This window comes from Halobacterium sp. MBLA0001 (assembly GCF_049705385.1).
GTDB lineage: Archaea > Halobacteriota > Halobacteria > Halobacteriales > Halobacteriaceae > Halobacterium > Halobacterium salinarum.
In genome coordinates this window covers 1,439,524-1,494,749 of the sequence record NZ_JBNAMQ010000007.1, presented here as the reverse complement: position 1 = coordinate 1,494,749, position 55,226 = coordinate 1,439,524, and the positions used below count along the sequence as shown (strand labels likewise).

At 68.3% G+C, this 55,226-nt stretch carries 52 protein-coding genes (2 of these 52 only partly in view); 31 read left to right on the top strand and 21 right to left on the bottom strand.

Annotated elements, in window-relative coordinates:
* The 7 genes from ACOZ32_RS08955 to minD form a co-directional block, all read left to right on the top strand.
* Window positions 1-1,485, top strand: partial view of a FlaD/FlaE family flagellar protein gene (locus tag ACOZ32_RS08955; protein ID WP_424335151.1) — the 3' portion only. Its footprint begins 33 nt before the window's first position; only the last 1,485 of its 1,518 coding nucleotides appear in the window; its start codon lies off the left edge, out of view; the stop codon is at window positions 1,483-1,485.
* Entirely contained in the window at window positions 1,469-1,906 is a 438-nt protein-coding gene (locus tag ACOZ32_RS08950; protein ID WP_136361293.1) for a fla cluster protein FlaF, read from the top strand. The genes ACOZ32_RS08955 and ACOZ32_RS08950 overlap by 17 nt, the downstream gene beginning before the upstream one ends.
* Entirely contained in the window at window positions 1,907-2,362 is a 456-nt protein-coding gene (locus ACOZ32_RS08945) for a CARDB domain-containing protein (protein ID WP_010902674.1), read from the top strand. It abuts the gene before it with no gap.
* Entirely contained in the window at window positions 2,359-3,129 is a 771-nt protein-coding gene (locus tag ACOZ32_RS08940) for an ATPase domain-containing protein (RefSeq protein ID WP_010902673.1), read from the top strand. The genes ACOZ32_RS08945 and ACOZ32_RS08940 overlap by 4 nt, the downstream gene beginning before the upstream one ends.
* A gap of 128 nt (window positions 3,130-3,257) precedes the next feature.
* A complete protein-coding gene (locus tag ACOZ32_RS08935; RefSeq protein WP_375782367.1) occupies window positions 3,258-5,030 on the top strand; it encodes a type II/IV secretion system ATPase subunit in 1,773 nt (590 codons plus the stop codon).
* A 6-nt stretch (window positions 5,031-5,036) separates the two neighbouring features.
* Window positions 5,037-6,782, top strand: coding sequence for an archaellar assembly protein FlaJ (gene flaJ, locus ACOZ32_RS08930; RefSeq protein WP_285253471.1), 1,746 nt, complete (start codon window positions 5,037-5,039; stop codon window positions 6,780-6,782).
* A 44-nt stretch (window positions 6,783-6,826) separates the two neighbouring features.
* On the top strand, window positions 6,827-7,801 hold the full coding sequence (gene minD / locus ACOZ32_RS08925; RefSeq protein ID WP_424335150.1) for a cell division ATPase MinD: 975 nt from the start codon (window positions 6,827-6,829) through the stop codon (window positions 7,799-7,801).
* Between the two features lies 1 nt (window position 7,802).
* On the opposite strand, the gene ACOZ32_RS08920 is transcribed toward minD, so the two are convergent.
* Entirely contained in the window at window positions 7,803-8,084 is a 282-nt protein-coding gene (locus ACOZ32_RS08920) for a DUF7521 family protein (protein ID WP_010902669.1), read from the bottom strand.
* 68 nt (window positions 8,085-8,152) lie between these two features.
* The gene (locus ACOZ32_RS08915) at window positions 8,153-8,500 is read right to left on the bottom strand and encodes an ArsR/SmtB family transcription factor (protein WP_424335149.1); all 348 of its coding nucleotides are present in this window, start codon (window positions 8,498-8,500) and stop codon (window positions 8,153-8,155) included.
* A gap of 87 nt (window positions 8,501-8,587) precedes the next feature.
* Here ACOZ32_RS08915 and ACOZ32_RS08910 point away from each other — a divergent pair, with 87 nt between their 5' ends.
* Window positions 8,588-8,986, top strand: a complete 399-nt coding sequence (locus tag ACOZ32_RS08910) for a chemotaxis protein CheW (protein ID WP_010902667.1) — start codon at window positions 8,588-8,590, stop codon at window positions 8,984-8,986.
* A 12-nt stretch (window positions 8,987-8,998) separates the two neighbouring features.
* Here ACOZ32_RS08910 and ACOZ32_RS08905 read toward each other — a convergent pair whose 3' ends face one another.
* Both ACOZ32_RS08905 and ACOZ32_RS08900 read right to left on the bottom strand, forming a co-directional pair.
* Complete coding sequence (locus ACOZ32_RS08905; RefSeq protein ID WP_136361288.1) at window positions 8,999-10,063, bottom strand: phosphotransacetylase family protein; 1,065 nt, start codon at window positions 10,061-10,063, stop codon at window positions 8,999-9,001.
* The gene (locus ACOZ32_RS08900; RefSeq protein WP_010902665.1) at window positions 10,060-12,162 is read right to left on the bottom strand and encodes an acetate--CoA ligase family protein; all 2,103 of its coding nucleotides are present in this window, start codon (window positions 12,160-12,162) and stop codon (window positions 10,060-10,062) included. The genes ACOZ32_RS08905 and ACOZ32_RS08900 overlap by 4 nt, the downstream gene beginning before the upstream one ends.
* Window positions 12,163-12,411: 249 nt before the next feature.
* Here ACOZ32_RS08900 and ACOZ32_RS08895 point away from each other — a divergent pair, with 249 nt between their 5' ends.
* Window positions 12,412-13,212, top strand: coding sequence for a ZIP family metal transporter (locus ACOZ32_RS08895; protein ID WP_010902664.1), 801 nt, complete (start codon window positions 12,412-12,414; stop codon window positions 13,210-13,212).
* A gap of 12 nt (window positions 13,213-13,224) precedes the next feature.
* Here ACOZ32_RS08895 and ACOZ32_RS08890 read toward each other — a convergent pair whose 3' ends face one another.
* Window positions 13,225-14,667, bottom strand: coding sequence for an aldehyde dehydrogenase family protein (locus ACOZ32_RS08890; RefSeq protein ID WP_010902663.1), 1,443 nt, complete (start codon window positions 14,665-14,667; stop codon window positions 13,225-13,227).
* A 95-nt stretch (window positions 14,668-14,762) separates the two neighbouring features.
* Here ACOZ32_RS08890 and ACOZ32_RS08885 point away from each other — a divergent pair, with 95 nt between their 5' ends.
* The 4 genes from ACOZ32_RS08885 to ACOZ32_RS08870 all read left to right on the top strand — a co-directional run bounded on the left by ACOZ32_RS08885 (window position 14,763) and on the right by ACOZ32_RS08870 (window position 17,784).
* Complete coding sequence (locus tag ACOZ32_RS08885; RefSeq protein ID WP_424335148.1) at window positions 14,763-15,548, top strand: carbon-nitrogen hydrolase family protein; 786 nt, start codon at window positions 14,763-14,765, stop codon at window positions 15,546-15,548.
* A gap of 139 nt (window positions 15,549-15,687) precedes the next feature.
* Window positions 15,688-16,329: a nitroreductase family protein gene (locus ACOZ32_RS08880; RefSeq protein ID WP_136361284.1), complete on the top strand. Its 642-nt coding sequence runs from the start codon at window positions 15,688-15,690 to the stop codon at window positions 16,327-16,329.
* Between the two features lie 54 nt (window positions 16,330-16,383).
* On the top strand, window positions 16,384-16,557 hold the full coding sequence (locus tag ACOZ32_RS08875) for a hypothetical protein (RefSeq protein ID WP_285271351.1): 174 nt from the start codon (window positions 16,384-16,386) through the stop codon (window positions 16,555-16,557).
* A 126-nt stretch (window positions 16,558-16,683) separates the two neighbouring features.
* Complete coding sequence (locus tag ACOZ32_RS08870; RefSeq protein ID WP_010902659.1) at window positions 16,684-17,784, top strand: NADH:flavin oxidoreductase/NADH oxidase; 1,101 nt, start codon at window positions 16,684-16,686, stop codon at window positions 17,782-17,784.
* A 16-nt stretch (window positions 17,785-17,800) separates the two neighbouring features.
* Here ACOZ32_RS08870 and ACOZ32_RS08865 read toward each other — a convergent pair whose 3' ends face one another.
* The 3 genes from ACOZ32_RS08865 to ACOZ32_RS08855 form a co-directional block, all read right to left on the bottom strand.
* Window positions 17,801-18,193 (bottom strand): Zn-ribbon domain-containing OB-fold protein, encoded by a 393-nt coding sequence (locus tag ACOZ32_RS08865; protein ID WP_136361279.1) that lies wholly within the window; start codon window positions 18,191-18,193, stop codon window positions 17,801-17,803.
* Window positions 18,190-19,341 carry a thiolase C-terminal domain-containing protein gene (locus ACOZ32_RS08860; RefSeq protein WP_205251681.1) on the bottom strand — a complete coding sequence of 384 codons (1,152 nt, stop codon included), beginning with the start codon at window positions 19,339-19,341 and terminating at the stop codon, window positions 18,190-18,192. Before ACOZ32_RS08860 ends, ACOZ32_RS08865 begins: the two co-directional genes overlap by 4 nt.
* 77 nt (window positions 19,342-19,418) lie before the next feature.
* Entirely contained in the window at window positions 19,419-20,435 is a 1,017-nt protein-coding gene (locus ACOZ32_RS08855) for an LLM class flavin-dependent oxidoreductase (RefSeq protein ID WP_136361278.1), read from the bottom strand.
* 116 nt (window positions 20,436-20,551) lie between these two features.
* Between ACOZ32_RS08855 and ACOZ32_RS08850 the strand changes: the two genes are divergently transcribed.
* From ACOZ32_RS08850 to ACOZ32_RS08820, 7 genes are all read left to right on the top strand, one after another.
* Entirely contained in the window at window positions 20,552-22,087 is a 1,536-nt protein-coding gene (locus ACOZ32_RS08850; RefSeq protein WP_229373415.1) for a protein kinase, read from the top strand.
* On the top strand, window positions 22,084-22,803 hold the full coding sequence (locus ACOZ32_RS08845) for a hypothetical protein (protein WP_010902654.1): 720 nt from the start codon (window positions 22,084-22,086) through the stop codon (window positions 22,801-22,803). Before ACOZ32_RS08850 ends, ACOZ32_RS08845 begins: the two co-directional genes overlap by 4 nt.
* 67 nt (window positions 22,804-22,870) lie before the next feature.
* Window positions 22,871-24,019 carry a hypothetical protein gene (locus ACOZ32_RS08840; protein ID WP_012289248.1) on the top strand — a complete coding sequence of 383 codons (1,149 nt, stop codon included), beginning with the start codon at window positions 22,871-22,873 and terminating at the stop codon, window positions 24,017-24,019.
* Window positions 24,020-24,115: 96 nt separating this feature from the next.
* Window positions 24,116-25,267: an iron ABC transporter substrate-binding protein gene (locus ACOZ32_RS08835; RefSeq protein WP_205251680.1), complete on the top strand. Its 1,152-nt coding sequence runs from the start codon at window positions 24,116-24,118 to the stop codon at window positions 25,265-25,267.
* A 2-nt stretch (window positions 25,268-25,269) separates the two neighbouring features.
* On the top strand, window positions 25,270-26,883 hold the full coding sequence (locus ACOZ32_RS08830; protein WP_010902650.1) for an ABC transporter permease: 1,614 nt from the start codon (window positions 25,270-25,272) through the stop codon (window positions 26,881-26,883).
* A complete protein-coding gene (locus tag ACOZ32_RS08825; protein WP_424335147.1) occupies window positions 26,876-28,009 on the top strand; it encodes an ABC transporter ATP-binding protein in 1,134 nt (377 codons plus the stop codon). The genes ACOZ32_RS08830 and ACOZ32_RS08825 overlap by 8 nt, the downstream gene beginning before the upstream one ends.
* Window positions 28,009-30,087 (top strand): ArnT family glycosyltransferase, encoded by a 2,079-nt coding sequence (locus ACOZ32_RS08820; RefSeq protein WP_424335146.1) that lies wholly within the window; start codon window positions 28,009-28,011, stop codon window positions 30,085-30,087. The genes ACOZ32_RS08825 and ACOZ32_RS08820 overlap by 1 nt, the downstream gene beginning before the upstream one ends.
* Here ACOZ32_RS08820 and ACOZ32_RS08815 read toward each other — a convergent pair.
* Window positions 30,056-30,745, bottom strand: a complete 690-nt coding sequence (locus ACOZ32_RS08815; RefSeq protein ID WP_010902647.1) for a dolichyl-phosphate hexose transferase — start codon at window positions 30,743-30,745, stop codon at window positions 30,056-30,058. The two genes, ACOZ32_RS08820 and ACOZ32_RS08815, sit on opposite strands and share 32 nt — an antisense overlap.
* 115 nt (window positions 30,746-30,860) lie before the next feature.
* Between ACOZ32_RS08815 and ACOZ32_RS08810 the strand changes: the two genes are divergently transcribed.
* Window positions 30,861-31,475 carry a response regulator gene (locus ACOZ32_RS08810; protein ID WP_205251677.1) on the top strand — a complete coding sequence of 205 codons (615 nt, stop codon included), beginning with the start codon at window positions 30,861-30,863 and terminating at the stop codon, window positions 31,473-31,475.
* Window positions 31,465-33,762 (top strand): ATP-binding protein, encoded by a 2,298-nt coding sequence (locus tag ACOZ32_RS08805; protein WP_424335145.1) that lies wholly within the window; start codon window positions 31,465-31,467, stop codon window positions 33,760-33,762. The genes ACOZ32_RS08810 and ACOZ32_RS08805 overlap by 11 nt, the downstream gene beginning before the upstream one ends.
* A 5-nt stretch (window positions 33,763-33,767) precedes the next feature.
* Here the strand turns inward: ACOZ32_RS08805 and ACOZ32_RS08800 are convergent, their stop codons facing one another.
* On the bottom strand, window positions 33,768-35,003 hold the full coding sequence (locus ACOZ32_RS08800) for an aminotransferase class V-fold PLP-dependent enzyme (RefSeq protein ID WP_424335144.1): 1,236 nt from the start codon (window positions 35,001-35,003) through the stop codon (window positions 33,768-33,770).
* Between the two features lie 113 nt (window positions 35,004-35,116).
* Between ACOZ32_RS08800 and ACOZ32_RS08795 the strand changes: the two genes are divergently transcribed.
* The gene (locus ACOZ32_RS08795; RefSeq protein WP_205251675.1) at window positions 35,117-36,217 is read left to right on the top strand and encodes an iron transporter; all 1,101 of its coding nucleotides are present in this window, start codon (window positions 35,117-35,119) and stop codon (window positions 36,215-36,217) included.
* On the opposite strand, the gene ACOZ32_RS08790 is transcribed toward ACOZ32_RS08795, so the two are convergent.
* From ACOZ32_RS08790 to ACOZ32_RS08770, 5 genes are all read right to left on the bottom strand, one after another.
* Window positions 36,187-37,638, bottom strand: a complete 1,452-nt coding sequence (locus ACOZ32_RS08790) for a hypothetical protein (protein WP_205251674.1) — start codon at window positions 37,636-37,638, stop codon at window positions 36,187-36,189. The two genes, ACOZ32_RS08795 and ACOZ32_RS08790, sit on opposite strands and share 31 nt — an antisense overlap.
* A complete protein-coding gene (locus tag ACOZ32_RS08785) occupies window positions 37,622-37,894 on the bottom strand; it encodes a hypothetical protein (RefSeq protein ID WP_010902641.1) in 273 nt (90 codons plus the stop codon). The genes ACOZ32_RS08790 and ACOZ32_RS08785 overlap by 17 nt, the downstream gene beginning before the upstream one ends.
* Before the next feature lie 69 nt (window positions 37,895-37,963).
* On the bottom strand, window positions 37,964-38,485 hold the full coding sequence (locus ACOZ32_RS08780; protein WP_424335143.1) for a hypothetical protein: 522 nt from the start codon (window positions 38,483-38,485) through the stop codon (window positions 37,964-37,966).
* Window positions 38,475-40,154, bottom strand: a complete 1,680-nt coding sequence (locus ACOZ32_RS08775) for a sodium/proline symporter (protein WP_424335142.1) — start codon at window positions 40,152-40,154, stop codon at window positions 38,475-38,477. The genes ACOZ32_RS08780 and ACOZ32_RS08775 overlap by 11 nt, the downstream gene beginning before the upstream one ends.
* Window positions 40,138-40,284: a hypothetical protein gene (locus ACOZ32_RS08770; RefSeq protein WP_010902638.1), complete on the bottom strand. Its 147-nt coding sequence runs from the start codon at window positions 40,282-40,284 to the stop codon at window positions 40,138-40,140. The genes ACOZ32_RS08775 and ACOZ32_RS08770 overlap by 17 nt, the downstream gene beginning before the upstream one ends.
* Window positions 40,285-40,457: 173 nt before the next feature.
* Between ACOZ32_RS08770 and ACOZ32_RS08765 the strand changes: the two genes are divergently transcribed.
* The 8 genes from ACOZ32_RS08765 (at window position 40,458) to ACOZ32_RS08730 (ending at window position 48,690) form a co-directional block, all read left to right on the top strand.
* Window positions 40,458-40,937 carry a DUF5793 family protein gene (locus ACOZ32_RS08765; protein ID WP_010902637.1) on the top strand — a complete coding sequence of 160 codons (480 nt, stop codon included), beginning with the start codon at window positions 40,458-40,460 and terminating at the stop codon, window positions 40,935-40,937.
* A 45-nt stretch (window positions 40,938-40,982) separates the two neighbouring features.
* Window positions 40,983-42,365, top strand: coding sequence for a phosphopentomutase/phosphoglucosamine mutase (locus tag ACOZ32_RS08760; protein ID WP_424335141.1), 1,383 nt, complete (start codon window positions 40,983-40,985; stop codon window positions 42,363-42,365).
* A 102-nt stretch (window positions 42,366-42,467) separates the two neighbouring features.
* Window positions 42,468-43,517 (top strand): BMP family lipoprotein, encoded by a 1,050-nt coding sequence (locus tag ACOZ32_RS08755; RefSeq protein ID WP_424335140.1) that lies wholly within the window; start codon window positions 42,468-42,470, stop codon window positions 43,515-43,517.
* 24 nt (window positions 43,518-43,541) lie between these two features.
* The gene (locus ACOZ32_RS08750) at window positions 43,542-45,062 is read left to right on the top strand and encodes an ABC transporter ATP-binding protein (RefSeq protein WP_010902634.1); all 1,521 of its coding nucleotides are present in this window, start codon (window positions 43,542-43,544) and stop codon (window positions 45,060-45,062) included.
* Window positions 45,059-46,282 carry an ABC transporter permease gene (locus ACOZ32_RS08745; protein WP_010902633.1) on the top strand — a complete coding sequence of 408 codons (1,224 nt, stop codon included), beginning with the start codon at window positions 45,059-45,061 and terminating at the stop codon, window positions 46,280-46,282. The genes ACOZ32_RS08750 and ACOZ32_RS08745 overlap by 4 nt, the downstream gene beginning before the upstream one ends.
* Window positions 46,275-47,360: an ABC transporter permease gene (locus ACOZ32_RS08740; RefSeq protein WP_136361262.1), complete on the top strand. Its 1,086-nt coding sequence runs from the start codon at window positions 46,275-46,277 to the stop codon at window positions 47,358-47,360. The genes ACOZ32_RS08745 and ACOZ32_RS08740 overlap by 8 nt, the downstream gene beginning before the upstream one ends.
* Window positions 47,361-47,410: 50 nt before the next feature.
* Complete coding sequence (gene cdd / locus ACOZ32_RS08735) at window positions 47,411-47,815, top strand: cytidine deaminase (RefSeq protein ID WP_010902631.1); 405 nt, start codon at window positions 47,411-47,413, stop codon at window positions 47,813-47,815.
* A gap of 53 nt (window positions 47,816-47,868) precedes the next feature.
* Window positions 47,869-48,690, top strand: a complete 822-nt coding sequence (locus ACOZ32_RS08730; RefSeq protein ID WP_010902630.1) for a nucleoside phosphorylase — start codon at window positions 47,869-47,871, stop codon at window positions 48,688-48,690.
* On the opposite strand, the gene ACOZ32_RS08725 is transcribed toward ACOZ32_RS08730, so the two are convergent.
* The 6 genes from ACOZ32_RS08725 to gyrB all read right to left on the bottom strand — a co-directional run.
* Window positions 48,687-49,208, bottom strand: coding sequence for a GrpB family protein (locus ACOZ32_RS08725; RefSeq protein ID WP_205251669.1), 522 nt, complete (start codon window positions 49,206-49,208; stop codon window positions 48,687-48,689). The two genes, ACOZ32_RS08730 and ACOZ32_RS08725, sit on opposite strands and share 4 nt — an antisense overlap.
* The gene (locus tag ACOZ32_RS08720; RefSeq protein ID WP_205251668.1) at window positions 49,208-49,363 is read right to left on the bottom strand and encodes a hypothetical protein; all 156 of its coding nucleotides are present in this window, start codon (window positions 49,361-49,363) and stop codon (window positions 49,208-49,210) included. Before ACOZ32_RS08720 ends, ACOZ32_RS08725 begins: the two co-directional genes overlap by 1 nt.
* 42 nt (window positions 49,364-49,405) lie before the next feature.
* A complete protein-coding gene (locus ACOZ32_RS08715) occupies window positions 49,406-50,575 on the bottom strand; it encodes an NAD(P)/FAD-dependent oxidoreductase (RefSeq protein ID WP_205251667.1) in 1,170 nt (389 codons plus the stop codon).
* 45 nt (window positions 50,576-50,620) lie between these two features.
* Complete coding sequence (locus ACOZ32_RS08710; RefSeq protein WP_010902626.1) at window positions 50,621-51,154, bottom strand: Rrf2 family transcriptional regulator; 534 nt, start codon at window positions 51,152-51,154, stop codon at window positions 50,621-50,623.
* A 133-nt stretch (window positions 51,155-51,287) separates the two neighbouring features.
* Window positions 51,288-53,762, bottom strand: a complete 2,475-nt coding sequence (gyrA, locus tag ACOZ32_RS08705) for a DNA gyrase subunit A (protein ID WP_205251666.1) — start codon at window positions 53,760-53,762, stop codon at window positions 51,288-51,290.
* A gap of 1 nt (window position 53,763) precedes the next feature.
* Window positions 53,764-55,226: the 3' portion of a DNA topoisomerase (ATP-hydrolyzing) subunit B gene (gene gyrB / locus ACOZ32_RS08700; protein WP_205251665.1), read on the bottom strand. Its footprint extends 451 nt past the window's final position; only the last 1,463 of its 1,914 coding nucleotides appear in the window; the start codon falls outside the window, past its right edge; the stop codon is at window positions 53,764-53,766.

The window sequence follows — 55,226 nt, the reverse complement described above, 5'->3', positions numbered from 1 at the left end:
GTCTTCGTGCAGTTCGGGGCACTGGTCGTCGGAATGGCCAGTTGGCTCGACGACGAGGGGTCAGAGGACTCCGGCGGCGGTGGTGGCGGTGGTGGCGGCGACGACTCAGATCTGGACATGGACGAGGACTTCGATGACGACTTCGACGACGAGTTCGGGTCCTTCGATGACATGGACGGCGGCGGCGGCGACGGTGCGGGTGGCGCCGATTCGTCCGTCAACGAGCTCGAAAACCGCATCGAAGATCTGGAAACCGAGGTCTCAAACGTCGCGTCGAAAGCCAATACCGTCCGGAGCGAGAACGAACAAATAAGCGAGAGTGTCGAGGACGTCGAGGAGAACGTTCGAAAGCTCCTCGAGATCTACGAGATGGTGACACGCGGTGTGAACCCGTTCGTCGACGACGTGGATCCGAACGCCGCTGGTGGGCCTGGGGGCGGCGGCGACAGCTTCGGATTGTTCGACGAGGACGAAGAGGACAGCGACGAAACCGGCGATCTCGATACGGATGTCGCCGAGGCGGAAGCCGACGAGTTCTTCGAGGACGACGCGTTCGACGACGACTTCGAGGACGACGACGGCGAGATGGATGACGAGTTCGGTGACTTCGAGGACGACGACGAGGAGATGGACGATGAGTTCGGTGACTTCGAGGACGACGACGAGGAGGTGGATGACGAGTTCGGCGACTTCGAGGACGATGACGAGGAGATGGACGACGAGTTCGGCGACTTCGAAGACGACGACGACAGCGAGGATGCCGATGACGGCGAAGGTGGTGGGGGAACGTCCTTCGAGGAGCTCAAAGAGGAGTACGAATCCGGCGACGCGGACTGGGCGGAAGGCGAGGAGATCGAGGGCGAGGCGGGAATCGAAGCCGAGGACAAGCCCGACATCGGTTTCGACGACTCGGACCTCGAAGAAGACGACGCCGACGACGCGTTCGAGGACGATCTCGATGATGCCGGTGACGACTTCGAGGCCGAGGCGGACGCCACAGCGGACGACGACGAGGAGATGGCTGCGGACAGCGGCGACGACGGATTGGTGTCCGAGCCGGACGCGGACCCGGGCGGACGGATGAGCGCACCGACGGGACCGGGAGCAGCCCCCGGGCTGGCAGTCGGGGGCGAGGACGGCCCGCATCTCGCCGAGCCGCCGACCGGGTACCTCGCCGATGTCGTGTGCTTGGAGTGGTTGGAGTTCCTCCTGACCGAGTTCGGCCCGAAGAACACGGTTCGGACGATCAACTACTACGAGCGCATCGGATGGATCGGAGAGCCGGTGCGCGACCAGCTGTTCGACTTCCTTGAAGGGCTGACCGACTCGGATTATCTCTACCGCGAGGAGTTCGGAAGCACTGAATTGACAATGGACGACCACCTAGAGAGTCTCGAATATATCGAAGAGCTAGCAAGCGAAGACATCGAGCGCGTCATCGTTGACCGCTGCGAGGACCTCCATAGGAATGGGATTCAGCGTTAGCGGGTCCGCGGCGATCCTGTTCATCGCCGCGTTCGTGAGCGTTGGAATCCTCTATTCGGCGGCGTTCAACGGGTTCGAGCGTGTCCAAGACGCGAACAACGCGCGCAACGACCGCGTGCTGACTGCGAAGAACACGGTGGTGGAAGTGGCGAACACAACGTACGACTCAGTGAACGACACCGTGACGGTGAACGCAACCAACAACGGCTCGACGACGCTGTCCGTTTCGCAGACCGACGTCCTCGTAGACGGTGAGTACGTCACCGACAGCGCGTACGTGTCGTCGTCGGTCGCTGGGAACTCGCAGACGGACCTCTGGCTGCCCGGCGAGACGTATTCAGTGACAGTGCCGACCGGGTCGGCCCCAACACGAGTGAAGGTGGTGACGGGAACGGGCGTCACAGCCACGGAGGTGGTCTGAGTGGCGAGCGTGTCGTCGTCGACGCTGATCATCTTCATCGCGTCGATCCTCGTCGCGGCGTCGGTCGCAGGCACGATGACGAACGGCGTACAACGCTTGAGCGGGGCGTTGAGCGATCGGAGCGTCGACGTGAGCCACCAGATCGAGACCGACGTGTCGATCATCAGTGATCCGGGGAGCCCGAGCGCGGTGTACGACGGCGCGAACACGACCCTGACGCTGCTGGTGAAAAACACCGGCTCCGAATCGTTGCCCGCGGACGCGAGCACGATCAACGTTATCGTGGACGGAGAGTACAAGACTGCAGTGAGCGTGTCGGTGGTTGACGGAAGCGGGTGGCAGCCGGGAAACGTGTTGAAAGTGGACGCGACGAACGTCGATCTCAGTGCCGGTGACCACCGCGTCGTCGTGCTAGCCAACGGGGATCGAGAAGTCCTGGAGTTGAGAGTCTCATGAGCACGCGCACACTGTATTCGCTTGGACTGGACGAGCACGACCGACTGAACAACGAGCTCGGTGGCGGCATCCCGGGCGGCAGCATCGTCCTCGTCGAGGGCGATTACGGTGCGGGGAAGTCAGCCATGAGCCAGCGGTTCTCGTACGGGCTCTGCGAGGAGGAAAACGCCGTCACGCTGGTGTCCACGGAGCTGACCGTCCGTGGGTTCATCGACCAGATGCATTCGTTGAGTTATGACGTCGAGGAGCATCTGCTCAACGAGAACCTCCTGTTCTTGGAGGCCGACGTCGACACCGGGAAGAGCGCGCTGCGGGGTGGGGCGTCCAGCAACGACGACGACGGGAGCCGCAGACAGCTGTTGAAGCGGCTGATGGAGGCCGACCGGATGTGGGACGCCGACGTTGTGGTCGTGGACACCTTCGACGCCATCCTGCGCAACGACCCGAACTTCGAGGCGCTAGTGCGGGAGAACGAGGAGCGCCAGGCGGCCCTCGAAATCATATCCTTTTTTAGGGATCTGGTGTCGCAAGGAAAGGTCATTGTTTTGACCGTGGACCCCAGTACTGTTGACGAGGAGGCGATCGGTCCGTTCCGATCGATCGCCGACGTCTACCTCGAACTCGAGATGGTCGAGGTGGGCAACGACGTTCGGCGGTCGATCGCCGTTCGACGGTTCGCGGGGATGGGCGAACAGGTCGGCGACTCCATCGGATACTCGGTGCGGTCCGGCACTGGAATCGTCATCGAAAGCCGCAGTGTGGCATAACAGGAATACACATGGCAGACCATGGGAGTCGACAGATCGGTCACGAACTCCGGGAGACGGCGACCCGCTACACGCACCTCCAGGAGTATCTCCAGCGGTTCAAACAGTTCACCGGCGAGTTCCCGGAGCTGATCGACGAACCGACCGACGACTGGGAGGCCGACAAGCCGAACGTCGTCTACCCTGTGGGCGGCCCCATCTTCTGTCACGTGTACGGTGACCTGGGAAAAGACACGAAATACTACACCATCGAGCCGGAGCTGTCGGGGCCCGAAGCGGCGGTGTTCAAGAACGTCCAGGAGCGCATCCTCGAGAAGTCGGTCAACAAACCCGCACCGGAGGCCGAGGCCGAGTACGACGACCGCATCGAAGAGCTGCTAGAGGAGACCGTTCGCATCTCCGACGACAAGTCCGACGACGTGTTCCACAGGGTGCGCCAGCTCCCGAACAACCTGGGATCGCTGGTGAAGAACTTCGACGCGTCGACGGTGGCGGATCGGATGGTCGGCGACGATCGTGGCCAGATGTCCCTGGACTCCGGTGACTTGTCCGCCCAGCAGATGCGTGCGGGAGCGCGCCGGGTCGCGTCGTCGCCTCGGAACGCGATCAACCGCGTTCAGCGCGCGGTCCCGATGGTCCGGGAGGCGCTTGAGGAAGCGTTCGGGTTCGGTCGCATTCCCGTCTCGGAGACGACCTACGAGAACATCCGGTACCAGTTGAACCGCGACATCGTCGGGTTCGGACCGCTGGAGCCGGTGATGCGTGACCCCTACAACGAGGACATTCACGTCATCGGCCCGACCGGCTGTTACGTCGACCACGGCACCTACGGGATGCTGGAGACGACCGTTGACTTCGGGACGCCCGACGAGTTCGACGGCTGGCTGCGGAACATGGGCGAGCGGATGGGCGACCCGGTCTCCGACAGCGACCCCATCGTGGACTCGACGCTGCCCGACGGCTCCCGCATCAACATCATTTACAGCGACGACGTCTCCCTGAAGGGGCCGTCGCTCACCATCCGACAGGGCGACGACGTGCCGCTGTCGGTCGGGCAGATCACCAAGTGGGGGACGCTGTCGCCGGAGCTCGCGGCGTACCTCTGGCTGTGCCTGGAGAACGAACAGACGGTGTTCGTCGTCGGGGAGACGGCGTCGGGGAAAACCACGACGCTGAACTCCATCATGTCGTTCATTCCCCGGGATTCGAAGATCTACACCGCGGAGGACACCGCCGAGGTCATTCCGCCACACGACACCTGGCAGCAGCTGCTCACCCGTGAGGGGCAGGGCGAGAACTCCGCGGACGTGGACATGTTCGATCTGGTCGCGGCGGCGCTGCGGTCGCGCCCGGACTACATCATCGTCGGCGAGGTGCGTGGGGAGGAGGGACGGATGGCGTTCCAGGCGGCCCAGACCGGCCACCCGGTCATGCTGACGTTCCACGCAAGCGACATCGTCTCGATGATTCAGCGGTTCACCGGGGAGCCGATCAACGTCCCGGAGACGTTCATGGACAACGCCGACGTGGCGCTGTTCCAGAACCGCGTGAAGCAGGGCGACGACGTGTTGCGACGCGTCACCTCGGTCCAGGAGATCGAGGGGTATTCCAAGGAGATGGGCGGGGTTGTCACCCGGCAGGCGTTCTACTGGGATCCGGTCGAGGACGAGATCGTCTTCCAGGGCCGGAACAACTCCTTCGTGCTCGAAGAACAGATCGCGACGCTGCTGGGGTACGCCGACACGCGGGAGATCTACGACGAGATGGATTTCCGCGCTGAGATCCTCGAGCGCATCATCCAGGAGGACCTCATCGGCTACCACGATTTCAACGACACGATTGCGGCTTTCCAGCGTGACGGCGTCGAGGGACTGCCGTTCACGATCTCACGCGGGTTCTGAGTCAGCATGGCAACCGAAGCCGAGGGCGAACACGTCGAGAGCGAGGGGTCGCTGAGCGACGTCGACTTCGGGGAGTTCGTGGAGTCGGTCGTGGAGTCGTATCGGACGATGCCGATGCCGGCGTTCCGGTACGTGGCGTTCGCGCTCGTGCCTGCGGTGGTGTTCTTCTTCGTGACGATCGTCGCGATCGTCGCGCTCTCCTTGCCGACGTATCTGTTGATCCCGACGCCGATGTTGGGGCTGCTTGCGTTGATCGCGGCCGTGATGTACCCGAAGATTCGGATGGATCAGCGCCGCACGCGGATGGAAAACCGGTTCCACCTGTTCATCACGCATATGACGGTGTTGTCAACCACCAACATCGACCGCGTGGAGGTGTTTCGTCGGATCGGTGCCGAAGAGGAGTACGGGCCGCTGTCCGAGGAGGCGCGGCGGATCGTCCAGCTCATCGACGCCTGGAACCAGAGCCTCGACGACGCGTGCCGGATGCGCGCCAACAAGGTGCCAAGCGACCTCATTGCCGACTTTCTCGATCGGCTGGCGTACACGATCAACTCCGGGGAGAGCCTGGAGTCGTACCTGATGAGCGAGCAGGAGGCGATCATCCGGAACTACGCGACCACCTACGAGGGCCAACTGGAGAACATCGAGGTGATGAAAGACCTCTACCTGTCGATGGTGTTGTCCGTGACGTTCGCGCTCGTGTTCGCGACTGTGTTGCCGATCCTCTCGGGCACGGACCCGACGATGACCGTGTCGGCGGTCGTCGTGTTGTACACGTTCATCCAGATCGGGTTCCTGTACACGATGTACACGCTCGCGCCGAGCGATCCGCTGTGGTACTTCCCGGAGGACCGGACCACGAGCGTGGAGTGGCGGATGCGGGTCGCGACCGCCGCCGGGAGCGTTGCTGCGGTGGTGCTCGTGGTGGTGGTGATCGCCGTCCAGTTGTCGTGGACGCCACTGGCACCCGACGTGTTGCCGCTGCCGATGTACGCGGCGGTCCCGACGACACCCCTGCTCATCCCGGGGCTGGTGGCGCGCGCCGAAGAGGGCCGTGTCAAGGACCGCGACGACGCGTTCACGAGTTTCATCCGCGCGCTGGGGTCCAGTGAAACGGCCCGCCAGACGACCACGACGCGGGTGCTTGAGACGCTTCGTGACAAGAACTTCGGGGCGCTCACGGAGCTCATCGACGACCTCTACAAGCGGCTCAACCTGCGGTTGGACGCGTCCCAGGCGTGGCGGCATTTCACCGCGGATTCGCACTCGTATCTCATTCAGAAGTTCTCGGAGATGTATCTGATCGGGCGCCAGATGGGGGGCGCGCCGAAACACCTCGGGGAGCTCATCTCCGAGAACATGAGCGAGGTCTTGCAGTTGCGCCAGCAGCGCAGCCAGTCCGCGTCGACGCTCGTTGGCGTGTTGTACGGGATCTCGGCGGCGGCGACGTTCGCGTTTTTCATCGGGCTGGGGATCGTCGACGTGATCTCCGGGCTGGGCCTTGATTTCTCCAATCCGGCGTTCGACGTGGGGTCGATCATCAACACCGAGGTGTACGACATCGAGACGATCAAGTACCTGCTGGTGTTGACGCTGCTGATCAACGCGTCGCTGTCGTCGCTGATGACGCGGGTTGTCGACGGCGGTCACAAGGTCAACGCGTACATTCATTTCGTGGCGCTGACCTGGATTTCCTGCGTCATCGGGTCGGTGACGCTGGAACTCGTGAAGTCGCTGCTGGCGGTCTGACGGGGAGCCACACTTATGTGCGGGCCTCCGCAAGAACGCATACGATGAGCGAGGCCGGTCGGGAGGGGTATGTGTTCGCTGTCGCCAGCGGGAAAGGCGGCGTCGGGAAGTCGACGACAACGGCGAACCTCGGAGTCGCGCTCGCCGATGACGGCTTCGAGGTGGCGCTGGTCGACGTTGATCTCGGGATGGCGAACCTCGCCGGGTTGTTCGGCCTCACTGGGGACGTGACGCTGCACGACGTGCTCTCCGGCGACGCGTCCCCGGCGGATGCGGCCTACGACGCTCACGGCGTGACCGTCGTTCCGGGATCGACCGATTTGGAGCAGTTCGCCGAGGCCGACGCGAAGTCCCTGCATCGGGTCGTGACGCGGCTGCGCGCCGACCACGACGTGGTTTTGTTGGACGCGGGGGCTGGGCTGAGCTACGACATCGCGATGGCGATGAGCGTCGCTGACGGGGTATTGTTGGTCACGACCGCGGAGTTGAACTCGTTGACCGACGCCACGAAGACCGGACAGCTCGTGTCGAAACTCGACAAGCCGGTGGTCGGCGCGGTGTTCACGCGGACCGGCGACGGCGGGTTCGATGACGTCGAGGGGATCGCCGCGGCGCTGGGCACGACCGACGCGGTCACGGTCAGCGTCCCACACGATGACGCAGTCAAGCTCGCGGTGCGAAAGGGCCATCCGGTTGTCGATCTCACCCCTGAAAGCCCGGCCGCCCGCGCCTACGACCGCCTTGCAGCGAGTCTCGCGGACAGTATTGGGATGACACCACCACAACCACCAGCCGACAGCGAGGACACCAGCACAGACGACGGCGACGCCTTCGAGTGGGTCGACCCGGACACGGGAGAAAGCCAGCCCGACAACGACGACGACGAGGCGGATGCTGAGGGGCCGGTCTACGAGATCTCCATCGAGGAGATGTTGGCCGAGGCCGGCGTCGACGCCGACGAAGAAACCGCCGAACGCCGCGTGAAGCTGTTCGACCGCGTGAAGTCACGCCTCTCGTAGATCACTCCGAGCGGATGATGCTGTACATCACGAACAGGTAGCCGGCCGTCGTGATGAAGTAGTTAGCCGTCAACAGCGTGCGCGTGTGTTCGAACCCAGTCAGAAACGCCAGGACAGTCGTGCTGACAGCGGCGGCTACGACGAGGCCGAAACCGGCCGAGAGGTGCATCATGGACGGGCGGCCCGTGTCCTTGTACGCGCGCACCGCGAACACGACCATGCTGAGGCCGGCGACCGCGAGAGTTCCGCTGAACAACACGTAGAGTGCTTCGATGAGACGCATTCCGTTCCTACCGAATACCACCCCGAGATCCCGTAAAAATGTAGGGGCGCGATTATTAGCCGCGAGAATCACTCACTACTATCCGCCCCGAGATCACTCCACACGTCGACCAGTGCGTTCTTGGCTTCGGTGCGCTCTTTGGTCTCGACGGTCGTCTCGTTGACGCCGAACTGGACGCTGATCTCGTCGACTTGGCGCCGGTACACTTTCGTGCGCCGCCCCTCATCGGCGAGTTCCTTGCCTTCGAGTTTGAGGAGGTCGTGCTCGCTGAGTTCCTCGATGCGCCGATAACTGGTCGCGATCGGGATGTCGAGTTCGTCGCTGAGCTCCTGGGCGGACTTCGGCGCGTGCGTCGCTTCGAGTATCTCGGCGTTGTACTTGTTACCGAGTACCCGTAACACGTCCACCGGGTCCATCGAGATGGAAAACGGCCCCGCCAGAAAAAAGAGTGTCGGGGCTGACTGAACCAAACGCTTAATCCGACCGGCCGCTGATGCAGACCTATGTCCGATGACGAGACGGACGTGCTTGAGTTCTCCCTGGGAGCAGGTCGGTACTGCATCGACATCGCACACGTCGATGAGATCGTCGACGCCGGCGAGGACGTGACCCCGATTCCGAACTCCGAGCAGCACGTGATCGGCGTAGTCGACTTGCGTGGTGAAACAACAACGGTGGTCGATCCGCGCGTGAAACTCGGCGAAGACGGCGCAGCCGACGGAACCCGCATCGTCGTGCTGTCGGATCACGACGCCACCGGGCTGCTGGTTGACGACGTCCACGAAGTGGAGGCGGTCGGTGAGGCGGCCCTGGATGAGTCGGCGGCGTCGGAGACGACGCGGGGAATCATCCGCCGCGACGACCGGTTCGTCGTCTGGGTCGAACCCGACGCCCTCGTGTAGTCGGAGCGGTGGTTAGTCGAGTAGCCGATCGGTGTCGGCGTGGTCGTGGAGGAGTCGCTGCATCACGTCGACAGTGTGTTCGTCGCGGACGCGTCCGTCTCTGACCAGCTCCTCGGCGCGTTCGAGCGTCGTCAGCGTGTCCGCGTCCACTGAGAGCACGGGCACGCCTGCGTCCGTTGCCTTACCGAGTACCGCACCCGAGGGGCGGTGGCCGCCGGTGAGCACGAGACACTGCACGCCCGGCGCGTCCAGGGCCGCCGTTTGGATGTCCGCGCGGTCGCCGCCCGTGATGACGGCTGCGTCCTTCGTTCTGCGGAAGTGACTGAGCGCGGATTCGCTGCTCATCGCGCCCACGAGGAAGCGCTCGACGATGGCGTCGGTGGTGGCGGTGTCCTCGGTGAGCACCGTCGCGCCCAGCTCCGACGCGAGGTCGTCGACGGTGACCCCCGCGAGGTCGCGCTCGACGGGCAACACGCCGAGCACGGGGATCCCCTGGCTTTCGAGGAACGGCGTGACTTCGCTTTCGACGTCGTCGTAGACGGCGTCCGCGACGGCGTTGAACACGACGCCCGCACAGCGGTCGCCGAGCGCGTCCGCGGCGGCGAGTACGTCGTCGACGTCGCTGGGGCCGGTGTAGTCCGCGACCACGATCGCGCGGGCATCGAGCAGTGCCGCGATGTCGCCGTCGGTGAGGTCCACGATGCCGCCGGTCGTCGGTGTGCCAGCGCCCTCGACGAGCATCACGTCGCGGTCCGTGGCGAGTTCGTCGTAGGCGTCCTGAACGCGGTCCGCGAGGTTCGCGCTGTCTTCGCGGCCGCGGACGGCCCCCTGGATGAACGTCGGCGAGTACACGACCGGTTCGAGGTCGTGGATCTCCGCGTCGAGGTCCAAGAGGTCGCGCGCCAACAGCGGGTCGGCGTCGAGGGTTTTCCCGACGTTGCTCTGGAGGCGGGTGCCCTTCGGTTTCATGTATCCGACGGTCCGGTCGCGGTCGCCGGCGAGCCGTGCGAGCGCGAGCGAAACCGCCGTTTTGCCGGTGCCTGCGTTCGTCGATGTTACGAGTAGGGTGTCTGTCATAGTTCGTCAGGGTCGATGGTGAGTTGCACGTCGAGCGCCGTTGCGCTGTCACCGGTTGCCAGCAGCGGGTTGACGTCCAGTTCGAGGATCGCGGGGAAGTCGGTGACGAGCTGGCTGAGCCGCTGGATGGCCTCCGTGATGGCGGCCTCGTCGGCGGGGTCGCGGCCGCGGGCACCGCGCAGCAGCGGCGCGGAATCGAGGTCGTCGATCATGTCACCGGCTTCGCGCTCGGAGACGGGGGCGACGCGGACGCTGGTGTCTTCGAGGATCTCCACGAAGATCCCGCCCAGCCCGAACAACAGCAGCGGCCCGAACTGTGGGTCGCGATTCATCCCGAGGATGGTTTCGGTGCCGGCGTCGACGTCGACCATCTCCTGGACTTGGATGCCGAGGATGGTTGCGTCGGGCTGGTAGTTGGTGGCTCGCGTGATGAGGTCCTCGTAGGCGTCCGCGACGGCGTCGGTTTCGACGCCGACTTTCACGCCGCCGATGTCGGATTTGTGGAGGATGTCCGGGCTGACGATCTTCATCACGACGTCCCCCTCGATGTCGCGGGCGACGCGGCGCGCGGCGTCCGGGCTGTCGACGACGTCGCCGGTCGGTGTCGGGATGCCGTAGGCGTCGAGCAGGTCCATGGCTTCGACGCCGAGCCGGGTTGCGCCGCGGTCGGCGGCGTCTTCGAGGATGTCGCGGGCGGCGTCGCGGTCCACGTCGAAGGCCGTGGGGGCCTGGTAGTCCCGGGATTCGACCTCGCGTTGGACCGCGAGCGCGTCCAGGCTGCCGATCGCCCGGGCGGGGTCGAAGTAGTTGGGGATGCCGGCGTCCCCGAGTACGTCGGTCGCTTGCTCGGTGCGTTCACCACCCATCAGACACGTGACCACTGGCTTGTTATGTTTTTCCTGCAGCGCGGTGATGACGCCGCTCAGTTCGGTGTAGTCGATGACCGCGGTCGGTGCCGAGAGGACGAGCGCACAGCCGACGTGCTCGTCGGCGAGCACGGTGTCGATGGCCGTGCGGAAGCGGTCGATTTCGGCGTCCCCGATGACGTCGACGGGGTTGTAGACGTTCGCTTCGTCGGGCATCGACCCCTGGAGGGCGTCGATGGTGTCGTCCTCGAAGGACGCCATCGACAGCCGGGAGTCACCGACCGCGTCGGTCGCCATGACGCCGGGACCGCCGGCGTTCGTGATGACGGCGACGTCCTCGGAGTCGGGCATCGGGAGGCCGTCGAGTGCGCGCGCGAAGTCGAACAGCTCCTGGACGTTTTCCGCGCGGACGACGCCGGCCTGCTTGAACCCGGCTTCGTAGGCGGCCTCGCTGCCGGCGATGGTGCCGGTGTGCGAGGACGCGGCCTGTGCGCCGGCTTCCGTGCGGCCGGATTTGACGACGACCGCTGGCGTGTCCTGCGTGACTTCACGCGCGTCGTCGATGAACTCGCGGCCGTCGTCGACGCCTTCGAGGTAGCCCAGGATGACGTTCGTGTCGGGGTCGTCGGCCCACGCCTGCATGAAGTCCGTCTCGCTGAGCACGGCTTTGTTGCCGAGGCTGGCGATGTCTTTGAAGCCGATGCCCTGGTCGTTGGCCCAGTCGAGGACGGCGGTGATGAACGCGCCGGATTGGCTCATGAACGAGAGGTTCCCGGGGAGGGCGTTCGACGGGCCGAACGTGGCGTTGAGCCCGGTCGGCGTCGACAGCAGCCCGAGGCTGTTGGGGCCGACGAGGTTGATGTCGTAGTCGTCGGCGACGGCCACGAGGTCGCGCTCGCGGTCCGCGCCGTCGCCGCCGGTTTCGCTGAACCCGGCGGTGATCACGACGACGTTCTCGACGCCCGCCTGGCCGGCGTCGCGGACGGCGTCGACGACGATCTGTGGCGGCACGACGACGACAGCGAGGTCGACCGGCGGTGCGTCGCCGAGGTCGGGGTAGCATGGGTACCCGAGCACGTCGTCGCGGCCGGGGTTGACTGCGATGACGTCGTTGTCGAAATCACTGAGGTTGTCGATGATGGCGCGACCGATCGCCCCGTCGCGGTCAGTCGCACCGACGACGGCGACTCGATCCGGGGTGAACAGTCCACCTGCGTCTTCTTGGGTCGTCACGTGTGGACCGATGGCTGGGGACGGCTTAAACTTGCAGACCCGGTGTCCCCGGGAGAACGCCTCTCACACACGAAGATTCGTGAGGGATCCTGGCGCGCCATACGGGTGAGGCGGTGGGGTCCCGGACGGCGGCGACGTGCAATCGGCGGTGCAGCCGGATCGTTACATCATCACCACAGATAGTTTAGGCATCCCAAAAATTGTTTTCGCTTCGAAAAAGACTTCACACTACGAACGTATGGCTGAGACATGAGCCCGTCAGGGGAGCTGTTGTTCGTGGTCTTTGCCGGCCTCCTCACGGACCTGGCTACCGGATTGGGCGCGCTGCCGTTCTTCTTCGTCGACGACATCGACGACCGGTGGCGGGTCGGATTGTGGGGGCTGGCCTCCGGAATCATGGTCTCGGCGTCGGGGTTCGGGCTGTTCCGCGAAGCGCTCAACTACGGCGGCCCCACTGAGATCGCGGCCGGCGCGCTCGCGGGCGTCGCGCTGGTGGTGGTCGCCGAACACGTCATCGACGACCACGAGTTCGAGCCACGGGACATCGCCGCCGCGGACGTGAAGAAACTCGCGCTCATCGCGGGCGTGCTCACCGTCCACTCGTTCCCCGAGGGCGTCGCTGTCGGCGTCTCGTTCGCGGACATGGGGATCGACGGCGGGCTGTCGGTGCTCGGGTTCTCGATCCCGATCCTCGCGGTGTTCATGACCATCGCCATCTCGATCCACAACGTGCCGGAGGGGCTTGCGGTGTCGATCCCGCTGCACGAGCACGGCGCGCGCCGCTGGACGCTGGTCGGGGTCGCCGTGTTCACCAGCATCCCCCAACCGATCGGTGCCGGGATCGCGTACGTCTTCGTGCAGATCGCGCGCGCCGCGCTCCCGTTCGGCTACGGGTTCGCGGGCGGCGCGATGGTGTTTCTGGTGCTCAGTGAGTTCATCCCGGAGGCACGCGAGGTCGGGGGTGCACTCCCACACAACGGACGCCGAGAACTCGCCACCGGGATTGCCGTCGGCGTGGCCGGCATGGTGCCGATGTTGTTCGTCACCTGAGCGGGCGGCGGCTCAGAGGATGATGGACTTCTCGCGCACGAACTCGTGGATGGTGGAGTCCAGCCCCTCGCGGCCGATGCCGGAGGCGTCGTTCCCGCCGAAGGGCACGTCGCCGAGGCCGTGGCTCGGCGCGCCGTTGATGCGGACCGCACCCGCGTTCACGCGCTCGGCGACGCGCATCGCGCGGTCGTGGTCGGCCGTGAACACGGCGGCGTCGAGCGCCAACTCCGACCCGTTGGCGGTCCGAACGGCGTCGTCCTCGTCGGTGACCGTGGTGACCGCGCACACCGGTCCGAACTGCTCCTCGTCGACGATGCGCGCGTCACGGGGAACGTCGGCCAGCAGCGTCGGCTCGTAGTAGTGGACGCCGTCCTCGACGTGCCGTTCGCCGCCACGGACGACTGTCGCGCCGCGGTCGACGGCGTCGTCGACGAGTTCGGCCACCCAGTCGGCCTGGTCGGCGCTGACGAGCGGCCCGAGGGTGGTGTCCGTATCGAAGAGGTCGCCGATCGACCACTCGGCCATCGCGTCGTCGATGCGCGACACCAGCTCGTCGTGGACGGATTCGTGGGCGAGCACCCGGGAGACAGCCGAGCACCGCTGGCCGGCGTATTTGAGCGACCCGGCGGTGGCGGCGTCGGCGGCCGCATCGAGGTCAGCGTCCTCGAAGACGATTGCGGGCGCGTTCCCGCCCAGTTCCATGTGAAGGCGGGTGATCCCGGATTGGCGCGCGACGTGTTCGCCGGCCCCCGAGGAGCCGGTCATCGCGATGGCGTCGACGCGGGCGTCCGAGGCCAGCGGGTCACCGATGACACTCGACTCGCCGGGGACGAAGTTGTACGCGCCGTCGGGGAGGCCGGCGTCGGCCGCGATGTCCGCGAGGATCGCGCCGCTGATCGGAGTTTTGCTGGCTGGCTTCACGATGACGGCGTTGCCGGCGGCGATCGCCGGGGCGACCTGCAGCGCCATCGTGGAGAGGGGGTAGTTGTACGGTGTGATGCACAGCACGGTCCCCATTGGTTCGTGTTTCACGATGGCCTGCCAGTCCTCGTGGCCGGCGGTCGTGCCGGTGCGGTACTCCCCGGTGAGGTGGCGGAGCTCGCCCACAGCGCGGTCGAAGCGCTCGGCGGCGCTCTGGACCTCGCCGCGCGCGCTGGAGATCGGCTTCCCGGCTTCCCGGACGATGACCTCCGCGAGCTCGTCTTCGCGGCGCCGGATGCCGTCGGCGATCGACTCCAACCACTCGACGCGCTCGGGAACGGTGGTCTCCCGCAGGTCCGCGTGCACGCCAGTGGCCGCGCTGAGGGCGCGCTCCGCGTCGCTGGTGTCCGCGGCGGCGACCGACGCGAACGTGCCGCCGTCCGCGAGGTCCGAGACGGGCAGTGGCTCACCGTCGGAGACCCACTCGCCGGCGACGAACGGGCGTTCGCGCCGCTGAATCGCGTTTTGTTCCATACCACACCCTTGTCCGCCGACGGGTAAAGAGTTTACTCAATACCGAAGAAAGATTCTCCACAGCGTTGATGTGGCGGGCGGCCGTCGCTCCGGGGATGTCAGCCCCCACAGTCGCCGCCTGCCAGATCGCCGTCGCGGACCTCGATCCGGCCGCGAACCTCGCAACCATCGGCGAGCGACTCGCCGCGCTCGACTCCGGCGGCGTCGACGTGGCAGTGTTCCCCGAGTACGCGCTCACCGGCTTCGTCGCCGACGACCGCGTCTACGCCGCCGCCCTCGACCGAGAGGGGGCCATCCTCGACCGGCTTGCGGCCGCCGCCGCCGAGCACGACGTGGCGGTCCTCGCGGGATACATCGAGGACGCACCCGACAGCGACACCTACCACAACACGGTCGTCTACGTCACCCCCAGTGGGGAGCGCACGCACTACCGCAAGCGCCACCTCTGGGCGGGCGAGCAGGACGCCCTCACGCCGGGCACCGAGCCCGTGATCGTTGACACGCCCGTCGGCCGCACGGGCCTGGTCACGTGTTACGACCTGAACTTCGTGGCCGTCAGCGCGGCGTTCACCCGGGAGCGCGTCGACGCGCTGTTCGTCGTGGGGGCGTGGCCGGGCACCTACAGCGAGAACTGGCGGCTGCTGCTTCGCGCCCGCGCCCTCGACGGCGTCCGGTGGGTCGTCGGCTGCGGGCGCACCGGCCGGCGCACGATCCCCGACGCGCCCGTCGTCGAGTACGCCGGCCGGTCGGCGGTGGTCCGGCCCGACGGCGTGGTCTGTCAGGCGCTGAACCGCGGCCAGCGGACGCTCACCGCCACTCTCGACCCCGACGTGCTCGCCGAACAGCGCGCGTTCATTCCCGTTCTCCCGGGTGAGGCCTGACCCGCTCGCCGGGTGAGACACGCGTCACCTGCCGACGGCCCACCCACCAGGTATCCGCCGTTTCACGACGACACACGCCAACCGGCGGGACTCTCCGTCGCCGCCACGTAACTAAGTGCTGGCCCCGTACCGGGTGGTAATGGCTGACGCCGACCGCACAACCGACGCTGACGCGCTCATCGATGGCCTCCGAACGCGGCGCTCCGGACACAACTTCGACCCGGACGCCGACATCGACGACGACACGCTCACCGAGCTCATCCGGGACGCGACGCTCGCGCCGTCGTCGTACAACCTCCAGCCCTGGGAGTTCGTCGCCGTTCAGGACGACGACCGCCTCGCCGAGCTCGCCGAGATCGCCTACGACCAACAGCACATCGTGGACGCCGGCACGGCGATCCTGGTCGCCGGCCACACCGATCCGAAGACCGCCGACCGCGTCTTCGAGGAGTGGGTCGACGCCGGGCGCTTCGACGCCGACACCGGCGCCGAGCTCAAGTCCCAGACGGTCGCCAGCTACGAGAGCGACCAGGCCGGCCGCGACTACGCCGTCCGGAACGCCAGCCTCGCCGCCCAGAACCTCCTGCTGTCGGCGCACGCCCGCGGACTCACCGCCACGCCGATGTCCGGGTTCGACTTCGAGGCCGCCGCCGAGTTCGCCGGGCTGCCCGCCGACACGGTGCCCGTGGTGCTGATCGCGGTGGGTCCCAGCGGCGGCGAGGAACCCGACCGCCTCCCGCGGCGCAGCGTCGACGAAGTCCTGCACCGCGAGTCGATGTAACGTGTCGGCGCAGTAACCACGCCGCTTACAGTTGCTGGGTCCGTTCCCGTGTGTATGCCAGACACGTACGTGGATGCGGAGGTCGAAGTCGACGTTGACTCCGCCGAACTGGAGGTCGAAGCCGGCGACGAGGAGACCTTCGAGGCGGCGCTGACCGCGCCGGGACTCGACATCGAGGTCGAGGCCGAGGTACAGGTCGCCGACGAAGACCACGAGTCGGACGCCTAACAGCCGGCCGCGTCGCGGTGTGTGACCGCCACACCGCAACCAGCAATTTCCGCCGCGAACCGGCGGAAGGCGGCAAGCACCGAGTGCTTCACCACCGCTAAACGCCACGGGCGGGTACCGTGGTGTATGGCAGACAGCTTTTCGCCACTGGAGCTCCGAGACACGACGATCCGCAACCGGTTCGCCATGTCGCCGATGTGCCAGTACTCCTGTGAGGACCGCGACGGCCTCGCGACCGACTGGCACCGCGTCCACCTGGGGTCGCGGGCGGTCGGCGGCGCCGGCGTCGTGATGACCGAAGCCACCGCCGTCGAGGAGCGCGGCCGCATCTCCCCCGAGGACCTCGGCATCTGGAGCGACGAGCACGGCGAGGCGCTGGCACCCGTCGCCGAGTTCATCAGCGACCAGGGCGCGACGCCCGCCATCCAGCTCGCCCACGCCGGCCGAAAGGCCGGTACCGCGCGCATCTGGGGCGACGACAGCGGCCCCGTCCCGCTCGACGAGGGTGGCTGGGACCCGGTCGCACCGAGCGCCGATCCCTACCCCTACGAGGACGACGAGCGCGACACCCGGAAGCTCTCCACGGCGGACATAGAAGACGTCGTGGAGGCGTTCCGCGACGCCGCGCGGCGCGCCAACGAGGCCGGCTTCGAGGTCGCGGAGATCCACGCCGCCCACGGCTACCTCATCCACCAGTTCCTGTCGCCGGTGTCGAACCACCGCGACGACGAGTACGGCGGCAGCTTCGAGAACCGCACGCGGCTGGCCCGCGAAGTCACGTCGGCGGTCCGCGAGGAGTGGCCCGACGACAAGCCCGTGTTCGTGCGCATCTCCGCGACCGACTGGATCGACGACCGCGACTCCTGGACCGTCGAGGAGTCCGTCCAGCTCGCTGACGACCTGCACGCGCTGGGCGCGGACCTGATCGACGTCTCCACCGCCGGCATCCACCCCGACCAGGACATCCAGTCCGGCGGGCCCAACTACCAGCTGCAGTTCGCCGAGCGCATCAACGCCGACACCGAGCGCGACGTCGCCGTCGGCACCGTGGGCGGCATCCAGAGCGCCGAGCAGGCCGACGCCATCGTGCGCAACGACCGCGCCGACCTCGCGATCGTGGGTCGGGAGTTCCTCCGCGATCCGTACTTCCCCCTGCACGCCGCCCGCGAACTCGGCCGCGAGGACGCCGCCGACGTGCCCCCGCAGTACCGCCGCGGGTTCCAGTGATACGCGCCCGGGGACGTCACGCCGGCTCGAAGCGGTAGCCGTCCCAGCGCTGGCTCTCGGGCTCGCGGATGCCCGCGCCGGGCGCCCGGAGTTCAGCGCAGTAGACGGGGTCGACCGCGGCCCCGATTTCGATGCCGTCGGCCGTCGTGAGCTGGCCGAGCGCGCGCACCGCCTCGCCGTCCACCTCGAACTCGACGATGGCGAGGTGGTTCGGCTCGCGCACGCCCGGCGGCGTCGCCGTCGACGTGGTCCACGTCACGACCTCGCCGGTGCGCTCGGCGAGATCGACGGTCTCGGTCTGTGGGGCACCACAGTCCGGACACCGCGCGTGTCCGGGGTAGCTCAGGTGGCCGTTCTCGCAGCGGTGCGCGTCGAGGCCTGGCTCGGTGCTGTCGTGGTCGTCGCTCATGGCTGTTCGAGGATGGTGGTGGTCACGCAGTTGCCGAACCCGCCGACGTTGCACGCCAGGCCGACCTCGGCGTCGACCTGCCGGTCGCCCGCGGTTCCGAGCAACTGCTGGTAGAGTTCGTACGCCTGTGCGACGCCGCTGGCGCCCAGCGGGTGGCCCTTCGACTTGAGGCCGCCCGAGGTGTTGATCGGGAGGTCGCCGTCGCGGTCGGTGACGCCGTCCCGGACGGCTTTCCAGCCCGCGCCCTTCTCGAAGAACCCGAGATCCTCGCTCTGCAGGAACTCCAGGATGGTGAACATGTCGTGGAGTTCGGCCACGTCGATGTCGGCGGGGCCACGACCCGCTATCTCGTAGGCCTGCTCCGCGGACTCGACGACCCCGCGCATCGTCGTGGGGTCGTCGCGCTCGTGGACGACGTGGGTGTCGGTCGCACCCGCAACCCCCGAGATCACGACGTAGTCGTCGGTGTACTCCGCGGCGACGGATTCCGGGCACAGCACCAGCGCGGCGCTGCCGTCCGTGATGGGGCAGAAGTCGTACAGCCGCAGCGGGTCCGCGACCATGGGGGAGTCCAGGACCGTCTCTAAGTCGACTTCCTTGCGGAACTGCGCGTGGGGGTTGTCGAGGCCGTTGCGGTGGTTCTTGACCGCGACTTTGCCGAGGCTCTCGCGTGGCGCGTCGTACTGGGCGAGGTATTTCCGGGCGGTCAGCCCCGCGAAGCTCGGGAGCGTGACGCCGTGCTTGTACTCCACGGGGTGGGTAAGACTCGCGATGACGTCCGTGGCCTCGCCGGTCGTTCGGTGGGTCATCTTCTCGCCGCCGACCAGCAGCGTCAGGTCGCTCGCGCCCGACGCCACGGACTGCCAGGCGGCGTAGATGCCGGCACCGCCGGAGGAACTGGTCTGGTCGATGCGAGCCGTGTACGCCGGCATCGCGGCGAGATCGTGGGCCAGCGCGTTCGGCACACCGGTCTGTCCCTCGAACTCGCCGCTCGCCATGTTCGAGACGTAGAGGTGGTCGACGTCGTCGCCGTCCACGCCGGCGTCGGTGAGCGCGGCGTCGCCGGCCTCCGCGAGGAGCGCCAGCAGCCACGCGTCCCGGTCGCCGAACGCGGTCATCGACGCGCCGATGATTGCTACGCGGTCCATGGGTTGACTGTCGGCCACCCCGACTATTTACTTTTGCACCGACGCCCGCGGTCGTCGGTCCGCCCGAACCCGGGTGGTCAGAGTCCGACGGCGTCGGCAAGCAGCTCGTGGGAGCGCAGCGCCGCGTCGTGGTCCGGGACGATCTGCTGGACCATGACCTCCTCGACGCCGACGCGGTCCGCCAGCTGTTCGAACAGCCCAGCCAGCGTCTCCGGGCTGCCCGAAATCGCGCGCGGCCAGTCCCCTTCGGGAAGCGTCTCGGGGGTGGGATCGGGCACGCCCCCGAGTTCGTCGATGGCTTCCTCGACGCCCGGGGTGGTGCCGACCGTGCCGCGTTTCATGCGCTGGTAGGACGCCTCGGCGGACGCCCGCCGTCGCGCCGCGGCCGCATCGGTGTCCGCACAGACGGCGTTCACCGCGACCATGCCGGTTGGTTCGTCGACGCCACCGGGCAGCGTGGACGCGGTGAACGACTCCCGGTAGACGTCGAACGCGCGGGTCGCGAACTGTGGGCGGATGAACGCCGCGAAACAGTACCGCAGCCCGAGTTCGCCGGCGATGGCAGCACTGGACGGACTGGATCCCAGGAGCCACGGCTGTGGCGGCTCGTCGTCGCCACCGGGGACCGCGATCCCGCTGTACGCGTGGTCCTCGGGGAAGTCGTCGTGGAGGTGGCCGAGGACCGCTTTGACTGCGTCCGTGTGGTCGCCGTCCGGATCCGAGGAGTGGCGGTCGGTTTCGAGCGCGCGGTCGACCGCGGGCGAGCCGTTGGCCCGTCCCAGGCCGGCGTCGACGCGGCCGGGTGCGAGCCCGTCGAGCGCGCCGAACTGTTCGGCCACCTTCAGCGGGCTGTAGTGGTTCACCAGCACCGCCCCCGATCCCAGGCGGATTCGGTCGGTTTCGGCGGCTAGGTGCCCCAGCAGGACTTCCGGGGTGGTGCCGGCAAGCGTCTCCATGCCGTGGTGTTCGGCGACCCAGAAGCGTTTGTAGCCGAGATCGTCGGCCTGTTGGGCCGCCGCGACGGTGTTGGCGTAGGCGTCGGCGGCAGTGCCGCCGTCCGGGACCGGAGACAAGTCGACAACGGAGAGGTCCATGCCAGTGCTCGGGCGCTCCGCGAGAAAACAATTCGCCTACCAGCAGGGATCGGCGACACCGGCTGAAAGCCAAACGTTGACGTGCAATGCACACGAGGGTACGGTCGACAGAGCCGATGTCGCCACAGCGCCACGACGTCGATCCGGGTGCGGTCGCACACCACCGGGGGGCAGTCGACACCGACGACGTTGCCGAGCTCGCCGAGCGATTGCACAGCGCGGACGCCGACGAGCGCTCGGGGGCCGCCTGGCGGCTGGTTGAGGCGGCCGGAACGGAGCCGACGGCGGTTCGCGCCCATCTCGAAGCGATCGTGGCGCGCGCCGACGACGAGGACGTGTGGGTTCGACGCGGGGTGACCTGGGTGATCGCGGAGCTCGCCGAGCGCCAGCCCGACGCCCTCTCGATGAAGTTCTCGGAGCTCGTGGCGCTCACGGACGCCGACGACGAGCTGGTGCGCCAGAACGGCGCGGTGGCGGTCGCCGGCGTGACCAAGCGCTACCCCGAGCGCGCGACCGCGGGGTTGTCGACGCTCGCGTCGCTGACCCACGATGCCGACCCGTTGTTGGCGCGGTACGCCGAGGACGCCGTCGCGGAGGTGGCGGCGGAGATCGCGGCGCGCGCCGAGGACGCCGGCTATCCGATGCTCGTTCGCACCACCGCCGAGTACGCGGCGTTGCTGCCCGACGACCTCACGGTGGTGACCACCGACGACAGCGAGGACGGGCCGCCGGATCCGGTATCGGTGTCGTTCGGGGCGGATGCTCCGGTGGCCGTTGATGCCGCCGACCGCGGTGACGAGAGTGCGGCCCCCGGTCACCCGCCTGCAGAGGTCCCGGATGCCCCTTCGGTGGGGGTCTCACAGGCGGATCTCACGCCCGGCCTGGAGCTGCGGGAGACCGTGTTGACGACCGACTTCCGGGCGACCATCACCGACGACACCCTGGAGCACGGGCTGGTGACGCTGCGCCGGCTCAACGCAGCCACGGCGAACGGGACCGACAGCCGGGTGGTGGAGGCGTTCCAGCGCGCGCTCAAGCGGTGGGCCGCCGTCGACGAATACCCCCACATCGAGCGCGTGCTGGGGACCGGGGACACGTGGATCGCCACGCGATACGACGGCGCGGAGACGCTGGCCCGCCGGGGGCCGCCGGCGACGCTGAGCGAGGCACAGTGGGTGGTCGACCGGGTGACGCGGGCGGTGAGCTACGCGCACGCTCGGGGCGTCGTTCACGGCGGCCTGCATCCGGGTGCGGTGCGGTTCGTGGAGACGTCGGTCGGCGCGTGGGACGCCCCCGTGGTGGCCGACTGGGGGTTCGCGCACGCAGCGAGCGGCCACCACAGCCCCCCGATCCCTGCGGGGTTCGCGGCCCCCGAACACCACGACCCGGCGTCGTACGGGCGCTTCGATCAGTCCACGGACGTCTTCGGACTGGGGGCGCTGGCGTACTTCCTGGTGACCGGTGTCTCGCCGCGCGGCGGCGACGGGGTGGTGCCGGCCGCCCAGCAGAACCCGGCGCTGCCCGAGCGCGTCGACAGCCTCTTCGAGCGGTCGCTGGCGACCAGCAAGCAGGCGCGCTTCGAGACGGTGCTCGATTTCCAGGCGGCCTTCGACGAGTGCGTGGCCGACCTCCCCGGGGCGTGGCCGGCATGACGGCCGCCGCGCCCGGTCGCGTCCTGGACGCGGTGGCGTTCACGGGGAACGGGTTGGTTGTGGTCGCGGGCGTGGCGTTCACCTACTACGCGGCCCGGAACTACGCCCTTGATCGCCTCGAAGCGCACCGCGATTTCTGGGGGTATCTGACCTACGTCGGGATCGCACTGGCCCTGTTCGGCGGCTGCGGGGTGGCCGAGGTGGTCGGGGTCGGCGGCCGGATCGTGGTGGCGTGCCGCGATCTGGCGTTGCTGTTCGGGATCGTGTTCGTGTCGTTTTCGCTGCGGGAGGTGTATTACGCGAGCGCGCTGGCTCCGGGACCCGGGGAGCGGGCGGTGTCGCTGCCGACGCTGCGGGCCATCGAGTTCGGGTTCGTGGTTGTGATCGCGGTGGAGTGGGTGGCCGTGGTGTTCGTCGGCGGTGGCGCGACAACGGGCATCCTGCGTGGGTGCGTGGCCATCGCGTTCGCCGCCTACGGGGTGGTGTTCAGCGAGCGACTGGAGGGGCTGGCACACGGCACGGCGGTGGACACGCTGCGCCGGCATCTGGTGTTCGTGTTGGTGGCGGCAACGGGGGTTGCGGTGGTCGACGTGTTGGCGTTGGGGCTGCCGGGAGTGGCCGCCGACAGCGCCCGGTACGTCTTCGTGGTGTTGCTCGCCGGGTTCGTGGTGCCGCCGACGATCCGCCTCCAGCAGTCTGTCGCCGGTGTGACGTAATCCCCCGGGAGGGGCGCCGAGACACCGACACACACTTTAGGCCAGCCTAAATAGTGGCTGCCAATAGATGACCCAGGACATCTGTGTGATCGTGCCAACGATCCGGGAGTACGAGTGCATGCGGTCGTACTTCGAGAACGCCCGCCAGCACGGCTTCGACCTCGATCGGCTGTTCGTCGTGCTCGTCACCGAGGATTTCTGTGACACCGACAGCATGCGCGACCTACTCGCCGCGGAGGATGTCGCGGGTGCCGTCTTCGATGGGGCCGCGCGCGAGCAGTGGTACGACGACCACGACATCGGCGAGTACGACCACCTCGTGCCCGCCGCCAGCCACGCACAAACGTCGTTCGGACTGCTGTACATGTGGGCCCACGACTTCGAGTACGGCGTGTTCATCGACGACGACACGCTGCCACACGACGAGTGGGACTTCTTCGGCCGCCACCTGGAGAACCTCCACCACGAGGGGCCCGTCGAGTCGGTGTCCTCGGACGAGCGCTGGGTGAACGTCCTCTACCAGTCCGACTCGGCGCTCTACCCACGGGGGTATCCGTACGCCGCGATGGACGAAACGACGACCACCGGACAGGCCGAGACCGACCACGTCGTCGCCTCACAGGGGCTGTGGACGAACGTGCCCGACCTCGACGCCGTGCGGATCCTGATGGACGGCGATCTCCGCGGGCAGGCACAGACCCGTACCGAAACGGCGGATTTCGACCGCGACTTCGTCGCCGCCGAGGGCGACTACCTCACGGTGTGTTCGATGAACCTGGCGTTCCGCCGGGAGGTCATTCCGGCGTTCTACCAGTTCCCGATGGACGACAACGCCTGGGACGTCGGGCGCTTCGACGACATCTGGAGCGGGGTGGTGTTGAAACGCGCCGCCGACGTCGTCGGGGGTGACATCTACAACGGTGCGCCGCTGTGCGAGCACAACAAGGCACCGCGCTCGACGTTCGACGACCTCGCCAACGAGGTCGCGGGGCTCGAACTGAACGAGCACTTCTGGGAGGAGGTCGCGGCCGCTGATCCGGCCACGGAGACGTACGCCGGCGTGGCCGAGGCGGTGGGCCGCCGCCTCGCCGACGGGGAGTACGACAGCTACAACAACGGGGCGTTCCTCAACGAGTGTGGGGAGTATCTGCTGGACTGGGTGGCCTGCCTGGACGCGCTGGCGGACCGCGAGATCGCGGCGGCCGCCGGCGACTGACAGCCCACCACGTCGGGTCGTGTGGATGGCCCACAATCACAGCCTCCGGGACTGAATCGGTAGGTATAAGCGGTTTAGGCGAGCCTAATTTTGAGTATGTCCGAGGAATCCGGATTCCGCCGTCGAACGTTCCTTGCAGCAACTGGTGCGGCGACGCTCAGCGGTCTTGCAGGCTGCAGCGGCATGCTCGGCTCCAACAGCAGCACCGACGACCGACCGGGGATCGGTGACTTCCGGGGCTCGGGCGCGATCGTCCAGGACCGCCCCGCTCCCGGGGGCGAATCCATCGCTGACCTCCCGGATCTCGAAGGCGAACTCTCGATCTATCTGGGCGGCGGCGAGGGCGGGCGCTACGTCGCGCTTATCGACCTCATCAACCAGTACTACGACGACTTCAGCGCCACCCAGCAGACCCAGCGCTCCTCACAGCTCGCAAACAACATCGTCACCGAGTACGAGAACGACACCATGCAGGCCGACGTCTTCTGGTCCATTGACGCCGGCTCGCTGGCGTACGTCGCGTCGAACGGCGCGACACGAACGCTCTCCAGCGGAACCCGGGACCCCGTCCTCTCAGAGCAGTTCACCACCGAACACTGGGTTGGTCTCGCGGGGCGCTCCCGGGCGGTCCCGTACAACACCAACCAGTTCAGCGAATCTGACATCCCCAACAGCGTCGACGCCTTCACGACCGCCGACCGGTTCCAGGGCACGCTCGGCTGGGCACCCACCTACGGCGCGTTCCAAGGGTTCGTCACCGCCATGCGGCAGCTCCGCGGCGACGAAGCAACCCGCGAGTGGCTCACCAGCATGCGCGGCCAGACCCCAACCCGGTACAGAAACGAGTACCAGGCCGTCTCGGAAGGCATCACCAACGGTGAAGTGGGTGCCGGGCTTACGAACCACTACTACCCGATGCTCGTGTTCGCCGACCGCCCGGACGCCCCGCTGGACCTCGCGTTCACGCAAAACGACGCCAGCTCGCTGGTCAACACGGCCGGCGCGAGCGTGCTCAAGGGCGCCGACGACCCCGAGCTCGCGGAGTTGTACATCCGCCACCTGCTGTCCGCCGAAGCCCAGGAGTTCCTGGCGACCCGCGGGTTCGCGTTCCCCATGATCGACGGCGTCGACCCGGTCGGCCCGCTGCCGTCCATCGCGGAGCTCTCGCCGCCGGAGATCGACCTGCAGTCGCTGTCGGACGTCCAGCCCACGGTCAAACTGCTCAAAGACGTCGGCATCCTCTCGTAACGATGGCTGCACGCGAGCGACTCGCCCGCATCCGGAGCGCTGTCGTCAGCGGCGACGACGACGAACCGGGGCTGTCGCTCGCAGTGCTTGCGGGAGCCGTCGCAGCGTTCGTGTCCCTGCCCCTGGCTGGCCTGCTCGTGCGCGCGTCGAACTACGGGCTGGGACACTTCCTCGACGTCTTCGCCGACACCAGCAGCCTTGACGTGCTGGTGAACAGCCTCTCGCTGGTTGGCCTGGTGACGGTGGGCTGTGTGCTCGTGGGCGTTCCGCTTGCCGTGTTGACCGTGCAGACCGATCTGCCCGGCCGCCGCGCGTGGACGATCATCGCCGCGCTCCCGCTGGTCGTGCCCAGCTACATCGGCGCGTTCACGTTCGTCTCGGCGTTCGGCCCCCGGGGCGATCTCGCGGGCGCGCTCGGCGTGATCGGCATCGAGCGCATCCCCTCGATCTACGGGCTCCACGGCGCCGCACTCGTGCTCATCCTGTTCACGTATCCCTACGTGTTCCTCACAACGCGGGCGGCGCTGCTGTCCTTCGACGGCACACTGGTCGAGGCCGCGCGCACGTTGAACCACTCGCGGTGGCAGGCGTTCCGCCGCATCACGGTGCCACAGATACTGCCCGGTGTGGCGGCCGGTGGGCTGCTGGCGGCGCTGTACGCGCTCTCGGATTTCGGCACGCCGTCGATCATGCGCTACGAGGTGTACACCCAGCAGATCTTCGTCGCCCAGGGCAGCCTGGGGGTGCCCGAGGGGTATCCGGCGCTGCTGTCGATCCAGTTGCTGGCCGTGGTGGCGGTCGTGCTCGCGCTCGAATCCCGCATCGGCGACGGCGACACCGCCTACGTCTCTCGGGGTGCCAGCCAGCCCGGCCGGGTGTCCCTCGGCGTGTGGAAGTGGCCGGCGTTGGCGTTCTGCACCGCCATCGCGGTGCTGTCGCTGGGCGTCCCGCTGGGGGTGCTTGCGTGGTGGTTCCAGCGGGCCGGGGACGCCATCTTCGAGTTCGATCCGATGATCGCGTGGAACTCGCTGAAGGTGGCGGTGGCTGCGGCGGGGGTGGCGACGGTGCTCGCGTTGCCCGTCGCCGGATACGCCGCACGGTCGTCCTCGCGGCTGTCGATGGTCTCCGACCGGCTCACGTACGTTGGGTACGCCATCCCCGGGGTCGTGATCGCGCTGTCGCTGGTGTTCCTGTCCACGGAGTTCGTGCAGTCGCTGGTCAAGACGGTGCCGCTGCTCGTGTTCGCGTACGTGGTGCGGTTCCTCCCACAGGCCGTCGGATCCGTTCGGTCCTCGGTCCTCCAGGTGGACCCGAAGCTCACCGAGGCCGCGCGCACGCTGGGCCGGTCGTCGACGGACGCGTTCCGGTCGGTGACGCTGCCGCTGATCGCGCCCGGCGTTGCGGCGGGCGCGGCGCTCGTGTTCCTCACCACGATGAAGGAGCTGCCGGCGACACTGATGCTCCGTCCGATAGGTTTTGAAACCCTGGTGTCGTACATCTGGCTGGTTCGGGGAGCCGGGTCGTACGGCGCTGCTGCGGTGCCCGCGCTGGTGCTCGTGGGCGTCTCAGCGCTGTCGATGGTTGTGATCCTCGCACAGGAACGATACAATGGCTGAATCAGCTTCCAGACGCCACGCCGACGATACGTCCAGATCGACCGCCGAGTTCTCGGACGCCGACACGGTCCTCGAACTCGACGGTGTGACAAAGGAGTACGGCGCCGAAACCGCTGTGCGTGATCTCTCGCTGTCCGTTCGGGAGGGGGAGCTCCTCACGCTGCTGGGGCCGTCGGGCTGCGGGAAGACCACGACGCTGCGGATGCTCGCGGGCCTGGAGCGGCCCACCGGCGGCACCATCGAACTCGACGCCCAGCGGGTCGCCGGGCCGGACACGTTCGTCGCCGCCGAGGACCGCGAGATCGGCATCGTGTTCCAGGATTTCGCGCTGTTCCCGCATCTCTCCGTGGCGGAGAACGTGGCGTTCGGGCTGACCGACCGCGACGAGGACGCGACCGCTGCCCGCGTCGATGAGATGCTCGCGCTCGTGGACATGCCCGAGATGGGGGATCGCTCCGTCGACCAGCTCTCGGGCGGCCAACAGCAACGCGTGGCCGTCGCGCGCAGCCTCGCGCCCGAGCCGGACATCCTCCTGCTCGACGAGCCGTTCTCGAACCTCGACGTTCGGCTGCGCGTGGAGATGCGCGAGGAGGTGCGGCGCATCCTCAAGGAGGCCGGCGTCACCGCCGTGTCGGTCACCCACGACCAGGAGGAGGCGCTGTCGATCTCCGACCGCGTCGCCGTCCTCAACGGCGGCTGCATCGAGCAAGTCGGTGATCCCGAGGCCGTGTTCGAGCACCCCGAGTCCCGGTTCGTCGCGTCCTTCCTGGGGCAGGCGGCGTTCCTCTCGGCGCGCGTCGGCAGCGACACCGTCGACACCGCCGTGGGGTCGTACGACCGCGCGCTCCTGGCGGGGCTGACCGACGGCTACCAGGGCGCGATGGTTGACGTGCTCGTGCGCCCCGACGACCTGCGCGCCGCGCCCGTGGCCGACGCCACCGGTGCCGGCAACGGCACGATCGTGAAACGGCAGTACACCGGGCCGTCGTTCATCTACCACGTGGAACTGGACAACGGCGACGTGGTGCGGTGTCTGCACAACCACGCGGACAACATGGCGATCGGCGAGCCGGTGGCCGTCTCCCTGGTCAGCGACCACGCCCTGGCCTGGTACCCCACGGAGTGATGGTGCGGCTCCGTCGCGCGGTGTGGTCGCGCCCGCTCGTGGTGGCCGCGCTCGCGGCGGCCGCGGCGGTGGTGGCGTTCGCCACCGCCACGCTCGTGTTTCCGTACCGGTCGTTGAACCACGACGAAGCCGTCTACCTCCAGCAGGCCGCACTGTTGCTTGACGGACGACTGTTCCTGCAGCCGCCGGTCGCCGACGCGTTCCGGCCGTGGTTTTTCGTCTCCTCGCCGCGGGGGCTGTATTCGAAGTACGCGCCCGTGACCGCGGCGATCTACGCCGCCGGCCGGCTGGCCGGTGACTACCAGTACGCGCTGTCGGCGGTGGCGGCGGGCAACGTCGCGCTCCTCTACGGGGTGGTGCGAGACGCCTGGGACCACCGCACGGCGGCCGTCGCCGCGGTGTCGCTGCTGGCGTCACCGCTGTTCGTCGTGCAGTCGGGGGTGTTCCTTCCGTACGCGCCGACGACGCTGTTGAACCTCGCGTTCGCGTTCGCGTACTTCCGCGCCGAACGCACCGACAGCACCGTGTGGGCGGGCGTCGCCGGCGTCGCTGTCGGGCTGGCGTTCTTCGCGCGGCCGTACACGGCGGTGCTGTTCGCAGCGCCGTTCATCGCACACGCGGGCTGGACGCTGTGGGCGGCCGCGCCGGCGTGGCCCGACTGCCTGGCGCGCCGCGCCGCCACCGCAGGGTTGGGGGCGGCCGGCGTCGCCGTGGCGCTGGGCTACAACGCCGTCGTGACCGGTGATCCGCTGGTGTTCCCCTACGAGGCGTTCGCCCCCCTGGACGGGCTGGGGTTCGGCCACCGTGAGATCCTCGGCTACGACCAGTTGTACACGCTCTCGCTTGCGCTGCGGTCGAACGCCGAGGTGGTCGGGTCGTTCCTCCGCAACTGGGCGCCGTTCGGCGCGCTCGGCAGCGTGCTCGCGGTGGTCGGCGGTGCCGTCGTGGCGCGCCGCGAGGCGTGGACGTGGCGGCGCGCCGTGCTCGGCGGCGTCGCGGTGAGCGTGTGTGGCGGCAACCTCGCGTTCTGGGGGAACCGCAACATCCTCGGCAGCCTCCCCGATCACACGGACGGGCTGATCCACGCCCTGGGGCCGTACTACCATTTCGACGCGCTGGTGCCGGTGAGCGCGTTCGCCGCCGTGGGCGTGCTGGCGGTCGTGGATCGCGCGCGCCATGCCGCGGTGGCCCGCGTCGATGCGGAGGCGGCCGCTGCTGTGGCGGGCGCGGTCGTGCTCGTTGCCGCCGCGGTGCTCGGCGCAAGCGCCGTGGCTGCGACGGCCCCACCGGTCGCGGAGAACACCGACGTGACCGCCAACTACGCGGCCGCCTACCAGCCCTTCGAGCCGTCGCCGCCGGAGAACGCCGTGGTGTTCGTGCCGGACCCCTACGGGAACTGGCTGAACCATCCGTTCCAACCGCTCCGCAACACGCCCGGGTTCGACGGGCCGACCGTGTACGCCGCCGGGGACCGGGCCCCAGCGGTTGCGGCCGCCTACCCGGACCGCGACCTCTACCGGTACACGTATCGGGGGGCGTGGTCGCCCCAGGGTGATACCCCCGTCGAGCCGGTGCTGCGGGAGGTGTCGCTAGTCACGGGTGAGGCGGTCACGGCGACGGCGTCGTTCGGCGTGCCGTCCTGGACGGCGGGCGCGACTGTGACCGTGACCGCGGGCGGCGAGCGCGCCCACTACGCGCTGACGGGCGTGGACAACCGCAGTCGGGCGACAGTCGACATGCATGTGACCGACGGGCGCGTCACGCTCAGCGGGCCGGTGGCGGGGGCAGACGCTGATTCGGTGCCGGTCAACGGGTCCACGGTCTCCATGTCGGTGCTCGTCGATGGCGGGTACGGTGCCGGGTTCAGATACCGAGTCGAGTTGCCGGTGTCGACGGCCGGCCAGCAGTACCGGGCGGTGACGCCGTCGCGGTCGCTGTGCACTGACCTCCAGGTGTGTGGGGGGCCGTCGTCGACGTACGTCCCCGGCAGCGGCCCCGAGGGGGCGTGGATCAACGTGTCGGTGGCAACCGGCCGCCGGACGGCGGCTACGGGAGGCGTTCCTCGGCGCAGACTTTGAGGATCGAGCCGAGGATCTCCGCGCCGCCCTCCAGGGGGTCGAGTTTCGTGTCGCCGAGGCGGTCGGCGTACCCGATGGGTTCCTCGATGACGTCGTAGTTCCGGCACAGCGGCCGGATCAACAGCTCCGCCGAGAGGCCGGTGTTCTGCGTCCAGTCGATGGCGTCGATGACCGGCGCGCGGTAGGCCCGCATTCCGGTGGTGGTGTCGTGGACGCGCTCGCCGACGAGCAGCGACGTGATGGCGGCGAACGCGGCGTTCCCGAGGCGGTTGAACGCGGGCATCGTGTCGGCACCCCAGTAGAGGCGGTCGCCGCTGACCACGTCGTAGCCCTCGTTGATGCGCGCGAGGAACGCCGGGATGCGCTCCATGGGGTAGGTGTTGTCGCAGTCCGTGGTGATCACGACCGGCGTGTCCGCGGCGTCGAGGGCGGCGGCGACGGCGACGCCGTACCCCTGGGGCTCCTGTTCGATGACGGTGGCGCCGTGTTCGCGGGCGATCTCCGGGGTACGGTCGCTGGAGCCGTCGACGCAGACGACGCGTGCGCGGTCGTCGGTGGCGTCGGCGATGTCAGTGAGCACAGTGTCGATGGCGGCGGCTTCGTTGTACGTCCCCATTGCGACGGTCACGTCGTCGAGGGTGTACGACCGGTCGTGCATTGGCCCTGCGTAGCCCGCACAGCCATTTTAGGCTTGCCAAAAACGGGCTGTGGTGAAAAACCATAAATACGTTCACTCCCATCACCGCATGAGACACCGGAACGAGTTTCCAACAATGAGTGATGCCGACACGGATGCTACGACGGACGAGCACGACACCACTGTGCTCGTTGTCGACGACGAACGCGGGCTCGCAGATTTATACACAATCTGGCTCGAAGACGACTACGACGTCAAAACGGCGTACAGCGGAACTGAGGCGATCGACGCCATCGACCCCACCATCGATGTGGCACTGCTCGACCGCCAGATGCCGGACGTGTCCGGCGACGACGTGCTCGACGAACTCCGCGAGCGCGGGATCGAATGCCGGGTCGCAATGGTCACCGCAGTCGAACCGGAGTTAGACATCATCGACCTCGGGTTCGACGACTACCTCCAGAAGCCAGTCGACAGGGACACGCTGCTTGAGACGGTTGGACGGTTGCAGCGCCGGTCGACGTACGACGACACCGTCGCCGAGTTCTTCGCGGCAGCGCGCAAGCAAGCACTCCTCTCGGAGTCGGACGACCCGACGATCACCGACTCCGCGGAGTTCTCCGCCCTGGAATCGGACCTCGCGAGCCTCCGGGACGACCTCGACGACGTCGTCGCGGACTTCGACGACGCGGACTACGAGGTGCTGTTCCGGCAGCTATCGGGTCCCGACGGCGACACTGATGACGGGTAGCCGACGGGACGCCGCCACCGTCCTGGAGTCCGCGGCCGCAATCACCACCGCGACCAGCGTGGACCGCGTTTTCGACGCGCTCATCGAGGCGGTCGACGATGCGGTCGCGGCTCCCGCCTGCGTCGCCACCGCCGCCGCCGACGGGCTATCGGTCCACGGGTGGACCGGCGACGCCGATCCCGAGACGCTGGCCACCCAGCCGGCGGCCCGCGCCCTGGACTCCGGGACCGTCGTCCGCACCACCGCTCGCGACGCGGTCACGGTGCCGGTCGACGACCACGCAGTCGTGCAGGTGTTCCAGCCCCCCGCAGCCGGCGGCGACGACACCGTGGCAGTGCTCACGCAGCTCGCCGCCCACGCCACGAGCGCGATCCAGCGCCTCGACGCCCAGCGCCGCGCCGAGGCCAGCGAGCAGCGCTTCCACGCCCTCTTCGAGGCAGCCGACGACGCCCTCGTCCTGTACGGCATCGAAGACGGCACTCCGACCGCGATCACGCACGCCAACGAGTCGGCGAACGCGCTGTTCGAGCTGCCGGCACCCGGGCTGTGTGGGCACCGCCTCCCAACGCTCGTGGACGCGGCGGCCGACGCGTTCGCGCCGGGCAACAGCAGCCGCAGGATCACCACGACGGTGACCGCGACGGACACGGTGGTCACGGTCATCGTCCATCCGCTGCCGGCGGCCGACGGCGTCGACGCGTTCGCGGAGCTGCGGGACGTCACCGAGCACGTGGAGCGCGAGCGCGCGCTGACGAGCCTCCACGACGCCACCCGCCGGATGTTCGACACCGAAGACCGGGAAGCGATCGCGTCGATCGTGATCGACGCCGCAACGGCGCTCATCGACCTGCCCCACGTGGGCCTGTTCTTCGCGGACGCGGACGCGCTCGTGCCCGCCGCTGCGGCCGACGCCGTCACCGGCACCGATCTCCCGGCGTTGGAAGCCGGCGACAGCATCGCCTGGGAGGTCTACACCGACGGCACCCCACGGTGGGTGACCGAGGTGCCCTCCCACCCGAACGTCGCCAACGCTCGGACGAAGATCCAAGAGGAGTACCTGCTCCCGCTCGGTGACCACGGCGTCCTCATCGTCGGCGCCGAACGCTCGGGCGTTCTGTCGCGGCTGGACCGCGACCTCGCCGGCATCCTGGCGGCGAACGCCACCGCCGCCCTCGATCACGCGCGCCACGCGCGCCACCTCCGCGACCGGGAGACCGACCTCCGCAGGGAGCGCAACCGGCTGCACGCCCTGTTCGAGAACGTCCCCAGCCCCACGGCGAGCTTCGTCATCGAGGACGGTGCCCCCATCGTGCAGTCGGTCAACGACGCCTTCGAGACGGTGTTCGGGTGGACGGAAGCGGATCTCGCGGGCGAGAACATCGACGAGTACATCGTCCCCGCGGACACCCGCAGGGACGCCGCGGCGTACAACCGGAAGATGAAAGCCGGGGAGACGGTCAACGTCGAGGTCCAGCGCCGGATCACCGACGGCGTCCGCGACTTCCTGCTTGACGTCGCGCCGTTCCGACTGGCCGACCCCAGCGTGCACGGCTTCGCCGTCTACACCGACATCACGGACCGCAAGGAACGCGAGCGCGAGCTCGAACGCCAGAACGAGCGCTTGGAGGAGTTCGCGAGCATCGTCAGCCACGACCTCCGCAGCCCACTGAACGTGGCCCGCGGGCGGGTCGAGTTGGCCGAAGAGACGGGTGCCAGCGAGCACTTCGACCGCGCCACGCAGGCCCTCGACCGCATGGGCACGCTCATCGAGGACGTGTTGGCGCTGGCGCGCCACGGCAACAGCCTCGACGACACCACCGCGGTGGCGCTTGCCGAGGCCGCCACGGACGCCTGGCAGACCGTGGCCACGACCGCCGCCACCATCGAGGTCGCGGACCCACCGACGGTCCAAGCCGACCCGACCCGGCTCCGGTCCCTGCTCGAGAACCTCTTCCGGAACGCCGTCGAGCACGGACGCCCCGATGCGGGCGAGCCGCCGGTCGACGGCGCCCCGATCACCGTGACCGTCGGCGCGCTCCCGGACGCCGACGGCCCCGGGTTCTACGTTGCTGACGACGGCGTCGGCGTGCCGCCGGACCGACGCGACGTGGTCTTCGAATCCGGGACGACGTTCAGCGACACGGGAACCGGGTTCGGGTTGGCCATCGTCGAGAACGTCGCGGACGCACACGGGTGGCGGGTCACGCTCACCGACAGCGCCGACGGCGGGGCGCGCTTCGAGTTCCGCACCGACGGCACGCCGCCGGGCGCGCCCTTCCGGACGTAGGACGACTACGGCGGGTTCGTGTCGGTGTCCGGGGGCTGCTCGTGGGCGGCCGTCGAGAGCACGGTTTCGAGTTCGTCTACGGCCACCCAGATGTCCTCGTGGCTGACGTAGTACGGCGACGGCGCCACCCGCAGCACGTCCGGCGGCCGAACGTCGACCGCAACGCCGCGCGCATCGAGGGCGCGCGCGACGCTCTCGGCGTTGGGGTGGGTGAGCGCGACGTGGCCACCGCGGCGCTCGGCCGCACGCGGCGACCGCACGTGGCAGTCCGGCACGTGGGCGTCCACCAGCCCGATCACGTACCACGTCAACGCCACCGAGTGTGCGCGGAGCTCAGTGATCCCGACCGCCGTACCCACGTCCAGCGCGCCGAACAGCGGCGCGGCGGCGTACACGTCGACCGGTGTGTGTTGCCACTCGGCGGCGTGGGAGGCGGCCGCCCCCGTGGACGGTGGGTCGTCGGGGGTCAGCCACGCCGTGCGCGCCGGCGCGGAGATGTCGGCGTTGTCGTCGTGAACGAACAGCCCGGCGACGGCACCCGGGCCGGCGTTCAGGTAGCGGTGACTGGACCACACCCCGAAATCGACGCCGCTGCGGTGGAGCGTGTGGTCGACCACGCCCGCCGAGTGCGCCAGATCAAAGCCGACGTACGCGCCGTGACTGTGCGCGATCTCGGTGATCGCGTCGACAGCGAGCAGTTGGCCCGTCCACGGGCGCACGGACGGCAGGTACACGACCGCCGTGTCGTCGGTGACTGCGTCCGCGACCGCGGCCGGCGTGATGGCACCGGCGCTGTCCGCAGCCACGGTCACGACGGGGCTGGCCGGCTCCTCGCCGGTGGCACCCGCGGCACCCTCGGGGACCACCACGGTGTCGCCGTCGGCGGCACGCCGGAACCCGGCGACGAGCCGGCGCGCAATCGTCCTCGGCGACCCGCCGGCGGCGACACACTCCGACGGCTTCGCGCCGATGAGTCCCGCCACGCGATCCCCCAGCAGCTCGGCGTAGTCGGCCCACGCCGGCTCGGCGTTGGTCCACGCCCCGTCGCCACGGGCGCGCCACTGGTCGACCGCCCGCTGCAGTGTCGCCGCTGCGTCGTCACCGTGGGCCCCGAGCGTCGCGGCGGTCAACGCGACGCCGTCGCCGGGCGGCTCGAAGCGCTCCCGGAGCCCGGTGAGCGCGGCGTCCGCGTCCCGCATTCGCGCTGCCGACCGCGACGCGTCGAACGCCCCGTCGTCCATGCCTGCCTCCTGGGGTGTCAGACCAATAAACGTGGTGCCGGCTGGCACGCCCCCGCCGGCGTGGCCAGTGTTGGACCGGAACGCATACCTCCGCCGGTGCCCGTAGCACGCGTATGAACCGCCGCGCGTTCCTCACCGCAAGCGCCGGGCTTGGAAGCACCGCCGCGCTCGCAGGCTGCCTCGGCGCGCTTGGCTTCGAGCGCCAGTCGGCGTGGCGCGACCCGCCGCTCGCCGAGGACCGCCCGGACAGCGTGTACTATCCGGCGGTCGTCGAAGGCATGAGCGTCTACGGCACTGACAGCAGCGGTCGCGTCGGGTTCGCGCTCATGCACTCGTTCCCACACCGGTTCTGGACGGTCACCGGCACCGCACAGACCAAGGTGGTCGTCGACGCCGAGGACACCGTCCACCTGATGGCGACCGTCTGGGACACCGACTCCGGGGCGATCCTGCCGGTGGATCCCTCCATCACGATCACTGACGACGACGGTGCGACTGTCGGCACCACGACGCTCTGGCCGATGCTCTCCCCGAACATGGGGTTCCACTACGGGGACAACGTCGCGCTCCCGGGGTCGGGGACGTACGACGCCACGCTCACAGTCGGCCCGGTCGGCATCACGCGCACCGCGCCGTTCGGCGACGCGTTCGATACCGGCGCGTCCACGACCATCCCGTTCACGTTCGACCCGGCGGACACCTACAACCTCGAATACCGACGCCTCCGCGACCGGGCCGGTGACCCGGGGACCGTCGATTTGATGTCGACGGACGGGGTGCCGGAGCCGGTTGCGCCCGCGGAGTCGGCGCTGCCCGGCACGGTCCTCGGAGCGCCATCCGTCGACGGCATGGAGCTGGCGGTGTCCGTGGTGCGCGACGGCGCGCGGTTCGGTGCCGACGGCCAGCCGTACGTGGTGGTGTCCCCACGCACCCCGTACAACCGCATTCTCCTTCCGCGGATGGCGCTGTCACTGACCGCGACCGACGCCAGCGGTGTCACGCGCTTCGACGGCGCGCTGGCCCCCTCGATCGACCCCGACCTCGGTGCCTACTACGGCGCGCCGGTCGAGGGGCTTGCGGGCGGCGAGACACTCACGATCACCGTCGACACGCCGCCGCAGCTCGCGCGCCACGACGGCTACGAGACCGCGTTCCGGGCCGCCGGCGGCACGGCCACGGTATCCTACCCCACGAACGGCGGCACGGCACCCTGAAGCGACAGCAGCCACAGGCTGACGACGGTGTACCCGATCATCACGAGCACGAACGGGTACTGGCTTTTGATGGCAACCAGCCGCCGCGGGAACACGTCGTAGGCGGCGGTGTGTGCGGCCCACACCGCCAGCAGGTGCCCCGCGAGCACGAACGCGATGCTGGCGGCGTTGAACCAGCCCGGCGGTGACAACACCACGGGGTTCGGCGGCGGCACCAGCGGCGACGCGCTGACGGCAACCATCGCGGGGGCCAGCGAGACGGCCAGTGTGGCGTAGTGTGCCAGGTGGTAGCCGGCCGCGACCGCCAACAGCGGCGGCGCGAACCGCACCGCGAGCGCTCTGCTGGTGAGATACGTCCCCGAGAGCCGGCGCGACCACCGGCCCGCGTACAGGTACGCGCCCAAGAACACGGCGTAGCCGGCGAGGAACACCGCCGTGTACACGACGATCGCGCGGTTGGTGGTGGAGCCGGCCGGCAGCACGGCTGTGAGCGTTCGGATCGTCGTGTCGCCGGCTGTCGTCGTGATGAACCCGCTGTAGGTCAGCTCCCAGACGAGCCCGATGACGAACGCGATGTCCGAGCGGTCCGTGACGACGTCGGGGTCTTGGAGCCGGCTGCCGGGGAGCACGGCCCGCACCCGGTCGGGGTATCGCTGCACGATCCCGACGGCCCCGTAACACCGCAGCATCACCGACACCGGGTCGGCGTTGTGGAACCACGCCTCCGGCCCGACCAGCACCGCGCCGGCGACGGTCACCACGGAGTACACCACCAACACCGTTGCCAGCACCGACGGCACCGTGCTGATCGGGAACACGACTTCCACCCAGACCAACGCGAGCAGTCCACAGACGGCCGGCCACCGCTGGAGGGACGCCGGATACGTGATGAACCCCGACGGGAGCACGGTCGCGATCGCGCGCCACGGGTTCAGGATCGGCCACACGTTGCCCACGACGTACGACAGGATCGGGAGCGCGGCCCGCCCGCCGGCGAACGCGATCAGGATCGTGAAGCTCGCGGTCGGGAGCGCCGGCCCGGTGAACCCGAGGTACACCGCCAACACGAGCACGACCACGCCGAGCGTCCGGCCGCCCCACACGGCCAGCCGGCGCAGTCGGCCGGCCGACGGCAGCGGGTACGACCAGTCGTCGAGGCGCGCGATGAACGCGCGGTCGGTGACGAAACTCGCGAGCAACGCCGACGCCCCGATCGTCGCGCCGCCGGTCGCGAGGTACAACCACCGCGGCACCGCCAAGGTGTCTTTGGGGGACTTCGAGAGCGTGAGGCCGTTGGACGCCCCAACGGTGCCCGCCAGCGCCGCCAGCGCCACACACCACACCACGAACTGCGCGCCGATGCGGACCGCCGGCGTTCGCAGCACGCGCCCGACACCCTCCCAGTCAGGCGAGGATGGCATACATGATCAAGAACCCGAAGTACACGAGCACCAGCACTGCCAGCGCTCGGAGGCGGAACGACCGCAAGTCGTCTTCTTCGGCCAGGTATGCGTCTTGGAAGGCCGCCCGTTCGGCGTCGTCGATGCGCTGTGGGTGGTCGGTGCCCTTGTGTAAGGTCAGCCGCGTTGCCGACGGGAAGGGGCGCTGGCAGTACTCGCAGACGGCTGCCGGCGTCTCACCCGCGGGCACGGCGGTCGCGTGCTGTGCTGTCGTCATGGGGTCAGTATGCAGTGGCTAGCAGCCACCGGGTTGAAGATGTTCTGGTCGGGCGTGCTCGCCGGCGCGCTACGGTGCCAGCGGGCGCTCGTCGCCGGTGACGCTGTCCACGATCACGTCGCCGCCGTCGCGGGTCGCCAGCCAGAACAGCTTGTGCGCCGCGACCGGCGCCGACAGCTCGATCTCGGGGGCGGCACCCAGCGAATACGACCGCAGCGTCCACTTGAAGACGGCGTCGCGCGCCAGCGCCCGGGACTGCTCGCGGTCCACGGCGGGCGGCACCACGAGCACGTCGGCAAGCGTTCGGGTGGTCGTTTCGGGATGGGTGTCCGCGCGCAGCGGGAGCCTGCGGGCGCGGTCGAGGCTGACGACGTACTCGGTGTCGCGGTCGCCGAGGAACCGCCGGCTGATCGTGGCCGTGGCGCGGTAGACGAGATACGGATACGCGACCGCGCCGACACGCCCGGTTGCAGCCACCTCATCGCGGCTGATCGCGGGCGCGATCACGTCCAGCGTGGCGCGCTCGCGGATCCGTTGGTCGTCGTCACCCGCGGGGACCGATGGGATCGACCGGTCGCCGTCAGTCGTCATCCGTCCAGTAGTCGGTGTCGGCGACGTGGGACCGGATGCTGTCGTGTTCAGTGATCGGCGCCGGATCGGGGCGCCCGCCGTCGGTGGCGTACTCGCTGCCGTCGCCGTCGTCCTCGGTGATCGCCGCCAACGGCCGATGCATCATGTCGAACGCCTCCGAAACGTCGTCCTGGTCGGGCGGCGTTGTCAACAGCGACACAACCACGAGCACGACCGCGGACACCACGAACGCCGGGAACAGCCCGTACACGGTCAGCATCCCCGACACTGCTGGGTGGAAGCTGTTGACCGTCTCCGCCCCCAGAATGGTGGGCCACTGCGTCCACAGGATCATCGTCGCCGTGCCCGTGACCATGCTCGCGACTGCGCCCGCCGCGGTGACGCGGCGCCACCACAGCACGGCGATCAACAACGGCCCCAGCGCCGCGCCCAGCCCGCCCCACGCGTAGTTCAACACCAGCTCGTAGATCGGCGTGTTCCGGGCGACGTACGCGAACCCGATGGACGCGAACCCGATCGCGAGCGTGACGTACCGCGAGTACCGCACCAGCTGGGCTTCGGTTGCCTGCTCGTTCAGGAAGCCGTGGTAGACGTCCTCGACGACGGCGCTCGTCGCGACCAACAGCTGTGAGTCCGCACTCGACATCATCGCGGCCAGCGCCGCCGCCAACACGACGCCGGCGACCGCGCTCGGCAGCAGTTCCAGCGTCACCAGCGGCATCGCGTTGTCGGTGTTTTCGAGGCCGCCGAACTGCGTGAGTGCGTACAGTCCCACCAGCGCAGCGCCGATGTACGCGACGAACATGAACAGCTGTGCGACGACCGCCGCGGTGCGGACGTTGCGCACGCGGTCGATCCCCATGAACCGCACCATGATGTGTGGGTTCCCGGGGATGCCCAGCCCGACCGCGGCGTACGAGATGATGCCGAACAGCGCCGCCCAACCGGTCGCGCCGCCGGTGATGCTCGTCAGCGACGCGCCGTTGTCCATCGCCGCGAGGTCGGCGAACGGCAGCCCCCAAGTGGCGTACGCGATGATCGGCAGGATCGCGAACGCCGCGAGGATGATCGCGCCCTGGAAGTAGTCCGACCACGCCACCGCGAAGTAGCCGCCGAGCATCGTGTACCCGACGACGATGACGCCGCCCGCAACGATGCCCACCCACATGTCGACGCCTGTGAGCACGCGCAACAGCGTGCCGGCGGCGACGATCTGCGCGCCGACGTAGCTCCCCTCGAAGACGATCAACACGAACGACGACACCGCCTTCACGACGCCGGTGTCGTCGTTGAGTCGGGTCGCGAAAAACGTCGGCAGCGTCACCGCGCGCACGATCTCGCTGTACTTCCGGAGGCGCTTGGCCAACCCCGCCCACGCCGCGAGGTCCGCGGGGATCATGCCGACGCCGTTGTAGAACGCCATAATGCCCGTGGTGTAGGCGTCACCGGGCACGCCGAGCGTGAGCCAGCCGCTCATCTCCGAGGCGCGCTCGGAGAACCCCGTCACAACCGGGCCCACGTCGCGGCCGCCGATGACGTAATCCCCCACGGAGTCCATGAAGCGACTCGCCCAGACGCCGATCCCGATCAGCACCACGAGGTAGGCGGCGAACGCGCCCAGCACCCACGCGTTCGCGCTCCCGGCGAGCGCGTTACTCACTGTGGTCACCCGTGAGCCCGTATCGCTCTCGGAGCCGCCGCTCGCGGCGCCCCTCCCAAACGTAGTACACCACCAGCGCCACGAGGTAGGCGACGAACGGTGCGAACAGTCCGATCCAGTCGAGTGTCCCGACCGCCATGTTGTCAGCACTGAGAGTCGCCGAACCCTGAAAACCCTAACGTCGTGGGATAACTTCACCACGGCACGCGATTCAAATTGACACGCGATCACTCCCGCTGGGGAAGTCCGGGGTTGCTGTCAGCGAACGAGCGTTACGTTCATTTCCCTGTCCGCCCAAAACGCATGTAGGGAATGCGCCGGGATTATTTCGAACTCGACGTGTCAAACGTCGACTGGGTTGCGAACGGCGGCAAACCGAAACAGCCGACGGTCGTGATCGAGTTCACGGGCGATACTGACGCGCTCCGGGACCGCCTCACCGACACCACGGGGGCGGTACTGGAAGCCACGGAGACGGACGCGGCGTTCCGGCTCACGGACGCCGCCGACGACACCGACGCCGCGGGCGTCGTTTCGGTCACGAACCGCGTCACCGGTGATTTCATCCTCGAACTGAACGTCGCCGCCGACGACGTCACACAGTTCGTCCGTGCCGCCCGGCGGTACGGCGAATCCGACGCCGCACGCGACGCCGACGGGCGGTACCGCGTCGAGATCCGGGTCGACGGCACGGAGCTGGTTGTCCACGAGAAAGCCACGTTCCTCGTCTACAGCAGCGACGGCGACCTCCTGCGGGGGCGCAGCCTGATCCCCAGCGGTGTCGAACTCTAACCCCAGATAGGGATAGCTAAGTGTGCGGGCGCGCTGGCGTCGCGCATGGACGACACCGACGACGGTCGTGTCGAGCTGTTCGGGACGGCAGGAATCAGGGGGGACGCGGTCGAGACGGTCACGCCACAGCTGGCCCTGGCTGTCGGCACCGCCGCCGCAACCACCGCGCCCGGCGACACGCCGGAGTTCGTCGTCTCCCGGGACGGCCGCGAAACCGGCCCGGCACTGATCGCCGCGGTCACTGCGGGGCTGGCCGCCGGCGGTGCGCGCGTGATCCGCGGCGGCGTGTTACCGACCCCGGCGCTGGCGTACGCGAGCCGGGGGCGACGCGGCATCCAGGTGACCGCCAGCCACAACCCGCCGTCGGACAACGGCATCAAGCTGTTTGCGGACGGCCGGGAGTACGACAGCGACGCCGAGCGCGCCATCGAAACGCGGGTGGCGGCTGACACGGAGTACGCCGCGTGGGTGGAGTGGGGCAGCGCGGAGTCGGCGACGGTGCGCCCCGACTACCGGGCGGCCGTCGAGGCGTTCGCGCGCGACCACGGCGCGCCCCTCGACGGGACCACGGTCGCGGTGGACTGTGGCAACGGCGTCGCTGCGGTCGCCACCCCCCACGTCCTGCGGGCGCTCGGCGCGCACGTCGTCACGCTGAACGCCAACGTCGACGGGCATTTCCCCGGGCGGCCGAGCAAACCAACGCCCGAGACGGTCACCGACCTTCGGGAGTTCGTCGCCACCGGTGACGCGGCGTTCGGGATCGCCCACGACGGCGACGCCGACCGCATCGTCATCGTCGACGGCGACGGCGACATCGTCCACGAGGACACCATCGTCGCGATCCTCGCCGACCACTACACGCGGACCAGCGACGCCGCCGATCCGGTCGTGGTGACCACGCCGAACGCCAGCGGCCGCATCGACGACCGGGTCACGGCGGCCGGCGGACGCGTCGAGCGCGTCCAGTTGGGGGCGCTCCACGAGGGCATCGCCGCGGCCCGCGACGACGGCGGCGACGTCGTGTTCGCGGCCGAACCCTGGAAGCATATCCACACCGCGTTCGGCGGTTGGATCGACGGCGTCACGTCCGCCGCAGTGCTGTCGCGGCTGGTCGCCGACGCCGGCGGTCTCGCGCCGCTCCGCGATCCGGTGACAGAGCGCCCCTACCGGAAGGTCAGCGTCGACTGCCCGGACGAGAAGAAAGCCGCCGTGATGGACGCCGTCGCGGACCGGCTGCCCGACGCCCACCCGGACGCCGACGTGGAAACCGAGTACGGCGTCCGGCTCGCGTTCGCCGACGGATCCTGGACGCTGGTGCGCCCCAGCGGGACCGAACCGTACGTCCGCGTGTACGCCGAGAGCAGCGACGTCGACGAGCTCGTCGACGCCGTTACCGACGTCGTGGCGTCGACCGTCAGCGACGTCTGATCGCGTCGCGGACAACAGCCACACACATATGTCGAAATCGGCCACAGTAGCTGGCGAAAGCGGCACGTTTATCATAACTTGTCACCCTCAACATTGGCACGCATGGCCGATTTCGACCGACGGGAATTCCTGAAACTAGCGGGGGGAACAGTTGGCGCATCGCTGGTCGCAGGTTGTAGTAGTGGCGGCGGCGGCGGCGACACCACGAAGGTCGGCACGGTGTACGGGACTGGGGGTCTCGGCGACGGCTCGTTCAACGACCAAGCCAAACAAGGCCTCGAACGGGCGAAAAAAGAGCTGGACATCACGTACGAGGAGTCCCAGCCGGAGAACAACTCCGAGTTCGCAACCGACCAACAGCAGTACGCCCAGGACGGCAGCTTCGATCTGGTGAACTGTGTGGGGTACGCACAGAAGGACGCACTGGCGACGAACGCCGCTGACTTCCCCGACCAGCGGTGGGCGCTCGTCGACGAAACCGTCGACCAGGACAACGTCGCGAGCTACCGGTTCCGCGAGGAAGCGGGCTCCTACCTCGTGGGCGAGCTGGCGGGGCTGCTCACCCAGCGCGAGTTCAGCGCGGGCAGCGGCGCGACCAACCCCGACGCCGCCACGGTCGGGTTCGTGGGCGGCATAGAAACCCCGCTCATCAAGAAGTTCGAGGCCGGGTTCACCGCCGGCGTGAACGACGTCAGCGAGGACATCGACGTGCTGTCGTCGTACGTCGGCAGCTTCAACGACCCGTCGGCGGGCCAGTCACAGGCACGGTCGATGTTCAACTCCGGGGCGGACATCATCTACCACGCGTCCGCTGCGACCGGCGATGGCGTGTTCCGCGCCGCACAGGACATCGGCCGGTTCGCCATCGGCGTGGACCGCGATCAGTCGGTCACCAAGTCTGATTTCGCCGACGTCGTCCTCGCGAGCATGGTCAAGCGCGTCGACACCGCCGTCTACGACGCCATCAACGCGGTCGCCAACGGGAACTTCGCGGGCGGGGAGACGACCCGCCTCGGGCTCGAAGACGACGGCGTCGTGGCGGTCTACGGCGACCAGCTCGGCGCCGAGATCCCGCAGTCGGTCAAAGACGCCGTCTCGAAGAGTCGCACTGAACTCATCGCCGGGGACATCGACGTCCCGACGGAGCCGTAGCCGCACCGACACCCGACCACACTGATGACTTCGATTTCCCTGTCGGGAATCACGAAGCGATTTCCCGGCGTCGTGGCCAACGACGACGTCACGCTGACCGTCGAAGAGGGAACCGTCCACGCGCTGCTCGGCGAGAACGGCGCTGGCAAAACCACACTGATGAACGTCCTCTACGGGCTGTACGAGCCCGACGAAGGGACGGTGTCCGTAGACGGCACCGAACGGGCGTTCGACTCGCCCCGGGACGCCATCGACGCGGGCATCGGGATGATCCACCAGCATTTCATGCTCGTGGACTCGATGACCGTCGCCGAGAACGTCGTCCTGGGCAACGAACCCCGAAAGTGGCGGGGGCTGCGCGTGGACCGCGAGGCCGCTCGGGCCGCCGTCGACGACCTCTGTGACCGGTACGGCTTCGACGTGGACCCCACCGCACGCGTCGCGGACGTCAGCGTCGGCGTCCAGCAGCGCGTCGAAATCCTGAAAGCCCTCTACCGGGGGGCTGACGTGCTCATCCTCGACGAACCGACCGCTGTGCTCACACCCCAGGAGGTGGATGACCTCTTCGAGGTGCTCGGGGAACTCACCGCCGAGGGGAAGACGATCATCTTCATCACGCACAAGCTCGGGGAGGCGCTGCACGCCGCCGACGACGTGACCGTTCTGCGTGACGGCAAGACCGTCGGCGCACTGCCGACCGCGGACACCACCCGCGAAGAGCTCGCCGAGCTGATGGTCGGACGCGAGGTCTTACTCGACATCGACGCCGACGCCGGCACGCCCGGCGACACGGTGCTCGACGTGGACTCGCTCACGGTGACCGACGGGGACGGCATCGACCGCGTCGCCGACGTGTCCATGCGCGTTCGCGCCGGAGAAGTGTACGGCATCGCGGGCGTCGACGGCAACGGGCAGGCCGAACTCGTCGAAGCGATCACCGGGCTGCGCGTCCCCGACGCCGGGGCCGTGACCTTCGACGGCGAGGACGTGACCCAGCGTTCCCGCCGCCACCACATCGAGGCCGGGATGGCGTACGTGCCCGAGGACCGCCACGAGCGCGGCCTCGTGATGGATTCGGACCTCGTTGCCAACGGCATCCTCGGGAGCCAGCGCGCCCCCGCGTTCACCACCGGGAGCCGCATCGACTGGCAGTCGGCGCGCACGCACGCCACCGACGTCATCGACACCTACGACGTGCGGCCGCGCGACGCCGACGCCACCGCCGCCTCGCTGTCCGGGGGCAACCAACAGAAGTTCATCGTGGGCCGCGAGTTCGAACGCGACCCCGATCTCGTCGTCGTCATGCATCCGACGCGGGGCGTCGACATCGGCTCGACGGAGTTCATCCGCGAGCGCCTGCTTGAGCTCCGCGACGAGGGGACTGCGGTGCTGTTGGTGTCCTCGAAACTCGACGAAGTGACGAGCCTCTCGGACCGCCTCGCGGTGCTGTACGAGGGCCGCGTCATGGACGAAGTCGACCCCGACACCGTGACCGAAGAAGCACTCGGCCTCCTGATGGCCGGCCAACACCCGGAGGAACAATGAGCCAGGACACACCACGATGGCGGCGCGCGATCGCCCGGCTTGTCGACGCATCGGTGAAAGAACGCCTCGTCATCAGCGTCGCCGCGCTCGTGCTCGCGGTCGCCGTCGGCTTCGTGATCGTCACGCTCGCCGGGTTGGCGGCCTCGTGCACCACGCACCCCACCATCTTCGGCGTGCGGACGCCGTCGTGTTACGATCCGTTTGCGGTCTACAGCGAGCTGTTCCTCGGCGCGATCGGCCACCCCGAGCAGGTGTTGTTCGGGACCGGCACCTGGACGCCCCTGGATTTCCGGGTGGCGTCGCTGCTCCGGTCCACGACGCTGCTGGTGTTCACCGGGCTCGCGGTCGCGGTGTCGTTCCGCGCGGGCATGTTCAACATCGGGGTGCAGGGGCAGTTGCTCCTGGGCGCGCTCGCCGCCGCACTCGCCACCGTTTACGCCGCCCCACTCGTTCCGGGTGGCGTTGTCGGGACGCTCGTGCTCGTCCCCGTCGGCATCGTCGCGGGCGCACTCGCGGGCGGCGTCTGGGGAGCGATCCCCGGCGCGCTGAAAGCGTACGCCGACGCCAACGAGGTGATCACCACGATCATGCTGAACTTCGTGGCCGCCAACCTCGCGTACGTCGCGGTGTCGACGTGGTTCACGCCCGCCGACAGCTCGCTGGTGCAGACCGCCACCATTCCGGCCGCCGCCCGGATCCCCAACGTCCCCTTCGGGTTCCAACCACGGGACAACTTCAGCCTCCTCGGCCTGCTGTTCGCGGTGGCGCTCGTCGTCGGCGTCGCGTATCTGCTCGCGCGCACCTCGTTCGGGTACGACCTCCGCACCAGCGGCTCGCAGCCCGAGGCGGCCGCCTACGGCGGCGTCAAGGAGAAACGCACGATGGTCACGAGCATGGGCATTTCGGGCGCGCTCGGGGGTATTTCGGGCGCGATGCTCGTGCTGATGGTACAGGGGCGGTGGCTCTCGAACCTCCCACAGCTCGGGTTCGACGGCATCACCGTCTCCATCCTCGCCGGCAACAACCCGCTCGGCGTCGGGTTCGCCGCGCTCCTGTTCGGCGTGCTCAAAAGCGGGTCCGCTGCCATCGGGTTCGGGACGAACGTTCCGCCGGCGCTGGTGGACGTGCTCCGCGGACTCATCATCCTGTTCGTCGCGATGCCCGAGTTCTTCAGGCTGCTTGGCGGCCGCCTCGGCGTCGGGGGTGACGTCGATGCGTAAGCCGGACCGCGGCACCCTCATGGCCGCGCTCGGCGGGCTCGCCGCCGTCGTCGTCGCGCTCGGCGTGGTGTTCCCGGGCAGCGTCGCCGGGGAACTCCTCGGCATCGCGTCCCGCCCAATCATGGCGGAGATCGCGCTCCGGCTCGCGGTCCCCATCACGCTGGCGGCGCTGGGCGGCATCTTCGCCGAGAAGTCGGGCGTCATCAATATCGGCCTGGAGGGACTGCTCATCATCTCCTCGTTCACCGCGGTGCTCGTCGCGTGGGCGCTGGGCGGAACCACCAGCGCCGCGCTGTGGACCGGGTTCGCGGGCGGCGTCCTCGCAAGCGTGTTGCTCGCGGGGCTGTTCGCGGTGGTCTGCATCAAGTACGAGGCCGACCAGATCATCGCCGGGCTCGCGGTGTGGCTGGTGGCGCTCGGGCTCGCCCCGTTCGCGTCCTCGGTCGTGTTCGGCGGCAAGAACACGACCTCGATCAACCGCTTCAGCGAGTGGACGGTGCCGGTCCTCCACGACGCGTTCGTGAACTCCGGCGTCGGCATCCTGTCGTACGTCGGCCACGTGCTGTTGCGCGCCAACCCCATCGTCTACCTGATGTTCGGCGCGGTCGCGGTGTCGTGGTACGTGCTCAACCACACCGCCTTCGGGCGGTGGGTGGAGGCCTCCGGGGAGAACCCCAACGCCCTCGACACCGCGGGCGTGAACGTGCATCGCGTCCGGTACGCGAGCGTGCTCGTCTCGGGGCTGCTGTCCGGCATGGGCGGCGCGGCGCTCTCGGTCGGACACGTCGGGTCGTTCGTCGGCAACGGCACCACGATGATCGACGGCAAGGGCTTCATCGCGATCGCCACCTACCTCTTCGGGAACTACAACCCCTTGGGGACGTTCGGGGCCGCGATGCTGTTCTCCGGGCTGGAATCACTCCAGATCGGCATCCAGCAGTTCACGCCCTACGAGGTGCCCTCCCAGCTGATCCAAGTCATTCCCTACGTCACGGTCGTCGTGGTGCTCGTGCTCGTGGGTCGCACCCGGATCCCGGAGGCGGCCGGCGAGTACTACGAGTCCGGCGACGACCGCTGACCCGCGCCGGGAACACCGGACTCTTGTCCGTGCTCGAACTGTCATGTGGTATGGACACCGATGACCTCCTTGCGGCGGCCCGTGACGCAACCGCGGCCGCCCACGTTCCGTACTCCGAGTACAAGGTCGGGGCCGCACTGGACACCGCAAGCGGCGCGGTCTACACGGGCTGCAACATCGAGAACGCGAACTACTCGAACAGCCTGCACGCCGAGGAGGTCGCCGTCGGGAAGGCGGTCAGCGCCGGCGACACCGACTTCCAGCGCCTCGCGGTCACGTCGAGCCAGCGGGACGCGGTGACGCCGTGTGGCATGTGCCGCCAGACGCTCGCGGAGTTCGCCGCCGACGACCTCACGATCCTCTGTGACAGCGGCGACGACACCGCCGGCGTGGTCACGTACACGCTCGGCGAGCTGCTGCCGGACACCATCACGGCGTCGAACCTGGACGCGTAGCGCAGCGGGCGCGAACACCAAGACACTTTGCGGGCGCACATCGAAGCGGGTGTATGCCCGGAACGAGCGAGGACCCCAACGACGAGGTCCAATACCACCTGGAAGTCGCCGCCGAGGACATCGCTGACGCCGTGTTGTTGCCGGGGAACCCGGAGCGAGTCGACACCATCACGCCGCTGTGGGACGACCACGAGGAGATGGCCCACCACCGCGAATACCGCACCGCGACCGGCGCGTACGACGGCACGCCGATCTCCGTCACGTCGACGGGCATCGGCTCCCCGTCGGCCGCCATCGCCGTCGAAGAACTCGCGCGGGCGGGCGCTGACACGTTCATCCGCGTCGGATCGTGTGGCGCGCTCCAGGCCGACATGGAACCCGGCGACCTGGTCATCACGCGCGGCGCGGTCCGTCAAGAGGGCACGACCGACGAGTACGTGCGCGAGGACTACCCGGCAGTCGCCGATCACGAAGTCGTCGCCGCGCTGATCGCCGCCGCCGAACGCCTCGGCCACGACTACCACGTCGGGCTCACGATGTCTGCGGACTCCTTCTACGCCGGCCAGGGCCGCGACGGCTTCGAGGGGTTCCGCGCGCCCGGCGCCGACGCAATGCTCGACGAACTCCGCGACGCGAACGTGAAGAACATCGAGATGGAGGCCGCCGCCATCTGCACGCTCGCGAACGTCTACGGCCTGCGCGCCGGTGCCGTCTGCTCGGTGTTCGCGAACCGCGAGACCGGCGAGTTCCTCACCGAGGGCGAATCCACCGCTTCGGAAACGGCGAGCCTGGCGGTCCACCTGCTCGCGAAAATGGACCAGCGGAAGGCGGCGGCAGGCGTCGACCAGTGGCACGCTGGCATGAGCCTCGACTAATCCGAGTCCACGAGCGCTAGCATGCGCTCGATGGACGCACTCTTCGCCGCCGTGTACGCGCGCCGGTCGTCGGCGTGTTCGGCCGCCAGTTCGCGTTTCAACTCGGCGTACTCCTCGCGGCGGTCGGGGCTGCTGCGGAGGGCGTCCCGGAACGCGATCTGCTCGCGATAACAGTCGCTGTCCCGAGTGACCAGCGAGAGGTAATGCGTGCGCTCCGAGCGCGGCCCCTTCGCGAGGAACACGCGATCGGGCACGTCGTCGTTCGGCCGGTGCTCGTAGCCGTGAGCCGCCAGCACCACGGCGAGGTCGTCGGCAGTCGAGTCGTCGTCAACGACGGCGAGCACGTCGATGACGGGTTTCGCTGGCAGGCCGTCGACGGCGGTGCTACCCACGTGCTGGAAGTCCAGCACCCGGTCGCCGACGAGTTCGCGGAGGCGCTGGGCCTCGCGCTTGTAGGCGTCGTGCCACGCCGAGTCGTGGGGTTCCAGTTCGACCGTGTCGCGCGCTAACCCGACCATCACTCACGCGGCCCGGCGTCGTCCGAAACGAAAACGCTGTCTTGATCTGAGAAGTACACGTCAAGCGCTCGGAGCGCGCCGATGTAGGCACCGAACGAAACGAGTGTTACCGAGACGAGCGCACCGAACGCGAGTCCAACTAGGCCGGAGGGCATACCGGTGCTTCGTCGTGCCGGTACTCGAAAGTTACTGTTCGATTACAGTGCGTCCCACGCCTTCATCGCGCGCGACCACGACGTGATCTTCGCGATCCAGCGCGCCGCCGCGCCCTTCTTCAGCACTTTCGCCGGCATGTTCCCGAACGTCCGGATCGGCGCTGCGATCCCGCTCATCTCCACGTCGTGTGCGATCGCCGTCTCACCCACCGACACCAGGGTGCCCTGGTCCTCGTAGGTCCACGTCTCCAACGGTCGCCCCTCCATGGCGCGCGCGACGTTGCGCGCGACCACGTCGGCGGCCTGCCAGGCGGCCTGCGCCGTCGGCGGCGCGACGTCGTCACCGCCCTGGGAGATCATCGAACAGTCACCCACGGCGAACACGCGTTCGTCGTCGGCTTGTAGCGTCGACGACGCCTGTAGGCGGTTGTGCTCGGCGTCCATCTCCACGTCGCTGAGCTCGCTCGGCCCGGTGACGCCGCCGGTCCACACGAACACGTCGTAGTCGAGGCTGTCCCGCTCGTCGAACTCGATGGCGTCCTCGGACGCCGCCGTGATCGGGTCGTCGGTGAGGATGGTCACGCCAGCGTCCTCCAACCGGTGGCGGAGCGCGCCCTGGATCTCGCTGTCGCCCGGCGGGAAGATCTCCGGCAGCGCCTCCACGAGCGTGACATCGATCGGCGCGTTGTGGCGGTCGCGGAACTCCGCGACCTCGCCCGCGCTCTGGATGCCGGACAGCCCCGCGCCGCCGATGACGACGTTCGCCGGGTCGTCACGGGTCGCGTCCTGGGCGGCCTCCCGGACCTGCTCGTGGATCTCCATGGCGTCGTCGAGGCTCTTCAGCGTCAGTGGGTGTTCGGCCATCCCCTCGATGCCGTAGGTTGCGGTCTCCGAGCCGATGCCGACGACGAGATAATCGTACGCGACGTCGTCGCCGTCCGCAAGCGAGACGCTGCGCTCGTCGGTGTCGATGTCCGTGACCGAATCCTCGATGAACTCCGTGGTTCGGGATTTGATGTCCTCGACGGGGATCGTGATCTTCTCCTGGACGCCCGGATCACGGATCACCCGGTGGGCCTCGTGCAACACGAGGTGGTAGTCCGTGTCGGCCACCCAGACGAGTTCCGCGTCCGGGCCGAGTTCGGACTCGAGCCCTGCGATTGCCCCCGCACCAGCGTACCCCGCACCGAGAACAACGACTCGCGTGGTCATAGCCAGGATTCGGTGGGCCGGTGATACAAAGCCTGCGATAGTGACTCAGTGCGCCGGTTCGTCTGCCGGGGCTTCCATCGCGTCGATCTTCAGGATGACGACGCCTTTCGCGTCGTCTTTCCCGTCGACAGTGCCTGACACCTGGAGTTTCGACAGCGGGGTCGGTCCAACGATCACGCTGTCGCCGTCGTGGATGTCCCGGATGGAGCCACGGAAGTGGACTTCTGCCCGACACAGCTCGGGGTGGTGGACGCTCGTCAGGTTCACTTTCTTGACGTTCACGTCGGTGATGTCCTCGCCCTCGTGGGTCACGGGCACCTCGGCCGCCGAGTCGAGTTGCTGGATGTCGAGCGCCTCGTAGGCGTCGACTGTTGGCTTGTATCCACCTTTCGGCCCCGGGACACCCTCGACGAGCTGGAGTGCTTTCAGGCTCTGCATCTGGTTCCGGATCGTCCCCGGGTTGCGGTCGACCTCATCGGCGATCGCCTCGCCTTTCACCGCGGTCTCCTGTTGGGTGTAGCGGTCGACGAGCGCGCGAAGGACGGTCTTCTGGCTAGCGGTCAGCTCGATTGATGACATGCCGTGGCGTTCGCCGCAGACGCACTTCAAACCCGCGATGGTGTTGATTCCAGTTTATTCGCGGGGCAGCCATCCACACGCTCCTGAAACAGTCTCCCGGGCGGCGGCGTTCGCGAGCGCGGTCGCCGTGGCGCTACTCTTCGCCGTCGGCCTGGTCGGCGGCGCGCACGGAGACCCCCGCAACCTCGTCGCCCGACCCGACGGCCATGATGTTGACGCCCTTCGTGTTCCGGCCCACCGTCGAGATCTCGTCGACGGGCATCTGGATGATCTGGCCGTCCGCGCTCATCACGACGAGACTGTCGTCGTCGCCGACCGCGTCGACGGAGACGACGTCGCCGTTCCGGTCGCCCGTCTTGATGTCCACCAGCCCCTTGCCGTTCCGGGACTGGGAGCGATACTCGCCGATGCGGGTGCGCTTGCCGTAGCCGAACTCGGTGACCGTCAGGAGGCTGCGGTCGTCCTCGGATTCGACCGCGGCGACGCCGGCGATCCGGTCGGCCGCGTCCAGATCCATGCCGCGAACGCCGCGCGCGTTGCGCCCCATCGCGCGCACGTCGCCCTCGTCGAAGCGGATCGCCATCCCCGCCTCGCTGCCGAGGATCACGTCGTGGCTGCCGTCGGTCACCTCGACGTCCGCGAGCGCGTCGCCGTCCTCCAGGTCGATGGCGATGATCCCCGTCGAGAGGATGTTCCCGAACTCGCCGACGCTGGTGCGCTTGACGTAGCCGTTCCGGGTCGCCATCGTGAGATACTCGTCGTCGGCCTCGAAGTCGAGGTCGTCGGCGGTGACGACCGCCGAGATCTCCTCTCCGTCGTCGAGATCGAGGATGTTCACCGCCGACGTTCCCCGCGCCGTTCGAGACATCTCCGGCACCTGATAGACCTTCAGTCGGTAGACCTGGCCCTGGTCGGTGAAACACAGCAGGTAGTCGTGGGTGCTCGCCGTGAACACCGTCGAGACGCGGTCGCCGTCCTTCAGATCGGAGCCGATGATCCCCTTCCCGCCGCGGTGCTGGGCGTCGAACGTCTCCGCGGGCACGCGCTTGATGTAGTCGCCCTCGCTGAGCACCACCACCGTGTCCTCCTCCGGGATGAGGTCCTCGTCGGCCACCGTGCCCGTGTCCTCGATGAACGACGTGCGGCGCTCGTCGGCGTACTGGGTTTTGATCTCCCGGAGCTCGTCTTTGATCACGTCGAGGAGCTCCTGCTCGCTGCCGAGGATCTCTTCGAGGCGCTCGATGCGCGCGGTCACGTCCTCGTACTCGGATTCGATGTCCGCCGCCTCCATGGACGTCAGGCTGCCCAGTTGCATCCGCACGATGTGGTCGGCCTGGTCCTGCGAGAAGTCGAACGCCGACTTCAGCGTCTCCTTGGCGGCGTCGCGGTCCTCGGCGTCCTGGATCAGCTCGACGACCTCGTCCGCGTTCTCCAAGGCCGTCAGCCGGCCGTCGAGGATGTGTGCGCGGTCCTCTGCCTCCCCCAGGTCGTGTTCGCTGCGGCGGCGCACGACCTCCTTGCGGTGGCTGACGTACTCCGCGAGCAGCTCTTTCAGCGTCAACACCTTCGGCTCGCCGTCGACGAGCGCGAGGTTGATGACGCTGAACGTCTTCTCGAGGTGGCTCTCGAGCAGCCGGTTCTCCACGACGTCGGTGTTGGCCTTCTGCTTGAGGTCGATGACGATGCGGACGCCGTTGCGGTCGGACTCGTCCCGCAGGTCCGTGATCCCCTCCAGCTTGCCGTCCCTGACGTCGTCGGCGATGCGCTCGACCAGCGTTGACTTGTTCTGCTGGTAGGGCAGCTCCGTGATGACGATGCTGTCCCTGCGGCCGTTGCTCTCGACGTGGTATTCGGCGCGCATTCGCACGCGACCCCGGCCCGTCTGGTAGGCCTGCTTGACGTCCGCCCGCCCGACGATGTTTGCGGCCGTCGGGAAGTCCGGGCCCTTCACGTACTCCATCAGATCCAGAACCGTGCAGTCGGGGGTGTCGATGAGGTGGATGGTGGCGTCGATGACCTCCCCGAGGTTGTGCGGCGGGACGTTCGTCGACATGCCGACGGCGATGCCCGACGAGCCGTTCACCAGCAGGTTGGGGAACGACGACGGCAACACCGCCGGCTCGGTCAGGCGGTCGTCGTAGTTGGCCTGGAACGCGACGGTGTCTTTCTCGATGTCGGTCAGCAGCTCCTCGGCGATGGGGGCCATCCGGGCCTCCGTGTACCGCATCGCTGCGGCCGGGTCGCCGTCGACGCTGCCGAAGTTCCCCTGGCCGTCGACCAGCGGATACCGCATCGAGAAGTCCTGGGCCATCCGCACCAGCGCGTCGTAGATCGGCGAGTCGCCGTGTGGGTGGTAATCACCCATGGTGTCCCCGACGATGTTCGATGACTTCCGGTGGCCCGACCCGCTTGTCACGCCGGACTCGTGCATCGCGTAGAGGATGCGACGATGCACGGGCTTGAGGCCGTCCCGGACGTCCGGGAGCGCGCGCCCCGCGATGACGCTCATCGCGTAGTCGATGTACGACTGCTCCATCTCCTCGTCCACGCGCACGTTCTTCACTCGATCCGCCACGTCGTCGGGTACGTCTGGTGATTCGGAACTCATCTTAGATGTCGACCCATTCGGCGTCGCCGGCGCGCTCCTGAATGAACTGTTTGCGTGGTTCGACGGCGTCCCCCATCAACACGGAGAACATCTTGTCCGCGGCCGCCGCGTCCTCGACGGTGATGCGCTTGAGGATGCGGTTCTCGGGGTCCATCGTGGTGTCCCAGAGCTGCTGGGGGTTCATCTCTCCGAGGCCCTTGAACCGCTGGACCTGCGTGGGGTTGCCGTTGCACTGCTCCTCGACGATGCGCTCGCGGTCGGCCTCCGTCATCGCGTCGTAGGTGTCCCCGCGGTATCGGATCCGGTACAGCGGCGGCTGGGCGGCGTAGACGTATCCCGCCTCCAGCAGCGGCTTCATGTGCCGATAGAAGAACGTCAACAGCAGCGTGCGGATGTGCGCGCCGTCGACGTCGGCGTCGGTCATCATGATGATGTTCTCGTAGCGCAGCTCGTCGATGTCGAACTCGTCGCCGATGCCGGTGCCAAGCGCCGTGATGATGTGGCGGAGTTCGTCGTGTTCGAGGATCCGGTCGAGGCGGTGTTTCTCGACGTTCAGGATCTTCCCCCCGAGCGGGAGGATCGCCTGAAACCCGGGGTTGCGGCCCTGTTTCGCGGAGCCGCCGGCGGAGTCGCCCTCGACCACGAACAGCTCGGCGTCTTCGGGGGCTTTGCTCTGGCAGTCCGCCAGCTTCCCCGGGAGGCTCGTGGAGCCCAGCGCGGACTTCCGGCGCGTGAGCTCCTCGGCTTTCTTGGCTGCTTTTCGGGCTTTCGCGGCTTCGACGGCCGTCCGCACGACCGCCTTGGCGGTGGCGGGGTTCTCCTCGAAATACGTCCCCAGGCCGTCGTTGACGGCGCGCTCGACGATGCCCCGGACTTCGCTGTTCCCGAGTTTGGTCTTGGTCTGGCCCTCGAACTGGGGGTCGGGGTGTTTGACGGAGATGACCGCAGTCAGCCCCTCCCGGATGTCGTCGCCGGTGAGGTTCTCGCCGTCGAGTTCCGACAGCAGGCTGTTGTCGTTGGCGTAGTCGTTGACGGTGCGCGTGAGCGCCGTCTTGAACCCAGTGAGATGCGTGCCACCCTCCCGCGTGTTGATGTTGTTCGCGAACGCGTGCGTCGACGACTGGACGTCCTCGGAGGCCTGCATGGCGATCTCGACGGAGATGCCGTCGTCCTCACCCTGGAAGTAGATGACGTCGTCGTGCAGCGCATTGCGGGTCTCGTTGAGGTATTCGACGAACTCCCGGATGCCGCCCTCGTACTCGAAGGTGGACTGCGTGGGCTCGTCGCCGCGCTCGTCGGTGAGCGTGATCTCGACGCCGGAGTTCAGGAACGCCAGCTCACGCAGCCGGTTTTCGAGCGTGGAGAAGTCGTACGCTGTCGTCTCGAAGATCTCGCTGTCCGGACGGAACCGGATGAGCGTCCCGGAGTCGTCGCTATCCCCGACGTGTTGGAGGTCGGTAACCG

What these genes read in the sequence shown, in the direction of transcription:
- ACOZ32_RS08950 (WP_136361293.1), top strand. Translation starts at nt 1,469, where the DNA reads ATGGGATTCAGCGTTAGCGGGTCCGCGGCGATCCTGTTCATCGCCGCG.
- ACOZ32_RS08940 (WP_010902673.1), top strand. Translation starts at nt 2,359, where the DNA reads ATGAGCACGCGCACACTGTATTCGCTTGGACTGGACGAGCACGACCGA.
- flaJ (WP_285253471.1), top strand. Translation starts at nt 5,037, where the DNA reads ATGGCAACCGAAGCCGAGGGCGAACACGTCGAGAGCGAGGGGTCGCTG.
- minD (WP_424335150.1), top strand. Translation starts at nt 6,827, where the DNA reads ATGAGCGAGGCCGGTCGGGAGGGGTATGTGTTCGCTGTCGCCAGCGGG.
- ACOZ32_RS08920 (WP_010902669.1), bottom strand. Translation starts at nt 8,084, where the DNA reads ATGCGTCTCATCGAAGCACTCTACGTGTTGTTCAGCGGAACTCTCGCG.
- ACOZ32_RS08915 (WP_424335149.1), bottom strand. Translation starts at nt 8,500, where the DNA reads ATGGACCCGGTGGACGTGTTACGGGTACTCGGTAACAAGTACAACGCC.
- ACOZ32_RS08910 (WP_010902667.1), top strand. Translation starts at nt 8,588, where the DNA reads ATGTCCGATGACGAGACGGACGTGCTTGAGTTCTCCCTGGGAGCAGGT.
- ACOZ32_RS08905 (WP_136361288.1), bottom strand. Translation starts at nt 10,063, where the DNA reads ATGACAGACACCCTACTCGTAACATCGACGAACGCAGGCACCGGCAAA.
- ACOZ32_RS08895 (WP_010902664.1), top strand. Translation starts at nt 12,412, where the DNA reads ATGAGCCCGTCAGGGGAGCTGTTGTTCGTGGTCTTTGCCGGCCTCCTC.
- ACOZ32_RS08890 (WP_010902663.1), bottom strand. Translation starts at nt 14,667, where the DNA reads ATGGAACAAAACGCGATTCAGCGGCGCGAACGCCCGTTCGTCGCCGGC.
- ACOZ32_RS08885 (WP_424335148.1), top strand. Translation starts at nt 14,763, where the DNA reads ATGTCAGCCCCCACAGTCGCCGCCTGCCAGATCGCCGTCGCGGACCTC.
- ACOZ32_RS08880 (WP_136361284.1), top strand. Translation starts at nt 15,688, where the DNA reads ATGGCTGACGCCGACCGCACAACCGACGCTGACGCGCTCATCGATGGC.
- ACOZ32_RS08875 (WP_285271351.1), top strand. Translation starts at nt 16,384, where the DNA reads ATGCCAGACACGTACGTGGATGCGGAGGTCGAAGTCGACGTTGACTCC.
- ACOZ32_RS08870 (WP_010902659.1), top strand. Translation starts at nt 16,684, where the DNA reads ATGGCAGACAGCTTTTCGCCACTGGAGCTCCGAGACACGACGATCCGC.
- ACOZ32_RS08865 (WP_136361279.1), bottom strand. Translation starts at nt 18,193, where the DNA reads ATGAGCGACGACCACGACAGCACCGAGCCAGGCCTCGACGCGCACCGC.
- ACOZ32_RS08860 (WP_205251681.1), bottom strand. Translation starts at nt 19,341, where the DNA reads ATGGACCGCGTAGCAATCATCGGCGCGTCGATGACCGCGTTCGGCGAC.
- ACOZ32_RS08855 (WP_136361278.1), bottom strand. Translation starts at nt 20,435, where the DNA reads ATGGACCTCTCCGTTGTCGACTTGTCTCCGGTCCCGGACGGCGGCACT.
- ACOZ32_RS08850 (WP_229373415.1), top strand. Translation starts at nt 20,552, where the DNA reads ATGTCGCCACAGCGCCACGACGTCGATCCGGGTGCGGTCGCACACCAC.
- ACOZ32_RS08845 (WP_010902654.1), top strand. Translation starts at nt 22,084, where the DNA reads ATGACGGCCGCCGCGCCCGGTCGCGTCCTGGACGCGGTGGCGTTCACG.
- ACOZ32_RS08840 (WP_012289248.1), top strand. Translation starts at nt 22,871, where the DNA reads ATGACCCAGGACATCTGTGTGATCGTGCCAACGATCCGGGAGTACGAG.
- ACOZ32_RS08835 (WP_205251680.1), top strand. Translation starts at nt 24,116, where the DNA reads ATGTCCGAGGAATCCGGATTCCGCCGTCGAACGTTCCTTGCAGCAACT.
- ACOZ32_RS08830 (WP_010902650.1), top strand. Translation starts at nt 25,270, where the DNA reads ATGGCTGCACGCGAGCGACTCGCCCGCATCCGGAGCGCTGTCGTCAGC.
- ACOZ32_RS08825 (WP_424335147.1), top strand. Translation starts at nt 26,876, where the DNA reads ATGGCTGAATCAGCTTCCAGACGCCACGCCGACGATACGTCCAGATCG.
- ACOZ32_RS08820 (WP_424335146.1), top strand. Translation starts at nt 28,009, where the DNA reads ATGGTGCGGCTCCGTCGCGCGGTGTGGTCGCGCCCGCTCGTGGTGGCC.
- ACOZ32_RS08815 (WP_010902647.1), bottom strand. Translation starts at nt 30,745, where the DNA reads ATGCACGACCGGTCGTACACCCTCGACGACGTGACCGTCGCAATGGGG.
- ACOZ32_RS08810 (WP_205251677.1), top strand. Translation starts at nt 30,861, where the DNA reads ATGAGTGATGCCGACACGGATGCTACGACGGACGAGCACGACACCACT.
- ACOZ32_RS08805 (WP_424335145.1), top strand. Translation starts at nt 31,465, where the DNA reads ATGACGGGTAGCCGACGGGACGCCGCCACCGTCCTGGAGTCCGCGGCC.
- ACOZ32_RS08800 (WP_424335144.1), bottom strand. Translation starts at nt 35,003, where the DNA reads ATGGACGACGGGGCGTTCGACGCGTCGCGGTCGGCAGCGCGAATGCGG.
- ACOZ32_RS08795 (WP_205251675.1), top strand. Translation starts at nt 35,117, where the DNA reads ATGAACCGCCGCGCGTTCCTCACCGCAAGCGCCGGGCTTGGAAGCACC.
- ACOZ32_RS08790 (WP_205251674.1), bottom strand. Translation starts at nt 37,638, where the DNA reads ATGCCATCCTCGCCTGACTGGGAGGGTGTCGGGCGCGTGCTGCGAACG.
- ACOZ32_RS08785 (WP_010902641.1), bottom strand. Translation starts at nt 37,894, where the DNA reads ATGACGACAGCACAGCACGCGACCGCCGTGCCCGCGGGTGAGACGCCG.
- ACOZ32_RS08780 (WP_424335143.1), bottom strand. Translation starts at nt 38,485, where the DNA reads ATGACGACTGACGGCGACCGGTCGATCCCATCGGTCCCCGCGGGTGAC.
- ACOZ32_RS08770 (WP_010902638.1), bottom strand. Translation starts at nt 40,284, where the DNA reads ATGGCGGTCGGGACACTCGACTGGATCGGACTGTTCGCACCGTTCGTC.
- ACOZ32_RS08765 (WP_010902637.1), top strand. Translation starts at nt 40,458, where the DNA reads ATGCGCCGGGATTATTTCGAACTCGACGTGTCAAACGTCGACTGGGTT.
- ACOZ32_RS08760 (WP_424335141.1), top strand. Translation starts at nt 40,983, where the DNA reads ATGGACGACACCGACGACGGTCGTGTCGAGCTGTTCGGGACGGCAGGA.
- ACOZ32_RS08755 (WP_424335140.1), top strand. Translation starts at nt 42,468, where the DNA reads ATGGCCGATTTCGACCGACGGGAATTCCTGAAACTAGCGGGGGGAACA.
- ACOZ32_RS08750 (WP_010902634.1), top strand. Translation starts at nt 43,542, where the DNA reads ATGACTTCGATTTCCCTGTCGGGAATCACGAAGCGATTTCCCGGCGTC.
- ACOZ32_RS08745 (WP_010902633.1), top strand. Translation starts at nt 45,059, where the DNA reads ATGAGCCAGGACACACCACGATGGCGGCGCGCGATCGCCCGGCTTGTC.
- ACOZ32_RS08740 (WP_136361262.1), top strand. Translation starts at nt 46,275, where the DNA reads ATGCGTAAGCCGGACCGCGGCACCCTCATGGCCGCGCTCGGCGGGCTC.
- cdd (WP_010902631.1), top strand. Translation starts at nt 47,411, where the DNA reads ATGGACACCGATGACCTCCTTGCGGCGGCCCGTGACGCAACCGCGGCC.
- ACOZ32_RS08730 (WP_010902630.1), top strand. Translation starts at nt 47,869, where the DNA reads ATGCCCGGAACGAGCGAGGACCCCAACGACGAGGTCCAATACCACCTG.
- ACOZ32_RS08725 (WP_205251669.1), bottom strand. Translation starts at nt 49,208, where the DNA reads ATGGTCGGGTTAGCGCGCGACACGGTCGAACTGGAACCCCACGACTCG.
- ACOZ32_RS08720 (WP_205251668.1), bottom strand. Translation starts at nt 49,363, where the DNA reads ATGCCCTCCGGCCTAGTTGGACTCGCGTTCGGTGCGCTCGTCTCGGTA.
- ACOZ32_RS08715 (WP_205251667.1), bottom strand. Translation starts at nt 50,575, where the DNA reads ATGACCACGCGAGTCGTTGTTCTCGGTGCGGGGTACGCTGGTGCGGGG.
- ACOZ32_RS08710 (WP_010902626.1), bottom strand. Translation starts at nt 51,154, where the DNA reads ATGTCATCAATCGAGCTGACCGCTAGCCAGAAGACCGTCCTTCGCGCG.
- gyrA (WP_205251666.1), bottom strand. Translation starts at nt 53,762, where the DNA reads ATGAGTTCCGAATCACCAGACGTACCCGACGACGTGGCGGATCGAGTG.